General features: G+C 65.1%; 32 protein-coding genes, 1 tRNA gene and 3 pseudogenes (1 of these 36 running past the window's edge). 11 read left to right on the top strand and 25 right to left on the bottom strand.

Annotated elements, in window-relative coordinates:
- Window positions 1–259: 259 nt before the first annotated feature.
- Window positions 260–2,881: an AMP-binding protein gene (locus tag CXQ88_RS08230; protein WP_104043692.1), complete on the bottom strand. Its 2,622-nt coding sequence runs from the start codon at window positions 2,879–2,881 to the stop codon at window positions 260–262.
- A 146-nt stretch (window positions 2,882–3,027) separates the two neighbouring features.
- Here CXQ88_RS08230 and CXQ88_RS08225 point away from each other — a divergent pair.
- Window positions 3,028–3,240 (top strand): annotated as a pseudogene (locus tag CXQ88_RS08225) (DUF4193 family protein); the annotation flags it as partial.
- A 379-nt stretch (window positions 3,241–3,619) separates the two neighbouring features.
- On the opposite strand, the gene CXQ88_RS08220 reads toward CXQ88_RS08225, so the two are convergent.
- The 6 genes and pseudogenes from CXQ88_RS08220 to CXQ88_RS08195 form a co-directional block, all read right to left on the bottom strand.
- Entirely contained in the window at window positions 3,620–5,221 is a 1,602-nt protein-coding gene (locus tag CXQ88_RS08220) for an APC family permease (protein ID WP_104043662.1), read from the bottom strand.
- Window positions 5,222–5,347: 126 nt separating this feature from the next.
- Window positions 5,348–7,003, bottom strand: coding sequence for a GMC family oxidoreductase (locus CXQ88_RS08215; RefSeq protein WP_104043661.1), 1,656 nt, complete (start codon window positions 7,001–7,003; stop codon window positions 5,348–5,350).
- Window positions 7,004–8,521 (bottom strand): aldehyde dehydrogenase family protein, encoded by a 1,518-nt coding sequence (locus CXQ88_RS08210; protein WP_104043660.1) that lies wholly within the window; start codon window positions 8,519–8,521, stop codon window positions 7,004–7,006. It lies immediately after the preceding gene.
- Between the two features lie 97 nt (window positions 8,522–8,618).
- Window positions 8,619–9,245, bottom strand: coding sequence for a TetR/AcrR family transcriptional regulator (locus CXQ88_RS08205; protein WP_104043659.1), 627 nt, complete (start codon window positions 9,243–9,245; stop codon window positions 8,619–8,621).
- A 69-nt stretch (window positions 9,246–9,314) separates the two neighbouring features.
- Window positions 9,315–10,364, bottom strand: a pseudogene (locus CXQ88_RS08200) (LLM class flavin-dependent oxidoreductase).
- Between the two features lie 130 nt (window positions 10,365–10,494).
- Window positions 10,495–11,478 (bottom strand): ABC transporter substrate-binding protein, encoded by a 984-nt coding sequence (locus CXQ88_RS08195; protein ID WP_104043658.1) that lies wholly within the window; start codon window positions 11,476–11,478, stop codon window positions 10,495–10,497.
- 274 nt (window positions 11,479–11,752) lie between these two features.
- Between CXQ88_RS08195 and CXQ88_RS08190 the strand changes: the two genes are divergently transcribed.
- Both CXQ88_RS08190 and CXQ88_RS08185 read left to right on the top strand, forming a co-directional pair.
- Complete coding sequence (locus tag CXQ88_RS08190; protein WP_104043657.1) at window positions 11,753–12,742, top strand: LLM class flavin-dependent oxidoreductase; 990 nt, start codon at window positions 11,753–11,755, stop codon at window positions 12,740–12,742.
- Entirely contained in the window at window positions 12,742–14,205 is a 1,464-nt protein-coding gene (locus CXQ88_RS08185; RefSeq protein ID WP_104043656.1) for an MFS transporter, read from the top strand. Before CXQ88_RS08190 ends, CXQ88_RS08185 begins: the two co-directional genes overlap by 1 nt.
- Window positions 14,206–14,219: 14 nt before the next feature.
- Here the strand turns inward: CXQ88_RS08185 and CXQ88_RS08180 are convergent, their stop codons facing one another.
- The 4 genes from CXQ88_RS08180 to CXQ88_RS08165 form a co-directional block, all read right to left on the bottom strand.
- On the bottom strand, window positions 14,220–15,353 hold the full coding sequence (locus CXQ88_RS08180) for an FAD-dependent oxidoreductase (protein ID WP_104043655.1): 1,134 nt from the start codon (window positions 15,351–15,353) through the stop codon (window positions 14,220–14,222).
- A 10-nt stretch (window positions 15,354–15,363) separates the two neighbouring features.
- Window positions 15,364–16,290 (bottom strand): AEC family transporter, encoded by a 927-nt coding sequence (locus CXQ88_RS08175; RefSeq protein WP_104043654.1) that lies wholly within the window; start codon window positions 16,288–16,290, stop codon window positions 15,364–15,366.
- Between the two features lie 67 nt (window positions 16,291–16,357).
- Window positions 16,358–16,783, bottom strand: coding sequence for an aspartate 1-decarboxylase (panD, locus tag CXQ88_RS08170; RefSeq protein WP_181037447.1), 426 nt, complete (start codon window positions 16,781–16,783; stop codon window positions 16,358–16,360).
- Window positions 16,784–16,935: 152 nt separating this feature from the next.
- Entirely contained in the window at window positions 16,936–17,850 is a 915-nt protein-coding gene (locus tag CXQ88_RS08165; RefSeq protein WP_104043652.1) for a LysR family transcriptional regulator, read from the bottom strand.
- 152 nt (window positions 17,851–18,002) lie between these two features.
- Here CXQ88_RS08165 and CXQ88_RS08160 point away from each other — a divergent pair, with 152 nt between their 5' ends.
- Window positions 18,003–19,466 carry an amino acid permease gene (locus tag CXQ88_RS08160; protein ID WP_104043651.1) on the top strand — a complete coding sequence of 488 codons (1,464 nt, stop codon included), beginning with the start codon at window positions 18,003–18,005 and terminating at the stop codon, window positions 19,464–19,466.
- Between the two features lie 287 nt (window positions 19,467–19,753).
- Window positions 19,754–23,257 (top strand): bifunctional proline dehydrogenase/L-glutamate gamma-semialdehyde dehydrogenase, encoded by a 3,504-nt coding sequence (locus tag CXQ88_RS08155; RefSeq protein WP_181037446.1) that lies wholly within the window; start codon window positions 19,754–19,756, stop codon window positions 23,255–23,257.
- A 91-nt stretch (window positions 23,258–23,348) separates the two neighbouring features.
- Here CXQ88_RS08155 and CXQ88_RS08150 read toward each other — a convergent pair whose 3' ends face one another.
- The 3 genes and pseudogenes from CXQ88_RS08150 to CXQ88_RS08145 all read right to left on the bottom strand — a co-directional run bounded on the left by CXQ88_RS08150 (window position 23,349) and on the right by CXQ88_RS08145 (window position 24,892).
- Window positions 23,349–23,666: a hypothetical protein gene (locus CXQ88_RS08150; protein ID WP_104043650.1), complete on the bottom strand. Its 318-nt coding sequence runs from the start codon at window positions 23,664–23,666 to the stop codon at window positions 23,349–23,351.
- A 110-nt stretch (window positions 23,667–23,776) separates the two neighbouring features.
- Window positions 23,777–23,977, bottom strand: a pseudogene (locus CXQ88_RS22665) (hypothetical protein); the annotation flags it as partial.
- A 60-nt stretch (window positions 23,978–24,037) separates the two neighbouring features.
- On the bottom strand, window positions 24,038–24,892 hold the full coding sequence (locus tag CXQ88_RS08145) for a LysR substrate-binding domain-containing protein (protein WP_104043649.1): 855 nt from the start codon (window positions 24,890–24,892) through the stop codon (window positions 24,038–24,040).
- A gap of 143 nt (window positions 24,893–25,035) precedes the next feature.
- Here CXQ88_RS08145 and CXQ88_RS08140 point away from each other — a divergent pair, with 143 nt between their 5' ends.
- Entirely contained in the window at window positions 25,036–26,415 is a 1,380-nt protein-coding gene (locus CXQ88_RS08140; RefSeq protein WP_104043648.1) for an MFS transporter, read from the top strand.
- Between the two features lie 7 nt (window positions 26,416–26,422).
- On the opposite strand, the gene CXQ88_RS08135 is transcribed toward CXQ88_RS08140, so the two are convergent.
- The 3 genes from CXQ88_RS08135 to CXQ88_RS08130 all read right to left on the bottom strand — a co-directional run bounded on the left by CXQ88_RS08135 (window position 26,423) and on the right by CXQ88_RS08130 (window position 27,885).
- Window positions 26,423–27,577, bottom strand: a complete 1,155-nt coding sequence (locus tag CXQ88_RS08135; protein WP_104043647.1) for a N(5)-(carboxyethyl)ornithine synthase — start codon at window positions 27,575–27,577, stop codon at window positions 26,423–26,425.
- On the bottom strand, window positions 27,574–27,714 hold the full coding sequence (locus CXQ88_RS21730) for a hypothetical protein (RefSeq protein WP_181037445.1): 141 nt from the start codon (window positions 27,712–27,714) through the stop codon (window positions 27,574–27,576). The genes CXQ88_RS08135 and CXQ88_RS21730 overlap by 4 nt, the downstream gene beginning before the upstream one ends.
- Window positions 27,715–27,811: 97 nt before the next feature.
- Window positions 27,812–27,885 (bottom strand) — tRNA-Gly (locus tag CXQ88_RS08130).
- Window positions 27,886–28,119: 234 nt separating this feature from the next.
- On the opposite strand from CXQ88_RS08130, the gene CXQ88_RS08125 reads away from it, so the two are divergent.
- The gene (locus tag CXQ88_RS08125; protein WP_104043646.1) at window positions 28,120–28,581 is read left to right on the top strand and encodes an SRPBCC family protein; all 462 of its coding nucleotides are present in this window, start codon (window positions 28,120–28,122) and stop codon (window positions 28,579–28,581) included.
- Between the two features lie 3 nt (window positions 28,582–28,584).
- On the opposite strand, the gene CXQ88_RS08120 is transcribed toward CXQ88_RS08125, so the two are convergent.
- Window positions 28,585–30,213, bottom strand: a complete 1,629-nt coding sequence (locus CXQ88_RS08120; protein ID WP_258061752.1) for a CAP domain-containing protein — start codon at window positions 30,211–30,213, stop codon at window positions 28,585–28,587.
- A gap of 226 nt (window positions 30,214–30,439) precedes the next feature.
- Between CXQ88_RS08120 and dcd the strand changes: the two genes are divergently transcribed.
- Window positions 30,440–31,015: a dCTP deaminase gene (dcd, locus tag CXQ88_RS08115; RefSeq protein WP_104043645.1), complete on the top strand. Its 576-nt coding sequence runs from the start codon at window positions 30,440–30,442 to the stop codon at window positions 31,013–31,015.
- A 19-nt stretch (window positions 31,016–31,034) separates the two neighbouring features.
- Here dcd and CXQ88_RS08110 read toward each other — a convergent pair whose 3' ends face one another.
- The 7 genes from CXQ88_RS08110 to CXQ88_RS08080 form a co-directional block, all read right to left on the bottom strand.
- Window positions 31,035–32,216, bottom strand: a complete 1,182-nt coding sequence (locus CXQ88_RS08110) for a cation:proton antiporter (protein ID WP_104043644.1) — start codon at window positions 32,214–32,216, stop codon at window positions 31,035–31,037.
- Window positions 32,217–32,221: 5 nt separating this feature from the next.
- Entirely contained in the window at window positions 32,222–32,704 is a 483-nt protein-coding gene (locus CXQ88_RS08105) for a cation:proton antiporter regulatory subunit (RefSeq protein WP_104043643.1), read from the bottom strand.
- Window positions 32,701–33,759 carry a LacI family DNA-binding transcriptional regulator gene (locus CXQ88_RS08100; RefSeq protein WP_104043642.1) on the bottom strand — a complete coding sequence of 353 codons (1,059 nt, stop codon included), beginning with the start codon at window positions 33,757–33,759 and terminating at the stop codon, window positions 32,701–32,703. The genes CXQ88_RS08105 and CXQ88_RS08100 overlap by 4 nt, the downstream gene beginning before the upstream one ends.
- Window positions 33,756–34,472 carry a cupin domain-containing protein gene (locus CXQ88_RS08095; RefSeq protein WP_258061751.1) on the bottom strand — a complete coding sequence of 239 codons (717 nt, stop codon included), beginning with the start codon at window positions 34,470–34,472 and terminating at the stop codon, window positions 33,756–33,758. Before CXQ88_RS08095 ends, CXQ88_RS08100 begins: the two co-directional genes overlap by 4 nt.
- Before the next feature lie 26 nt (window positions 34,473–34,498).
- Window positions 34,499–35,470, bottom strand: a complete 972-nt coding sequence (locus CXQ88_RS08090) for a PmoA family protein (RefSeq protein ID WP_104043640.1) — start codon at window positions 35,468–35,470, stop codon at window positions 34,499–34,501.
- On the bottom strand, window positions 35,467–36,564 hold the full coding sequence (locus CXQ88_RS08085) for a Gfo/Idh/MocA family protein (RefSeq protein WP_104043639.1): 1,098 nt from the start codon (window positions 36,562–36,564) through the stop codon (window positions 35,467–35,469). Before CXQ88_RS08085 ends, CXQ88_RS08090 begins: the two co-directional genes overlap by 4 nt.
- A gap of 223 nt (window positions 36,565–36,787) precedes the next feature.
- Window positions 36,788–38,191, bottom strand: a complete 1,404-nt coding sequence (locus CXQ88_RS08080; protein WP_104043638.1) for an MFS transporter — start codon at window positions 38,189–38,191, stop codon at window positions 36,788–36,790.
- Between the two features lie 196 nt (window positions 38,192–38,387).
- Between CXQ88_RS08080 and CXQ88_RS08075 the strand changes: the two genes are divergently transcribed.
- The 3 genes in view from CXQ88_RS08075 to CXQ88_RS08065 are tightly spaced (each overlapping or abutting the next) and all read left to right on the top strand, a layout consistent with a single transcriptional unit that may run on beyond the window.
- Window positions 38,388–41,486, top strand: coding sequence for a Na+/H+ antiporter subunit A (locus tag CXQ88_RS08075; protein WP_104043637.1), 3,099 nt, complete (start codon window positions 38,388–38,390; stop codon window positions 41,484–41,486).
- Window positions 41,483–42,004, top strand: a complete 522-nt coding sequence (locus CXQ88_RS08070) for a Na(+)/H(+) antiporter subunit C (protein ID WP_104043636.1) — start codon at window positions 41,483–41,485, stop codon at window positions 42,002–42,004. The genes CXQ88_RS08075 and CXQ88_RS08070 overlap by 4 nt, the downstream gene beginning before the upstream one ends.
- Window positions 42,001–42,648 carry the 5' end (the start) of a Na+/H+ antiporter subunit D gene (locus tag CXQ88_RS08065; protein ID WP_104043635.1) on the top strand. 957 nt of this gene lie beyond the right edge of the window, so 648 of the gene's 1,605 nt are visible here — the first part of the coding sequence; it begins with the start codon at window positions 42,001–42,003; its stop codon lies off the right edge, out of view. The genes CXQ88_RS08070 and CXQ88_RS08065 overlap by 4 nt, the downstream gene beginning before the upstream one ends.

Below are 42,648 nucleotides of genomic sequence, written 5' to 3'. Positions count from 1 at the left end.
CCGGATCCGCTTTTCGGATTGCCGTCCCCGCCACTCACATAATGAGCCTATGTGGCAGCAGTGGGGGCGGGCAAGAGGGTGGTCAAAGGCTGGACGCTCGGAGGACGGCAACACGAGGTTGCGGCAGCTCGACTTCTTCTTGAGTGGTTGTAACGTAATTTCGGCTATTCGGCAGCGGCAGGTGAAAGGCAGGGTGGGCGGAAGATCGCGTTCCGTTCCCAGCGGTGTAGCGGGGGCGGGGATGGCCCAGTTCAGGTACTCATACGTGCGCGGCGGTTCTCGCGTGTATTTCCGGCTTTGGTGTTTGGCGTTTTCGGAGCCACTTTTCCACCAGTGCCATGGCGCGGGTTGCTGCCGCCCAATAGACCACACCTGCAGCGAGGGAGGCGATGACGGACAGGCCCTTGTGCGCCGGATCGAGGAGCGGGTATACGAGCCAGTGGGTGACGTAAATGTACAGGGACGCGCTGGCTAGCAGGGCGGTGAGCCGGTGCAGTCCCCGCGGGACTGTCAGGGTGGGCAGCCAGAGCAGGATGAGGAAGCCAACCAGGATGGTGGCGCTGCGGTACTGGTCGTCGAAGGATTCAGGGATGGTGAGCAGGGCTATTGCTGTCACGGCGGCCCGCTGCCACAGGGTCCGCGATGCGGCGGCGGCCCAGCCAAGCCCGAAAAGCCACAGGACGGGGCCCTGGCCCGGGTAGCGGCTGTCGACAAGGTCGAAGAGTAACGGCAGGTCAACGGCTATCAACGCCAGGGCGAACCCCCACGGCCATCTGCGCTGGGCGCGGTCAGCGGCCGGAATCGCCAGCAGGGCGGCGAGACCGAGCAGGATGTGGACCAGGATCTCGATAAACCAGAACCGGGAAGAATCGGTCCATCCTTCCGGACCCAGCAGGGGGTTCAGCAGGAAAACGTTGGCCCAGGTATAGGTATCGGTTACCGCGAAGGCGAAACAGATGACCGCGACGCTCGGCACGACGATCCGGGCAACGCTGCGCAGTTGCCGCCGGAGCCGGGCACGGCGGGTTCCGGTGAGTTGGAACCGGGCAAAGTTATAGCCTGCGACGGCGAGCAGTACGTGGGCGGTCCCTTCCCAGTGGAAGAAGCCAATGTGCGTGGAAACGATGAAGATGATGGCGATGGCGCGAAGCACGATCCCGGTTTCCATCGGGGCAAGCATCCGCCGGTACCAGCTTCGGGATGTTCGTCCGGTCCGCTGGTCTGCAGGCTTAGCCGTTGCCGTAGCCCGCCTGTTCCGCGGATTGTGTCGGGCAGGGACAAGTTCACAGACGGGCATCAGGTGCCAGCCCTGCGGGAGGTAGCCGAGGGCACGCTCCAGCCGGACGGACGCTGCCACGTAGGACAGCGAGTCACCGCCCAGGGAAACGAAGGCGTCCGAGTCGGCGACGTCCTCCTGTTCAAGGACCTCCGCGAAGATCGTCCGCACGTCAGCCGGGTGTGCTGCCGGTTCCGATGCGGTCGCAGTACCGCGGGCGCGTTCTGCTTTCTGGGATGCCAGGGCCAGGACGGCGGGGTAGTCCGGCTTTCCGTTGGCGAGGCGGGGTACGGATTTCACGGGATGAAGCTGAATCGCCGAGCGCGGCAGGCCCAAATCCTGGGCGAGGGTCTTGGCCACCAGGGCAAGGTCACCGCCTCCTTCCACTGCGGCAACCACGAAGTCGTCAGAGCCTGCAGCCGCGGCGGTCAGACCGAGGTCGGCCAGCAGCCGTTCCACCTGGCCCAGGTTCACCCGGAGGCCAACGATTTTGACGAACCGGCTGCGCCGGCCAGTGATTTCGTAGAGGCCACTGAGCCCGCATCTGGCGAGGTCACCGGTGTGAAGTTCTGTGGTGACCCGTCCGAGGGCAAGGTCTTCGGGGCGTTCGGCGTAGCCCAGCATGACGTTGGGTCCTGTGTAGACGAGCTCGTAGTCCTCGAGGCCGGGGACGGGCTCGAGCCGGAAGGATCCGCCGGGCACGGCCACGCCGATGGCGTGGGGGTGTTCGGCTGCCAGGTCCGGGGGCAGGTAGGCCATCCGGGCGGTGGCTTCGGTCTGGCCGTACATGACAAACAGGTCCCAGCCCTGCCGCCGGCCGAGTTCCGCGTAGGAACGGACACGGTCTGGATCGAGCCAGCCGCCGGCCTGGGTGATGTAGCGCAGGCCGGGCAGGTCCATGTGTTCAAAGCCCACCCGTTCGAGGAGATCGAAGGTGTAGGGTACGGCGGCGAAAGACGTCACCTTTTCGGTGCGGGCCATTTCCCAGAAGCACGGGTCGACCACCGAGAGGTCGGTCAGCGCCAGGGAGGCGCCGACCAGGAGGTGGCTGTTTACCACGCTCATCCCATAGCAGTAGGAGAGGGGGAGTGTGGTGGCTGCAGTGTCGTCGGGGCGCAAGTGCAGGTACTGGGCTATGGCTGAGGCGTTGGCCTGCACTGATTCTGCGGAGAGGCGTACGAGCTTCGGTGAGCCCGTGGATCCGGAGGTGCTCAGCAGGAGCGCCAGCTCCGGGTGCAGCTCATGCCGGGTTTCTTCCCGCCGGATGTCCAGGACCGCCTCGCCGTTGGATGCGCGGACCACGATGTCCGGATCATACGCGGCAATCAGGGTCTCGGCGGCCGTCCCGCCGCCTGTGGGCAGAATCAACAAAGGATTGCCGGAGGACAGGGCGGCGAGGTAGACCACCAGGGACGGCAGTGAGTTCTCGGCCTCGAGGGCGATCAGCCGTCGGGCGGGGCCGAAGCTACGGGCCATGTCCTCGACGCGGCGTGCCAGTTCGCCGTAGCTCACTGATTGGTTTTTGGTCCTGATGGCGGTGCGGTCTCCGAAGCCGGCCAAGTGGGCGGCGAACGAGACTCCTGCCAGTTCTGGCTGTACAGTCACGCCCTGCACAGTAGAAGGCAAAGCTGCCCTAACTCAATTGGACTTTGTCCCCGGCCACAAAAGTTACGCAGACGAAGAGCCAACCCAAACACCACCCTCGGGTGCTCTCTACGTGGGAACAAATGGTGCCGTGCTGTACGTTGCTGTCTCGCAGCGTCATCACCGAACTGGATGAATCCGATGCACTCGATGAGGGCCTGACCCCAGGGGGAGAAATTGTCTCCGAGGAGCTCATCGTCCAGGTCATTCCCCAGGCTGCGGACGAGTTCACCTGCTATTCCTGTTTCCTCGTCCGGCACCGGTCCCAAGTGGCCCGTGAGAGCAACGGCCATTCCTACTGCATCGAGTGCGAAGGCTAGGCGGACGTTTTCTCCAAGCTAAGCACTCGAAAAGTTCGTCCATCCAGATTTCCCAGTGAACCCCAAGCATTGGGTGGGCATAATGTGACCGGAGCTTCGGTCAACCGCTATTTGACCGGAGCTTCGCCTATTTACAGCGGTGTCTCACTGGTTCCGTGGACCGCAATACAAGGGTGGACAAGGCGCTGATTTTCCGCCCCATAAGCCCCTTCTGAGCGCGAGCTTGACATAACAGCTCCTGGCTCAATCCAAACAAGTGAATTGGCTTCCAGCGGATCCCCAGCGCGAGGTGCCCCGGCGTGCAAACAGAAGGGTCGACGGCGGCACGGTGAGTGCCGCCGTCGACCCTTCCAACTGACATGCTGGGCTGCAGTGGTGCCTAAGGCACCTTGGCGTCCTCCACCTCGGTTTCAGCCGGTGCTGCCTGCAGACCGGAGCCCGATGACGGATGTGCTGCCACGGCCGCGGCGTGCTCCGCCAGCACCCCCGTTTGATGGCGGATTTTCAGGCGGTACAGCAGGGCCCCGCCCGCGGTGACGGTGGCAACGAAGATCACTCCGCCCCACTGCAGGTACCACTCGAAGGGTGGCACCGAGTTGTAAATCTCCTGGCGCGGCCAGACCAGGTTCAGCGTCATGGCGCCGCCCCACAGGACCGCGAGGATGTTCACGGGCAGCCCCCATTTGCCCATGCTGAATCCGGCGTCGGAATGGTCCCCCTCTCCAGGCCACTGCTTCAGGAGCCGCTTACGAAGCATGGGAAACGTGACCAGGAGGTAGGACAGGTAAATCAGGACGATGCTGATGCTGGACAGAATCGTGAAAATCGCGGGCTGCATAACGTTGACGAGCAGCGGGATGACGGCCAGGATGCCGATCACGATGGCCGCGACGGTGGGGGTCCTGCGGTCCGGATCCACCTTGCTGAGCTGCCGGCTGAAGGGCAGGTTGTTGTCCCGGGCCATGGCGAACATCATGCGGATGGCGGCAGCGTGGACGGACAGGGTGCAGACCGCCACGGCCACCACGATGCAGACGAGGAAGGCCTTGCCGAAGGGTCCGCCCAGGACGGAGAGCACAATGTGCTGCAGGCCGCCGTCGGCAGCTCCCAACTGGGGATCGGCAAGGTCCGGTGCGGCCAGGATGCCAAAAAGCAGGATCAGGCCACCCAGCAGGAAGGAGGCCGTGATGGCCCGCAGAATAGCCTTGGGTGCCGTGCGTTTGGGGTCCTTTGTTTCCTCCCCCAGGGAGCTCGCGGTGTCGAAGCCGTACATGACATAGCCGGAAGCCATGGCGCCGATGAGGAACACACCAAAGAAGCCCAGGTCGTGGCCTTCGCCGAACCCGGCGGTGTCGAAGAAGACCTCAGGCCCCCGCACCACGTGCCAGCCCAGTGCGAGGATCAGCAGCACGGCTGCGATCAGCTCCACGAAAACGCCAACGCTGTTGATCCTGGTCATGAGCTTCACACCGAATGCGTTGATGAGGGTGGAGATGGTGATCATGATGGTGGCCAGGATGACGCCGTTCATTGCGAAGTCATAGGGCCCGGTGCCGTCACCGACCAGCTGGAAGCCGGACCAGAGCTGCGGCAGGGTGAGCTGCAGTGCAAGTGCCACGGACCCCAGCGCCATGATGGAGGACAGCAGCAGAAGCCAGCCGGCCAGCCACGCCGAGGTCCCGGACGCGAGCCGCTTGGCCCAGTTGTATACCGATCCCGCAACGGGGTAGCGGCCCGCCAGTTCGGCGAAACACAGCGCCACCATCAGCTGGCCGGCGAAGACGAGAGGCCAAGACCACGCGTATGCCGGGCCTGCCATCGCAAAACCAAAGTAGAACAGCTGGAAAACGCCGGTGAGGATGGAGATGTAGCTGACGCCAGCGGCGAAACTGGCAAACTTGCCGATGCTCCGGTCCAGGGTCTGGGTGTAGCCGAACTCGTCCATGCCGCTTGAATCAATACTCTTGCTGGGTTCCAACATTTGGACTCCTCAATCAGAAAAGCACGATAGTGATGACCGTTCGCCCCCGACGGGCAGGGAAGGTCGATGCCCCTTGCGATACCCTTTGGCTGGCCGGCCGTTTCGCCCCTGGCTGCGGCCTCGCACTCAGGTGAGGGACGCGCTGAGCTCCCGCTCCGCCGTCGTCATTTCGCTGGCCCGGCCGGCGCGGGCCAGGCTGCCGCGAATCAAATCTGCGCAGCGCTCGCCGATCATCATGACGGTGATGTTCGGGTTGACGGTGACATGCTCAGGCATGACGGACGCATCGGCGACCCGGAGTCCGGTGACGCCTTTGACCCGCAACTCGGGGTCCAGTGGTGACATGTCGTCGTCGTACGGGCCCATCCTGACGGTGCCCACCGGGTGGTACACCGTGTTGTGGGTCTTGCGGATGTAGTCGCGCAGTTCCTCGTCGGTCTGCGCCTCGACGCCGGGCGACAGCTCAAGCCCGGCCCATGCGGCCATGGCCGGCTGGGCGGCGATTTCGCGGGCCTTGCGGATGCCGGCCACCATGACCCGCATGTCGTGGCCGTCCGGGTCTGTGAAGTAGCGCGGGTCCACCATCGGCTTGTCGCGGAAATCGCGGCTGCGCAGCCGGACGGTGCCGCGGGAGCGGGCGTGCGTAACGTTCGGGGTCAGGCTGAAGCCGTTCTCCGTGGTGGGGTAGCCGTGCCGCAGGGTGTTCAGATCGAACGGGACGGAGCCGTAGTGCATCATCAGGTCCGGGCGGTCCAGGCCGTCCTCGGTGGGGGTAAAGATGCCGATCTCCCACCACTGGGTGGACGTTTGGACCATTGGCTGCCTGGCCTCGAACTGCACAACGCCTTCGGGGTGGTCCTGCAGGTGCTCGCCCACACCGGGCGAGTCGACCAGGACTTCGATGCCGTGCCCGGCGAGGTGCGCAGCCGGCCCGATCCCGGAGAGCATAAGCAGCTTGGGCGAGTCGATGGCACCGGTGGACAGGATGACCTCCCGGCGCGCGGACAGCCGGTGGGTCCGGCCGAACGCCGAGTCCACCACGTCCACGCCGGTGCAGCGCTTGTCAGCGTCGAACACCAGCTGGCGGGCGCGGAGGCCGGTCAGCAGGGTGAAGTTCCCGCGATCGATGATGGGGTGGATGTAGGAGACCGAGCTGGAGGAACGGGTGCCGTCCGCGCGGCGGTTGATCTGGAAAAAGTTGGCACCGTTGATGACCGTGGTGCCGGTGTTGAACTTCGTGCGGGGAATGCCGGCCTGCTCGCAGGCTTCCAGGAGCGCGACGCCGGCCGGATCCGCCGGGGGCACGTTCATCAGGTGTACGGGGCCTGAGTCGCCGTGGTGCGGCGCGTCCGGCCCGGCGTCCTCGTTGGTCTCCAGCCGCCGGTACAGCGGCCAGGCGGCTTCCGCGTTCCAGCCGGCGGCGCCGTACTTGGACTCCCACTCGTCCAGGTCCTCGCGCGGGGCCCAGAAGGCGATGCAGGAGTTGTGGCTGGAGCAGCCACCCATAACCTTCGCCCGCGCGTGGCGCATAAAGGAGTTGCCGTTCTCCTGCGGTTCCACCGGGTAGTCCCAGTCGTAGCCGGATTCCAGCAGCTCCATCCAGCGGTCAAGCTGCAGGATCTCGGGCAGGCCGCGGTCGTCCGGGCCGGCCTCCACCAGTGCCACTGTCACGTCCGGGTCCTCGCTCAGCCGCGCCGCGACTGCCGCCCCGGCGGATCCGCCGCCGATGACGACGTAGTCGAATTCGCGCGCGCTGAGCTCCCCGATGTTGTCAGTATGCATCTAGTTCTCCTTGCTGAGATCAGCGAACCAGCCGGTCACCTGGGGGCTGGTGTTCTGGTAGATGTGCTTGGCTTCCTGGTATTCCGCCAGGCCGGTGGGGCCAAGTTCGCGGCCGACGCCGGACTGGCCGAAGCCGCCCCACTCGGCCTGGGGAAGGTAGGGATGGTAGTCATTGATCCAGACCGTGCCATGCCGCAGCCGGGATGCCACGCGCTGCGCCTTGCCGGCGTCCTGGGTCCAGACCGCGCCGGCCAGCCCGTAGATGGTGTCATTGGCGGTGGCCACGGCCTCGTCCTCGGTGCGGAAGGTCTCGACCGTCACCACCGGGCCGAAGGCTTCGTCCACGACCACCGACATGCCCCTGTGCACCTGATCCAGGACAGTGGGCTGGTAGTAGAAACCGCCGTCGTACTTCTCTCCTTCAGGCACGGCGCCGCCGCACCGAAGCCGCGCCCCCTCCTGGATGCCGCGCTGGACGTAGGCGTGGACTTTCTCCCGGTGGGCGGCGGAGATCAATGGCCCGGATTCGGCAGCATCGTCAAACGGGCCGCCGAGCCGGATCCCCTGCGCCCGGCGGACCAGCTCGTCCACGAAGCGCCCGGCGATAGATTCCTCCACCACCAGCCGCGCGCCGGCCGAGCAGACCTGCCCCGAGTGGACGAAGGCCCCGTTCAGGGCATTGTCGACGGCGGCGTCGAAGTCCGCGTCTGCGAACACCACGTTGGGGTTCTTGCCGCCAAGCTCCAGGGCCACCTTTTTCACGGTGCCGGCTGCCGCCGCGGCGATGCGCTTGCCGGTTTCCAGCCCGCCTGTGAAGGAGACGAGATCGACGGCGGGATGTTCCGAGAGCGGTGCGCCCGCCTCCGCGCCGGGTCCGGTCACGAGGTTGGCGACGCCGTCCGGCAGGCCGAGATCCTTTAGGAGCTGCATTGCCAGGATGGCGGTGGAGGGGGTCAGCTCAGACGGCTTAAGGACAAAGGTGCAGCCGGCGGCCAGCGCGGGCGCGATTTTCCACGCCGCCTGGAGCAGGGGGTAGTTCCACGGGGTGATGAGGCCGCAGACCCCTACGGGTTCGTAGACGATCCTGCTGACGACGGCGGGGTCTCCGGCGTCGACTACGCGGCCCGCCTGCTGTCCGGCGAGCCTTCCGAAGTATTCGAAGCAGTCGGCGATGTCGTCCATGTCGATGCGGCTTTCGACGATCCGTTTCCCGGTGTCCAGCGACTCGGCACGGGCGAACTTTTCCCGCCGTGCGCGCAGTTCCGCGGCGACCTTGAGCAGGAAGGCGCCGCGCTCGGGTGCCGGGACCGCGGACCAGACACCGGAGTCGAAGGCAGCGCGGGCGGCGGCGATTGCGCGCTCGGCATCTTCCCGGCCGGCCTCGGACACTGTGGCAGCCGGCTCGCCGCCGGCCGGGTTGTAGATGTGGCGCACGGCGCCTGATGCTGCCGACTCCCATGAGCCGTTGATAAACAGGGTGGCTGCTGTTCCGTCGATCGACGGTGTGGCGTAAGTCATACCGAGGACAGTAATGCAGGTTGAACGACTGTTCAATACTTTTCTTGAACAATCGTTCAAGATGACAAAGCCCTACTCCGACAGGAGCGTTCGCTGGCTAGTACGCGTGAAGCTTGGCGTCCTGGTTCGCATTGTCCCGTGGCGGGGCGAAGGCGATTTCTTCCGTGCGGCTGATGCTCCGCTTGATGGACTCCCTGTCCACGCCAAGAAGCGAGGTCAGCCACATGCCGTTTTGGATGACCACAATGTCCGCTGCCCGGGCCCTGCATTCCTCCCACGAGAGCCCTGGCTGGGCGTTGGCGATCAGTGATGCGAGGCCGTCGATGTAGCGGTCGAAGGCCGCGGCGTTGATCTGCGCATAGTCCTCGTCGGCCTGGGCGAGGGCCCAAAGGTGCAGGCGCAGGGACAGGTAGCGTGTGGTCAACAGGTCAGCGCCGGCAATCCGCCGCAACGCCTTGCGCAGTTGCTCGTCCGGGGCCGCCGACGGATCCGGTGCGACCAGCAACAGGTCGTGCTCGTCCACCCGGCGAAGGGCTGCGCGGATCAGGCTCGTCTTGTCGTCGTAGTAGTAGTTGACCAAGCCCAGCGCCACGCCGGCTTCGCGGGCTACGGCACGCATGCTCACCCCGGCAATACCGTGGCGGGACAGCAGGTCCATCGCCGCTTCGAGGATGCGGGACTGCCTGTCGACCTGTTCGCCATTGTTCACGGTACTTGTCCCCATCTGGCCAGACTATTGCCAAACCCCGGGCAGCGCACTTTCGGGCAGGCATGGTCCGTTCGGTGCCTTCGCCTATCGTGGGACCTCAGCCGGGGCCCAGCTCAGGGCGGGCCCCAGCTTGCCGGCGATGTCGGTCAGGATCTGGACGTAATCCTCGTGGTCGAAGCTGAAGGGCAGCGCGAACGCCACCTCGTCGACCTCCTGGAAACCTGCGTGTGCGTACAGTTGCTCGGCGATCTCATCGCTGGTGCCGACAAGATCCGGGGCGAACAGCATGCCCTTTGGCCCCTGCGGCGCCCGTGTACGGGGAGTGCGTTCATCGACATACTGCTGGTACTTCTTCCGCTGGCCCTACGACGCCGAATCGGTCGGGATCACCACCAGACCCTGCGACACACGGGCCGGCCCATGCGCTGTTGCTGACGTTGCTGCGGCCTTCCGGAAGGCACGAATCTGGGATTGCTGGACGTGGGCAAAGTCGGGTTCCTGATCCGTTTCGGGAAAGACCACACTGCTGGAGAGCAGATTGAACCCGTTTGCCCCGGCCCAGGCCGCCGACTTCCTGCTGCCCGCCCCATACCAAAGGCGATTCCGCAGCCCGGGAGAATGCGGCTCTACGCGGGTGGAGAATTCTTCCACCACGCCTTGCCTGCCGGAAAAGTCCCGCACCGTTTCCCCTGCGATCAGACGTGCGAGCCGGTCCACGCGGGCGTAGCTGAAGTCCTCCAACTCCGCGGAATCCGGGTACAGCTCATGCTTCACCGTGTCGTAGTGCATCGGTTCCCCTACGCTCAGCCCCGGATTGATGCGTCCCCCGGCGAGCAGGTCCACGGTGGCCAGGTCCTCGGCCAGCCGCAATGGGTTTTCCCAGCCCAGCGGGGTCACCGCGGTTCCAAGCTCAATCCGTGAGGTGCGCTGGCTGGCAGCGGCCATCACCGCAATGGGCGAGGAGATTCCAAACTGCAGATGGCGGTGGCGCAGCCAGGCACTGTCGAAGCCAAGCCGTTCGCCAAGTTCGATGATCTGCAAAGTGGACTGGTGGCCCGAGGCGGGATCCGCCGGATCGAACAGGCCAATAGTGAGGAATCCCAGCTTGCGCAAGGGACGTGTGGAGTCGGGCATGGGGCTCCTTGAGATCGGGGTGCGGCTCCGTCTTAGAATATGTGCACGGAACTTGCGGTACTTCTGGCAACAACGCGATGAATCCCCGCCTCGCTGAAGCAAGACGGGGATTCATTCGTCGGCAGGTCCTTTACGTCTTGGGCAGGCCCGCCGGGTTCAGTTCGGACTTCTGGATAGCCTCGGAAGACAGTCCCCAGCGGTCCAGGATCTTGGCGTAGGTGCCGTTTTCGATCAGCTCGTTCAGAGCAGCCTGGGCGGCGACGGCAAGGCCGTTTCCCTTCTTGGTGGTGAAGGCGATTTCAGCAGTCAGCGGCCAGCCGCCGTTGAGGGTGCCCACCTGCTTGCTCTTGCCGTCCTGGGCTGCCTTATAGGCGGCCCCCGCGTTGGGCCCGAACGTCAGGTCGGCGCGGCTGGACTGAAGGGCCAGGGTGGATGCGGAGTCGTCGTCGTAATACTGGAACTCAACCGGCTTCAGGCCGTTCTTCTTGTTCTCCTCGTCCCAGCGCACCAGGATGGCCTCCTGATTGGTGCCGGAGCCGACGATGACGCGCTTGCCGGCCACGTCCTTGGCTTCCTTGATTTCGCCGATGTCCGAATCGCTCTTCGCGAAGAAGCCCAACAGGTCATTCCGGTAGGTGGCGAAATCGAACTTTTCCTTGCGGGCCTCGGTGACCGTGACATTGGAGAGCACGGCCTCGTACTTGCCCGATTCGACGCCCAGCGGCCAGTCGGCCCACGCAACCGGCAGGACTTCGACCTCCAGGCCCAGGGTCTCGCCCACGGCGTAGGCGATGTCCACTTCGCTGCCGATCACGGTCTTGTTGTCCGTGGCGAACAGGCTGAGCGGGGCGGTGCCGCCGGTGGATACTACAGTCAGCTTTCCATCGGCCTTGATGGCTTCGGGGACCAGCGCGGCGGCGGCGGAGTCCACGGAAACCTTGAAGCGGTCCTGTTCGGGGGACAGGTTGAAGGTCTTGCCTGCCGCGGTGGTGGTGGATGCCGACGTCGGTGCTGACGCCGCAGTCGCGCCGGGATCTGCGCAGGCAGCGAGTCCTAACAGCGCGGTGATGGTGAAGGCTGCGACGGCGGCCGGTTTTGCCTTGATGGGGGCCATTTTTCCTCCTTGAAGGCGGTAGCGGATGCAACGGAATGTGCTCGTTGCAGCAACTATCCGGCAGCGCGAGTAAGGGAATCAAAGGCCTTCGCAACCCGGAGATACAGGGGGTAACGGCGGTTAACCCGGCGACCGCGGCGGTCACATTCGGGAGGATGCTGCGTATTCCGGTGCAGGCCGAAATAGAACGGGCACCGCCGTGGTTATGCACTGAGTGCCCGCCGCGACCCGGCCGGCGAACTCTACGTAACGTTCTGAAAGGTCGGCTCCCACCGTGGCTCTTCCCCTCTCCATTCTTGACCTGGCAACTATCGGCAAGGGCCAGACGGCGGCAGAGAGTTTCGCGGGCAGCGTGGCCATGGCGCAGAGCGCTGAGAAGCTTGGGTACCGGCGGGTCTGGTACGCCGAGCACCACAACATGTCCTCCATTGCCTCCTCCGCCACCAGCGTCCTGATCGCCCACGTCGCCGCCCATACGGAGAGCATCCGGCTCGGCGCCGGCGGCGTGATGCTGCCCAATCACTCGCCACTGACCATCGCGGAGCAGTTCGGCACCCTGGAGACCCTGCACCCGGGCCGGATCGACCTTGGCCTCGGCCGCGCCCCAGGCAGCGACCAGAACACCATGCGCGCGCTCCGGCGCGACCCCATGTCCGCCGACAGCTTCCCGCAGGACGTCCTGGAACTTCAGGGCTACCTCACCGGACCCACCCGTATCCAGGGGGTTGAAGCAACGCCCGGCAAGGGCACCAACGTCCCGCTGTACATCCTGGGATCCTCCCTGTTCGGCGCCCGCCTGGCCGCCCAGTTGGGCCTGCCGTACGCCTTCGCCTCGCACTTCGCTCCGAATGCACTCCAGGATGCTGTGGCAGTGTACCGCCGTGAATTCAAGCCCTCGGCGCAGCTGGATGCCCCGCACGTCATCGCCGGCGTCAACGTCATCGCCGCTGATTCCGCCCCCGAAGCACAAGCCATGATGCAGGCCACCAAACGTGCCCGCGTTTCCCTGTTCTTCGGCGGCGGCCGTGAGTTCACCGACGACGAAGCAGACATGATCCTCGATTCCCCGCAGGGCCAGCACGTCTCGCAGATGATGACCTACTCAGCGGTGGGAACGCCCGACGTTGTTATGGATTACCTGGAAAGCTTCGGCACGCACGCAGATGCCGACGAACTCATCGTCGCCCATCAAAGCACCGGCACCGAGGCGCGGCTGCGTTCCGTGGAACTCCTCGCCAAAGCCGCCGGACTGGCCCGGGTCTGATGGCCACCACCAGCGAGGGGGTGGGGTTCCGCTCAGAACGCGGCCCCATCCTCATTGCACTGATGCTGTCCACCGGACTGGTGGCCATTGATTCCACCATCGTGGCCACCGCGGTCCCCTCAATCGTCCGCGACGTCGGCGGGTTCGAATCCTTCCCCTGGCTTTTCTCCGCCTACCTGCTGGCCCAGGCAGTTTCAGTGCCCATCTACGGCAAGCTTTCGGACATGGTTGGCCGCAAGCCGATCATCCTGGCCGGCATCGGGCTGTTCCTGCTCGGGTCCATCCTCTGCGGCATCGCCTGGAGCATGCCCGCCCTCATCGCTTTCCGCGCGCTCCAGGGACTCGGCGCGGGTGCCGTGCTGCCGGTGTCCATCACCATCGCGGGGGACATCTATTCGGTTGAGGAGCGTGCCAAGGTACAGGGCTACCTGGCCAGTGTGTGGGCGATCTCCTCCGTGGTGGGGCCCAGCCTCGGCGGCATCTTCTCCTCGCTGGGGATCTGGCGCGGCATCTTCCTGGTCAACGTTCCGCTCTGCCTGCTGGCCGGGTGGATGCTGCTCCGGACCCTGCACGAAAACGTTGACCGCGCCAAGCACAAAGTGGACTACGCCGGCGCGTCGCTGCTGGCGGTTTCGCTTGGTCTGCTGATCCTTGGCGCCCTCGAGGGTGGCCAGGGGTGGGAGTGGAATTCCCCTGTCAGCATTGGCATCTTTGCCGTGGGCGGGTTGTTGCTGGCGCTGTTCCTCGTGGTGGAGCGGCGCGCAGCGGAGCCTGTCCTGCCGTCCTGGGTAGTATCGCGACGGCTTCTTGGCACCACTGCGCTGGTGTCCTTTGGAGTGGGGGCGGTGATGATCGGGCTGACCTCGTATGTGCCCACGTTCCTGGAAGGGGCGCTGTCCACGTCGCCCCTGATAGCCGGTTTGGCGCTTGCAGCGCTTACTCTCGGCTGGCCGATCAGTGCCTCCCAGGCCGGGCGCCTCTACCTGCGGATCGGGTTCAAACCCACAGCCCTGATCGGCATCTCCATCACCGTGGTTGGCCTCCTGGCCCTGGCACTCACCGCGGCCACTCCCAATGTGGTGCTGGTCGCTGCCAGCTGCTTCGTCGTCGGACTCGGCCTGGGTCTGGTGGCCACCCCAACCCTTATCGCTGCCCAGTCCAGCGTGGAGTGGAATGAGCGCGGCGTTGTGACCAGCACCAACATGTTTGCCCGGTCCATCGGCAGTGCATTGGGCGTGGCCGTGTTTGGTGCCGTGGCCAACGCGATCTACGCGAACACAGCAGGGGAGGGTGACGCGCCCGCCGTTGTCGCCGCTTCAGGTGCCGTCTTCCTGGCGGCGCTGGCTGCGGGCATCCTCACCGTGGCCGCAGTACTGGCAATGCCCGCGGTGAAGGCGGGGAAGCCAGGTCAGGCCGACGCCGAGCCCGTCCCCAGCGATGCGGAAGGCAGCCACCGGCGCTGACGGCTTAACGCGGGCTAGCGGGAGGCGCGGAAAATTTCCGGGGCCGGCCGGGTGCCGGTGGCAAGGTCCGCGAGGATCCGGCCGACGACGGGAGTGAACTTGAACCCGTGCCCGGAGAACCCGGCGCCTATCACCACGGGCCCGATCCGGTCCAGGATGAAGTCCTCATCCGGGGTGGTGGTGTAGGTGCAGCTGATCGCCTCAAACGAGTCAGCGTCGACGCCGGGCAGCCACGCCCGCGCATAGTCCTGCAGGGCGGCAAGCTGGGCAGGCTCCGGCTGGAAGGTGCGCCGGTCCGGGTCCACTACCGGTCCCACGCCGTGCCAGCCGGCTTTGATCCCCTCGCCCGGAGTCTGCATTCCGTACACGGGGGAGTACCAGTTCTTATACTCTGCGGCGGTGCCCGGCGCGTGGTTGAAACCGGGCCATGCGGCGCCCTCATCCGCCACCCGGAAGTGCGCCGGCTGCTCCTGGGTGACCCTCAGCTTCGGAATCCGCACGCCGGTACTTCCGCCGGCGCCGGCCAGCAGTTTTTCAGTCCAGCCGCCGGCGGTAACAATCACCTGGGCAGCGGTGACCACCTCGGTGCCCGCGGCCGACTCCAAAGTGAGCCGGACGTCGTTGGCCATCACCTGGAGTTCAACCACTTTGGTGTGGTGGCGGATCTCGGCGCCCCGGGCTCTCGCGAGCCGCTGGAAGGCCGGCAAGGCAGCTTCCGGGTTGAGCTGGCCGCCGTCGGGCATGTGGAGTGCCTGCTGGTCGAAGCGGATGCCGCGCCAGCGCTCGCCTGCCTCCGCCGGGGACAGGAACTCAGCGCGTATGCCCGCCTGGTTCAATGCTGCGGCAACTTCCGGGAGCCGGGGGTCCGGGCCGTGATTGACGATTCCCGTCCGGGCCAGCACCTGTTCGCCGCTCTCCTGCTCCAGGTCCTCCCACAGGCTCAGGCCTTCGGCCAGCATGGCAACGTATTCCGGCCGGAAGTAGCCGGGATTGAGGTTGCGGGTGCTGCCGTGCGAGGCCCCGATCTTGTGTCCCGGCCCGAACTGCTCCACCAGCGTCACCTGGCGGCCGCGGCGGGACAGCGCCCAGGCTGCAGCCGAGCCCATGGCGCCGCCGCCGATCACCACGGTGTCCAGCATCGTTCCCATTAGTCTCCAATCACGTTAACAGCAGCGCCACGCCAATCATCGCCGGAACCGCCACCACGGTAGTAATCAGCACGGTGTCCTTGGCGACGGTGAGGCCCGTTTTGTAACGGCTGGCGGCCACAAAAACATTCTGCGCGGTGGGCAGCGCTGAGGTGACCACCACGGCGAACAGCAGATGCCCTTCCATGCCCAGCGCGAACCGGGCGAAGAGATACGCTAGCGCCGGCTGGACCGCCAGCTTGAAGGCGCTGGCGAGCAGGGTGTCCACCCGGCGGGCAGCGGAGGCCTGCAGCGGTCTGCTGCCGTTAAGGCTCATGCCAAAAGCGATCAGCATGGCCGGAATCGCAGCACCGCCGATCAGGTGGATGGGCTCCATGACCAGCGGCGGAACCTGCCAGCCGGTGCCGGCCACGAGCAGGCCAAGCGCGGAACCGACGATCATGGGGTTTTTCAGGATCATCACCACAAAGTTCAGGGGCGTGGTGCGGTGGGAACTGGTGCTCGAATCCAGGATCATCAGGAACAGCGGCGTGAAGAAGGCGAGCTGGAAAATCAGCAGCGGCGCAACGTAGCTCGCATCGCCCAGGACGTAAACCGCAATGGGGATGCCAAGGTTGGCGGAGTTGACCAGTGAGGCAGCCATGGAGGACATCAGGGACTCGGAAAGCGAGCGTTTCAGCCAGAACTTGGCGATCACGAAAAATATTGCGGCGGTGGCGATGGCCGAGACTGCCGCCACCAGCAGCGGAGCTGCGAAGACTTCGGCGAGGCGGGCCTTGCTCAGCGTTTCGAAGAGGAGCGCCGGGCTGGCCACAAAGAAGGTGAGGGAGCTGAGGACCTGCCGCGCATTATCACCCAGGATTTTCTGCCGGCCCACGAACCAGCCCACCAGGATGATGCACCAGACCACAAAGAAGCCGGCCAGGACACCTAGCAAGGGATAACCCGCAGCGGATCAACCCACGGGGCGCGGCGGAGGCAGGTACCGGGACGCACGCTCCGGGTTAGAGCGCAGCGTTGTTAAGGGCAAACGGGGGACGCATCATCCCCGGCGTGAGGCCCTCGGCTGGATCGTTGCCCAGCTGGATCACGCGGTTGTTTTCGTCCACGTGGACTACCCGCGGTTCGTAGGCCTTGGCCTCTTCCGTGGTCATTTGCGCGTAAGTAATCAGGATGACAATGTCGTTCTCGTGCATGAGGTGCGCCGCTGCACCGTTGATGCCGATAACGCCGGAACCACGTTCGCCGGCGATGGTGTAGGTCTCAAGCCGTGAGCCGTTAGTGACGTCCACAATGGACACGAGTTCGCCGGGAAGGATGTCGGCGGCCTCGAGCAGGTCCAGGTCAACGGTGACGGAACCTACGTAGTGCAGGTCGGCGTGCGTGACGGTGGCCCGGTGGATTTTGGACTTGAACATTGTTCGATTCATAACGGCATCAGTCTAGCGCCGGGTGCCCGGGCGCGCAGTGACGCAGGGAACAGTGACGCAGTGACGTCCCCTGCGCGGTGAAGGCGCGGGCGGTGACGCAAGGAGGGCCGCGCAGTCCCCACGTTTGGAATGACACGTACGACGGCGGCTGGTCACCCGCCGTCGTGCCTCGCCACTGCAGCTGCAGCAGCAGCGAGCGTCTCCCTCGCGGCCAGGATCGCCGGGCGCTGGGCGCTGGAGCGGCGCACCGAGGTGAAGACTGTGCGGTACGGCTTGCCCGGCAGTTCCAGCAGCTGGGCCGTGGTGCCGCGGCCGGTCCACACCAGATCCGGCATCAGGGCCACGGCGTTGCCGGATTCGATCAACCGGATCTGGGCCTGCAGGTCGGCGGTTTCAAAGCGAACGTCCGGTTCGAACCCCTCGCTCCGGCAGGCCTGCTCCGCCCAGTGCCGCGACGCCGCGCCCCGCGGCTCCATGACCCAGGCGAGGTCCGCGGTATCTGCCAGCGAACTGATGGCGGGCCCGCCGTCGGACGGCGGCGGAACTGCCAGCCTGATGGCATCGGTGGTCAGCCGGACGCGGTCCAGCTCGGGATAACGGGGAGCCGCATGCCCCGGGTACTGTTCGGCGATGACAAGGTCGAAGTCCCGGGCCCAGGTTTCGTGCAGCGCGGTTTCGGGCTCGCGCTGGATCATTTCGATGCGGACCTCCGGGTAGGTTTTGGCCATCCTCGTCAGCGCGTCCGGCATCAATGCAAGTGCCGCCGACTGGAAAACCGCGATCCGGACCGTCCCGGTGACGGTGGTCAGGGAAGCCGCGAGGTCGGCTTCGGCCTGTTCCATGGTTTCCAGCAGACTCGCCGTGTGCGCCACCAGCACTTCGGCCTGCGGCGTGAGCTGCACCCGCCGGCCGGTCTTGCGGAGCAGTTCCACGCCGACTTCCTTCTCGAGCAGGGCAAGCTGCTGCGATACAGACGACGGGCTGTACTGCAGTGCCTCAGCAACCTCGGCGAGTGTCCCCCGGATGCTCAGCTCCCGGAGCAGCCGGAGCCGGCGCACGTCAAGCATGGAGAATTCCTAACTGAAACTAACGAATATAGGTTAGAAGTAGTCACTTTATCTAATGCAAGCATGCTTGCATACTGTTGGGATCGAGTTACCCCCGTCACAGCGCCTCTAGGCGTGCCGCGGCGGGGTCGCACCCCAAGCAGGAGTTCCTGATGAGCACTAGAGATATGAGCCAGTCGATCATGAGGCGCAAGCCCATCGACGACATTGAGGAAGAGAACAAACACAGCGGCCTCTTTAAGTCGCTCGGGCTGTGGCAGCTTACGGCAATCGGCGTAGGCGGCATTATCGGCGTAGGCATCTTCTCCCTGGCGGGACTGGTGGCAGCAGGCAGTGAAGGCACGCCCGGGGTTGGGCCCGCGGTGCTGATTTCCTTCCTGGTGGCCGGCCTTGCTTCGGCGGCCGCGGCGCTGTCCTACGCGGAGTTCGCAGGCATGATTCCCCGTGCGGGTTCTGCCTACACCTACGGATATGTGGCGCTGGGAGAAATCGTCGGCTGGTTCATCGGCTGGGACCTCCTGCTGGAATACATCGCCATCGTGGCGGTAGTAGCCATCGGCATTTCCGGCTACCTTGAAGCGTTCCTCTCCGGCATTGGCGTCCACTTGCCGGTCTGGATGACATCCACTGCGGACGAGGGCAAGGGCGGCATCGTCAACATCCCCGCCATCCTGGTCTGCCTCCTGGTGACGTGGATCCTTTCCCGCGGCACCAAGGCGTTCGGCCGGTTCGAGCTGGTGGCCGTGGCTATCAAGGTCATCCTGATCCTCTTCATCATCGGGCTCGGCGTCTTCTATATCGACACCAACAACTACAACCCGTTTATGCCCAGCGGCTTCGGCCCCGTCCTGGCCGGTGCCGCCACCGTCTTTTTTGCGGTCTTTGGTTACGACGCCATGAGCACCGCGGCCGAGGAAGCCACGGACGGCAAGAAGCACATGCCCAAGGCCATCATCCTTTCGCTGATCATCGCGATGCTGCTGTACGTGGCTGCAACCCTGGTGCTGACCGGCATGCAGAACTACAGGGACATCGACCCGACTGCGGGCTTCGCGTCAGCTTTCACCGGGGTGGGCCTGCCCGTTATCGCCACGATCATCTCGGTCTTTGCGGTGCTGTCCATCCTCACCGTGATGCTGACCTTCCTTCTCGGCGTCACCCGCGTGTGGTTCGCCATGAGCCGCGACGGCCTGCTGCCGGGCTGGTTCGCCAAGACGGATCACCACGGCACGCCGCAACGCGTCACTTGGATTGCCGGCATCGCCTCCGCCTTCCTGGCCGGTGTGTTCCCTATTAAGGAAGTGGCGGACCTGACCAACATCGGCATCCTGGCTGCTTTCGTCGTCGTCTGCCTGTCGGTGATTATCTTCCGGTACAAACGCCCGGATGCTCCGCGCACCTTCCGCCTGCCGCTGATGCCGGTGATCCCGGCCTTCGGTGTGCTGGCTTCGGCATTCCTGATGTTCCAGCTGCACTGGGAAACCTGGGCGCGCTTCGGAGTCTGGCTCATCATCGGCCTGGCCATCTACTTCTTCTACGGCAAGAAGAACTCGCTGATGAACCCCAACAGTCCGCGGCACGAGGAGATTGTGGAGATGCACCGGCCCATCGGCTGACCCTCCCCACGTTTCGGTTGTTCTAACCCCGGCAGGCCCGCCTTCCACCCGCGCGATGCCCTATCAGTTACAGCTCCCATTTAGTGGTTTGGGGACTGTAAGTGATAGGGCAACGGGGGAGGAGGCGGGCCTGCCGTTTCCTGTTTAACGGGCCCTTCACGCACCCAAGAAACAGTTGGTGTTTCTAACCTGTATTGCTTAGGAAAGATCGCTTTATCTTACGTGAACGGAAGCTCATACTGGTTGGTAAGACCCCCTTGAACCACAGGAAAGAACGAGAGAAAGCCATGACCCACATTGCAATGGAGCCCGGAGTTGCGTCCGGAACAGCGCGGACCGTCAACGTCGATGTGCCGCAGGCGAAGGCGCTGGCGAACGAGACCGTAGCCCTGGTCCGCCACTGGCTGACGGAGGCGTCCAAGGTTCCCGTGGATGCTTCCGCCCAGCAGCTCGCGGGTGTGCTGAAGGACCCCAACGGCCTCGACTTCACCGTTGGATTTGTGGACGGCGTGGTCCGTCCTGAAGACCTGCATGTCGCCGCACGCAACCTCGCCGCCCTGGCCCCCAAGGTCCCGGCGTTCCTGCCCTGGTACATGCGCCGTGCGGTCCAGCTGGGCGGCACCATGGCTCCGGTCATGCCGCAGGTGGTTATCCCCATTGCCCGCAAGGTCCTGCGCGAAATGGTGGGCCACCTGATCGTGGACGCCACCGAGGCCAAGCTGGGCCCGGCGATAGCCAAGATCCGCAAGGACGGCATTAAGCTCAACGTCAACCTCCTTGGCGAGGCTGTCCTGGGTGAGCACGAAGCGTCCCGCCGGCTCGAAGGCACGCACACTCTGCTGGCCCGTCCCGACGTCGACTACGTCTCCATCAAGGTGTCCTCCACCGTTGCCCCGCACTCCGCCTGGGCCTTCGACGAAGCCGTGGAGCACGTCGTCGAGAAGCTCACCCCGCTGTTCCAGCGCGCCGCCTCCTTCGCCGGCAATGGTAAGAAAGCCAAGTTCATCAACCTGGACATGGAGGAGTACAAGGACCTGGACATGACCATCGCGGTCTTCACCAGGATTTTGGACAAGCCGGAGTTCAAGGACCTCGAGGCCGGAATCGTGCTCCAGGCCTACCTCCCGGACGCACTCTCAGCAATGATCCGCCTGCAGGACTGGGCCGCCGAACGCCGGTCCAACGGCGGCGCGGCCATCAAGGTCCGCGTGGTCAAGGGCGCCAACCTGCCCATGGAGCAGGTGGAATCCTCCCTGCACGACTGGCCGCTGGCCACCTGGGGCAGCAAGCAGGACTCCGACACCAGCTACAAGAGCGTCATCAACTACTCCCTCCACCCGGACCGGATTCAAAACATCCGGATCGGTGTGGCAGGCCACAACCTCTTCGACATCGCCTTCGCCTGGCTCCTGGCCAAGCAGCGCGGCGTGGAATCCGGCATCGAGTTTGAAATGCTGCTGGGCATGGCCCAAGGCCAGGCCGAAGCCGTCAAGAAGGACGTCGGCTCCCTCCTGCTCTACACCCCGGTGGTGCACCCGGCTGAGTTCGACGTCGCCATCGCCTACCTCATCCGCCGCCTCGAAGAGGGCGCAAGCCAGGACAACTTCATGTCCGCTGTGTTTGAGCTCAGCGAAAACGAGGTCCTCTTCGAGCGGGAGAAGCAGCGCTTCCTCGCGTCGCTGGCAGTACTGGACGACACGGTTCCGGCAGCCAACCGGCAGCATAACCGCAACCTGCCGCCGGTTCCGATGCCCCACAGCGGTTTTGAGAACACTCCGGACACGGACCCGTCCCTCCCCGCCAACCGCGACTGGGGCCGTGCCATCCTGGGACGCGTCCCGTCCTCAACGCTCGGCAACGCCTCCGTTGCCGCAGCCGGCATCAGTGACGAGGCCGAACTGAACCGCGTTATCCAGACCGCGCTGGACAAGGGCAAGGCCTGGGGACAGCTGTCCGGCGCCGAGCGTGCCGAGATCCTGCACCGCGCCGGCGACGTCCTGGAGGCCCGCCGCGCCGACCTGCTCGAGGTCATGGCCAGCGAGACCGGCAAGACCATCGACCAGGGTGACCCCGAGGTCAGCGAAGCCGTGGATTTTGCCCACTACTACGCCGAGTCCGCGCGGAAGCTGGACGAGGTCGACGGCGCCACGTTCGTCCCGGCGAAGCTCACCGTGGTCACGCCGCCGTGGAACTTCCCGGTCGCCATCCCCGCAGGATCCACCCTCGCGGCACTCGCTGCCGGCTCCGCCGTCGTTATCAAGCCCGCCAAGCAGGCCGCCCGCAGCGGCGCCGTGATGGTGGAAGCGCTGTGGGAAGCCGGTGTGCCCCGCGACGTGCTGACCATGGTCCAGCTAGGTGAGCGGGAACTCGGTAAGCAACTGATCTCGCACCCGGCCGTTGACCGCGTGATCCTCACCGGCGGCTACGAGACCGCCGAGCTGTTCCGGTCCTTCCGCCAGGACCTGCCGCTGCTGGCCGAGACCAGCGGCAAGAACGCCATCATCGTCACCCCCAGCGCAGACCTGGATCTCGCCGCCAAGGACGTTGCGTACTCTGCGTTCGGCCACGCCGGCCAGAAGTGCTCCGCCGCATCGCTGGTGATCCTGGTGGGCTCGGTGGCCAAGTCCAAGCGGTTCCACAACCAGCTGATCGACGCCATCACTTCGCTGAAGGTGGGCTACCCGGAGGATCCCACCAGCCAGATGGGCCCGATCATCGAGCCCGCCAACGGCAAGCTCCTCAACGCCCTCACAACCCTGGGTGAAGGTGAGAACTGGGCCGTTGAGCCGAAGAAGCTCGATGACACCGGCCGGCTCTGGAGCCCGGGCGTGCGCTACGGCGTCAAGCGCGGTTCCTACTTCCACTTGACCGAATTCTTCGGACCGGTACTGGGCGTGATGACTGCTGAGACACTGGAAGAGGCCATCGCCATTCAGAACCAGATCGAGTACGGCCTCACCGCCGGCCTGCACGCCCTGAACACGGAGGAGCTGGGCATCTGGCTGGAGGCTATCCAAGCCGGAAACCTGTACGTGAACCGCGGTATCACCGGAGCCATCGTGCAGCGCCAGCCCTTCGGCGGCTGGAAGAAGTCGGCCGTGGGCGCGGGCACCAAGGCAGGGGGACCCAACTACCTGGCGGGCCTGGGCGACTGGACTGCCGCCACGAGCACTGCGGACGCCACTGTCAGCCACCCCGGTGTCCGGCGGATCATCAATGCCGCCGGTTCCGCCCTGGAACCTGCGGAACTTGAATCCGTCCAGCGGGCCCTGGCCTCGGATGCGCAGGCCTGGTCGGAGGAGTTCGGCGAGGCGAAGGACGTCTCCGGCCTCAGCGCGGAGCGCAACATCTTCCGCTACCGCAGCCTGCCGGTGACGGTGCGGCTGTCCGAAGGCGCGCCGCTCGCGCACCTGGTCCGGACCGTAGCAGCCGGCGTGCTGGCGGGCTCGGAGTTGACGGTGTCCACTGCCGTCGAGCTTCCCGCCCAGCTGCGTCCGGTCCTCACGGCGCTGGATATCGACGTCAAGGTTGAGTCCGACGGTGAGTGGATAGTTGCCGCTGGCCAGCTCGCGTCCGCCGGCAAGCTCTCGGGGGCGCGCATCCGCCTGATCGGCGGAGACGCCGCTGCCCTGGCGACGGCGACGGGTGGCCGTCCTGATCTTGCTGTCTATGCCCATCCGGTCACGGAGGCGGGCCGTGTGGAACTGCTGCCATTCCTGCATGAACAGGCCGTCAGCATCACCGCGCACCGATTCGGCACGCCGAACCACCTCTCGGACGCCCTGATCTAGCTCCGCTCCCTGCATAACAAAGCGGAAGGCCGGGTGGCCACCTTCATGGTGACTGCCCGGCCTTCTGTTGTACTGCTTGGCGGGCTGTCCGTCAGCCCAGGTACCAACCCGGCGGTGTCCATGTCACCGGCACGCTGTGGGCGGAGAACTGCTCGCAGCGGGTGCAGGTGTAGGCGGCTTCGCCAAGGGTAGCGACCGAACCGTCGCGCCTGTATGTCGGCGGAATAAAGGACTCCAGATAAATGAATTCGTCCGTGCGGCACTTGTCGCAGGTGGGCTTGCCCACGTATCCGGAGTCCGTGGTGGCCAGCCCGGAGCCGAGGTTGGAACGGCGGGTGGCTTGTGGCCGCGCAGTGTTGTGCGGGCGGGCATGTGCAGGGCTGAGATGGGTGTTCTTGGCTGTCGTCATTGGCTGCCTGTCCCGAGCGCGCGACTTGGCAGGCGGGGCGCACTCGTATTGAAGAACTGGCCAGCTGCTTGACCATGGGAAAACCAGCATAGGTTATGCGATGTTGGGCATCAATGGAGAACGGGTTGTCTTCCCTCGTCAGCGCCCCGGTTTCGGGGTGGAGCTGGCGGCCGCTGCGCCGCTCTCCAGCAGCACCAGATCCATGCCAAGTCCGGCTGCTTCGCTGCAGCGGGCATCGCGGTATGGCCGCCCATGGACTGTCCCACCAGCGCGATGGGGCCGCCCGCCGCGGATTCGATCACCTGGACGACGTCGGCGACGAAGGCCTCGCGCGAAAGGTTGCCGGGCCTCCAGGTGCTCCGGCCGTGGCCTCAGGCCGGCCGGTTGATGGTCCTGCCCACGATGGACTGCGTCAGCGCGTCGATCACCTCGGAGTTGGCCAACGGGTTGCGGATCAGCGTGAAATCCACGTCGCCTACTGCCGGCAGGTCAAAGCGCCGCGTGATGATCTTCAGGTCGTCGGGCACCAGGGAGGACGGCATCACGGCCACCCCAATGCCAGCCCGGACGGCGGCCAAAACGCCGCTGATCTGGCGCGTGGTGCAGGTGATGCGCCAGGTCCTGCCGTGGGCCTCCAACGCATCGATGGCGAGCTTCCTGCTCAGGCTGGGTGAAGGGTAGGCGATCAGCGGGACAGGCACGCCTGGTTCCAGCATGGTCTGTTCCTGGCCTACCCAGGAGAAGGAGTCATGCTGGACCACAGTGCCGTCCTTGGCGCCGGCCACCCATTTCACGAACACAAGGTCCAGCTGGCCTGCGTTGAGCTTCCGGTACAGCTGGTCACTCTGCCCGACCGTGAGCTCAAGGTTGATCTGCGGATAGATCTGGCGGAACTCGCGAAGGATGCGTGGCAACCCGGTGATAGCGAGGTCATCAGCTGTGCCGAACCTGAGCCTTCCGCGCATGGCCGAGCCGGAGAAGTACCGCGCTGCGGCGTCGTGGGCGGAGAGGATATTCCGCGCAAACCCCGCCATCGCATCACCATTGTCCGTCAGCCTGACGTCGCGGGTATCCCTAGTGATGAGTACCCGCTTGGCGGCCGTCTCCAGCTTGCGGACGTGCTGGCTGATGGTGGGTTGGGCCAGACCCAGCCGCTCAGCCGCCTTGGTGAAACTGAGGGTTTCCGCGACCGCCAGGAAGGAGCGCAACTGGGCTGGTTCAAACACTTTTGACTCCGGTGGCAAGGGGCGGACTTAGGTGACATTGCAGTTCGCAATACGATTTATAGAGACGATAAGCCTCCATAATCACGTGCTCTCAGCCTAGCGTTAACGGCATCCCGGACCGACCGCAATTTGAGGACTCTCCTGTGGCACCCCCACCGCCTTCATCGGCAACCGTCACCCAACCCGTCATCGACTCAGCCGGCTCCGCACCGCCGGACAACCAGACCCAGCCCCTCGCCGTCGTCCCTGAACGCCTTCTGTGGAAGCACACCTTTATCTCCCTGAAGGTTCCCAACTTCAGGATCTTTGCGATTGGGCACTTCATCGCCGTCATCGCCATCTGGATGCAGCGCATTGCCCAGGACTGGATGGTCCTGCAGCTTTCCGGATCCGTGACGGCCGTGGGGATCACCGTGGCGCTGCAGTTCCTGCCTTCCCTGCTGCTGGGACCCTGGGGCGGCATGGTGGCGGACAGGTTCGCCAAACGGAAGATCCTGATCCTCTGCCAGAGCATGGCCGCGATCCTGGCCGCCGCGCTCGGGGTTCTTGCGCTGACCGGCGCCGTTGAGGTCTGGCACGTCTACCTCATCGCCCTGGTCCTCGGCCTGGTGACAGTGCTGGATCAGCCAGCCCGGCAGGTGTTCGTCAACGAACTGGTGGGTCCGCAGTACCTGCGCAATGCCATCAGCGTCAACTCCACCACGTTCCAACTCGGCGGCCTGATAGGTCCCGCCCTCGCCGGCTGGCTGCTCACCGCAGTTGGGGCAGGGTGGGCGTTCGCAGGTAACGCCCTCGCCTGTTGTTCAACGGTGGCCATGCTCCTGATCCTTCGGAAGGACCAGTTGTTTATCAGCACCCCCGCCCGCAAGAGCAAGGGAATGCTCCGTGAAGGACTCCGCTACGCCCTCAGCAAGCCCACCATCTACTGGCCGTGGCTGATGGCCGGGTTCATTGCGGTTTTTGGGATGAGCCTGCCGGTAGTGCTGGCCGCCTTCGCAGATCAGATCTTCGACGTCGGAGCCGGAGGCTACGGACTGCTGAATGCGCTCGTGGCTCTCGGCGCTTTAGCGGGAGCAGTGGCGTCCACCCGACGCCGTCAGCTGAGGCTCCGTTCCGTGGTGTTCTGCGCCGGTATGTACGGACTCATGCTCTGCCTTGCGGCCCTGGCGCCGTCGATGCCGGTGTTCGGGGCGGTGATGGTGCTGTCCGGATTCTGGTGCCTGATGTTCCTGACCGGTTCCAACCAGCTTGTCCAGGTGAGCTCGAATATGAGTATCCGTGGCCGGGTCATGAGCCTGTACATCATGGTGCTGATCGGCGGCCAGGCAATAGGCGGGCCAATGCTTGGTTGGCTCTCGGAGCACGCCAGTCCGCACATGGCCTTGCTGGTGGCCGGGGGAGTCCCGGCACTCGCTGCCCTGACAGTCGCCGTCGTCCTGGCCCGGAAAGGGTCGCTGCTGCTGAGGGTCAGCCTCAAGGACCGCCGCCACCCCGTGAGCATCGTCAGCAAGGCGGCGGCCTGAAGCCGCGCTATAGGGCGAGGTGCGGGTACGCCTTTTCGCGCTTCTGGAACTCGAGTACATCCTTGTTGCGGACAACGCCCTCGCGGATCTCGATGGCCCGGGTAATGGTGTCATTAGCGGCCCATGCCTCCGGGCCGTCGATGACTGTTGCCAGGAACGGGAGCAGGGCCTGGCTGATCTCCCAGGTGGAGGAGTTCCAGAGATAGGACGGGCTGTGGTCCACCGCGTAATAGTTGATGTGGTCACCGACGGTGAACATGGGATCTGCGAACGTCGTGGATCTCGCCCAGCTGAAACCCATTCCCTCGTCGCAGGAAACGTCCACGATCAGGCTTCCCGGCTTGAAGGCAGCGAGGTCCTCCGTCTGCAGATAAGTCAGGGGATTATTTGGGTCCTGCAGCGTGCAGTTGACCACGATGTCGCTCTCGGCCAGGAATGGCGCCAGCGGTACCCGGCCCCGCTCGGTGATGACCTGGCTCAGGAAGGGCGCTTCGTCGTCGTGATCAAACTGGACGATATTGACCGAATGGATGGGGGCGCCGACGGCGGCGACCCCGCGGTTGGTCAGCACCTGGACGTCGTGGACACCATGGGCATTGAGTGCGGTGACGGCCCCTCGGGCTGTGGCCCCGAAACCGATCACCACAGCGGTCAGCCGCCGTCCATAGTCGCCGGTGGAACCCGTCAGTGCCAAAGCGTGCAGTACAGAGCAGTACCCGGCAAGCTCGTTGTTCTTGTGGAACACGTGCAGGCCGAAACCGCCATCACTGGCCCAGTGGTTCATTGCCTCGAAGGCGATCAGCGTCAACTTCTTGTCGATTGCCAGCTGAGTGATGGCGCGGTCCTGGACACAGTGCGGCCAGCCCCAGAGGGCCTGGCCGTCCCGGAGCTCGGCCAGGTCCTCTGGCTGCGGCTTGGGCAGGAGTACGACGTCGGCCTCCGCCAGGAGGTCCTTCCGGCTCGCCATCCTGCCCACCAGAGTTGAGAGATGCTCGTCCGAGACGCCGAAGCGTTCGCCGTAGCCCTGCTCAAGGATGATGTGCTGGCGGACCTCTGGCGCGATGCGCTCAAAATGCAGCGGGTGGATGGGGAGCCGGCGCTCGGCAGGCTTACGAGTGGAGGCCAGGACTCCCAGGGTCAGTTTGTTCTCCGGGCTGGTCACTTCTTCTTTGCGGCCTTGCCGGACGTGGCGTCCAGGGAGCCTGCAGGCGCTGAGGCGGCCCTCTTGTCTGCGCGCTTTTCCTTGATGGACTTTCCGGATTTAACGGATGCTGTTTGACGCGGGGACTTGTCAGCCATGAATGCTCCTGTAGCGGAACCGAAGAGGTTCCTGACCTCTGACCCTACACGCCGGCACCTAATGGCCCGGGGTAGTTGTTGCGCCTCTCGCTGCACTTGGAGCGGCTGACGGGAATCGAACCCGCGTATCAAGCTTGGGAAGCTAGCGCTCTACCATTGAGCTACAGCCGCATCGCCCCGTTTCAGGGGCAGAACATAGCTTAGCGCAGAAGTGGCAGCTGGCCGCCCAGGCGGAGGGGTGGGCTGGCCGTGTCCGGTCACCGGGGCGTCATCCAGTAACTCTTCAATAACGTACCGGGTTCGGGCTAGGTAGGGGCGGGGGAGCGCGGGCTAACCTGATCCGGGTAGCTGCAGAGCCGGGGGGTGCAGCTGCTGGCAGGTAGACGACAACCAGGAAAGATCCCGATGGCATTCGCAGAGCATGAGGTCCTCATCCAGCGCGACGCCATGGCTGTCTACCTGTACCTGCTTGATGCCACGAACCTTCCGCTTTGGCGCGACGGTGTCCGCAGCGTCAAGCTGCTCAAAGGTTCCGCCGGAACCAAGGGCGCCGTGTACAGGAAGATGGTGGCAGGACGTTCCGGACTGAGCATTCCGGCCGATCTGGAGATTACGGAGGCAAGGCCAGGCGCCGAGATCCAGTTCCAGGTCACCTCCGGCCTGGGCCGGCGTGTAGGCGGTTACTACCTCAGCTCCGAACCTTCGGGGACCCGCGTCCGCTTTGCCCTCGAAGTTTGGCCGGAGGGCAGGTTCGGTTTCCTGCACAGGCTCGGGTTCCTGAGCAGGATGGCTCAGCGGAACCTCAGCTCCGAGGTAGCTCAACTGGACTGCCTCGAGGACGTCATGGAGCTCCAGCCGGCCATCTAGCACTTACTGCGCCAGCCGCTGCCCTGCCCACGGGCCGGCAATGTTCGACGGCGACGTAAGGCTTCCGGAGGTCAGGTCCCAGTACTGGACCACATCCGAGGCCCGGCGCAGCGCCAAACCGGTGGAGTTCAGCCCGGTGACGTCCCGGAGCGGCCTAATGCCCGTGACGTCACCCCAGCCTGTTGCTACGGTAGCCCTCGCCTCGGCGCGCAGGGCGGTGGTGCCCCAGCCGCGGTGAAGCTGGACTGACCCGTCCGTGCGTACCGCCAGGATGTCCTGGAACCCGTCGGCGTCATAGTCCACCATGGACAGCTTCCGGGCGGTGCCGATATTGCCGATCAGTGCACGGCCCGAGAGATCTCCCAGGCCCTTATTCGGGTACAGGTACAGGTTTCCGGCTCCGTCCAGGGCCAGGAGTTGGGGGAGCCTGTTGTTGGCGCACCACCCGCCAACTGCAAGGGATAAGGGCTGCCATCCGCTGCTTCCAAGCGTCACCGGCGCTTCGAATCCCCCGGCAGCAATCCCCCGCTGCAGGGTCAGCTTGCCGTCGGTCCATTGCGTCAGGACGTCGTACGCGCCGTCGCGGTCCCAGTCAGTGGTGAAGACTTCCTTGGCACCTGCGAAGCCAGACCCGATCGCCTTGCTCGCGGCATAAGTGCGCGCGCCGGTGGATGCCCGCGCGAGCAGCTGCCCTGCGGAGTCGATGGTCACCAGGTCGCCTGGCCCCTTGATGGCTGCGGCAGAAAGGTCCAAAGTGGGCGGCATGTGCTTGACGGGAGCATCGCACATGGTTGGCGCCGGCGGCGGGACGGCGCCGCCCGACCCTGCTCCGCCGGGGGAGTTGAGGGTGCCGGCCGGCAGTGTGGTGTAGCCAAAGAAGTTCACCACGCCCCAAATGGTGTACTGGCTGTTGGTGTAGGAGATTCCGGCGCCCATGACGTTGAAGCGCGGATCAATCAGCATGGCGTTGTGGCCGGGAGAACCCTTCCACCACTCCACCAGTTGTGCAGCGTCCCGGTCCGTGCGGATGGCAATGACCTCGCCGGCACCGTTGTTGGGACTCATGGCCCGGGGGTCAGTCCAAAAATTGGCCCGGTGCTCGATGACTTCCCGTGAGGCAATGCTGTTCGACCATTCCTGCGCTAACCCGGCCACCGTGGGGTGGTACTTCACCGGGTTCAGGCCCTTGGACGCCCGGTATTCGTTGATTCTGTTAAACACAGTGAGAACAGCGGCAGCGTTGCTGTCCGGGACCAGGGCCTCCGGCGCGGGCAGGGCAGTAGCAGACTCGGGGGCCCCCAGGCGCTGGGGCGAAGGGGCCAGTTCCTCGTCCGGCCCCCAGAGCGGGGGAATCGACGGAACTTCGGGAGCCGATGCTTCTGCGGCAGGGGTGGCGGGTGCAGGTGCAGGCAGGGCTTCTGCCTTTGCCTCTGCCGGAGGGATCGCAGCTGCTGGCTCCGTTACGGCGCCCGCTGTTGCAGCGGGTGATGCCGGACGTATATCCGGTTCCACGGCAAGGTTAAGCCCGGACGCAGCTGAGCTGTCGCTGGAGGAGGCATCGCCGTCGTCGTTCACACCCGCCGGACCCAGGGTGACACTGTGCAGGCTTGCCGCGCTCGCCGCCTTGCTCACAGCGACCTGCAAGGGGGCTGTACCCGCGGACGAGGAAACCAGCGCCAATGCGCAGAGCACGCCAATAAAAGTGGGCGCGACCAATCTATTCACAACATCCCCAGCTCTGTTGGGCCATCCGGGAGACCATCCGGCGCCTGAATCACTGAGGCAACACTAGCCCCACCAGGTCACAGGAACAACGAAAGAATGTGGCTGTGGATAACCGATACGGTAATTTGGGACGGTGCTGATCTCTGACCGCGATATTCGCGCCGAAATAAACTCCCAGCGGATCGTGCTGGAACCGTACGATCCTGCGATGGTCCAGCCGTCGTCGGTGGATGTCCGGATTGACAAGTTCTTCCGTTTGTTCGACAACCACAAGTACGCGCACATCGATCCGGCGGAGGAGCAGCCGGAGCTCACCCGCCTGGTGGAAGTGGAGCAGGACGAGCCCTTTATCCTGCACCCGGGCGAGTTCGTCCTCGGGTCCACCTATGAGACCGTCACGCTCCCCGACGACATTGCGGCACGGCTGGAAGGCAAGTCTTCCCTCGGCCGCCTGGGGCTGCTGACGCACTCCACCGCGGGCTTTATCGACCCCGGCTTCTCAGGCCATGTCACCCTGGAACTCTCGAACATGGCAACGCTGCCGATCAAACTGTGGCCAGGCATGAAGATCGGCCAGTTGTGCTTCTTCCGGCTCACGTCGGCGGCTGCGTACCCCTATGGGCAGGGCGAGTACGGCAACCGCTACCAGGGCCAGCGGGGGCCTACTGCCAGCCGCAGCCACCTGAACTTCCACCGCACATCGATTTAGGTGTAGCCGCAACCACTGTTTAGGCTTTCGCCGCAATTCCGGCGGGCGGCAGCACGGACTTCACCAGGGGTTCCACATAGCGTGCGGCCAGCGGACCCATAACCGCCATGATCAGCACATAGGCAGTGGCAAGCGCCGCAAGTTCGTCAGGAATCGCCCCCGAGGCCAGGGCCAACCCGGCGATGACGATGGAGAATTCGCCGCGGGCTATCAGCGTGGCTCCGGCCCGGAAACGGCCGGGCCGGGCAATGCCGGCGCGCTTGGCGGCCCAGATCCCGGTTGCCATCTTGGTGACTGCGGTGATCAGGGCGAGGACGAGAGCCCAGCCGAGGACCGGGGGAATGGACGAGGGGTCCGTGTTGAGCCCGAACGCCACAAAGAAGATGGCGGCAAACAGGTCCCTCAACGGTTCCAGGATGCGGGTGGCGTTGTGGGCGGTGGCGCCGGAGATGGCGATGCCGAGCATAAAGGCTCCCACCGCCGCGGACACCTGCATTGCTGAAGCCAGGCCGGCCACCAGCAGAGCGGCGCCGAGGACGTTCAGCAGGAACACCTCGGAGTTCTCGCTGTGCACGGCCTTGGAGACCCGGTGGCCGTGGCGCAGGGCCACCATAAGGACCAGGCTCACCACTGCCAGCGCGACACCCACGGTGGTCAGTCCGCCCAGGAAGCTCACCCCGGCAAGCAAGGCAGTGAGGATGGGCAGGTAAACGGCCATCGCCAGGTCCTCAAAGACCAGGATGGACAGCACCACGGGGGTTTCGCGGTTGCCCAGCCGGCCCAGGTCCGTGATGACCTTCGCCGCGATTCCCGATGAGGAGATGTAGGTGACCCCGCCCATCACCATCGCGCCCACGCCGCCCCAGCCCAGCAGCAGGGCAAGGCCGGCGCCGGGCAGGAAGTTCAGGATGAGGTCCAGTACGCCGGCCTGCCAGGAGCGGCGCAGCCCAGTAAAAAGCTCGGCGGCCGTATATTCCAGTCCGAGCATAAGCAGCAGCAGGATAACGCCGATTTCCCCGGAGAGGTGTGCAAACTCGTGCATACCTTCGAGCTTGATAATCCCGCCGGCCCCGAAGGCGAGTCCGCCCAAGAGGTACAGCGGGATTGGCGACATTCCGATCCGTCCGGCCAGCCTTGCCAAGAGGCCAAGGCAGAACACAACGGCCCCCAGCTCGATGAGGGTCAGGGCCAGCGGGTCCATCGCGTTTATCCGTGACGCAGGATATCGGCCGCCGAATCGAGGCCTTCCTGAGTGCCGACAGCCACCAGCAGATCGCCGGTGTGAAGGACGACGTCGGGTCCTGGCGAGGGGAGTACCTCGCCCTCGCGCATGATGGCCACAATCGAAACGCCGCAGCGGGTGCGGATGCAGGCCTTCCCCATGGGCTGGTTTTGGAACGGGGAGTCGGGCGCGATCGAGAATTGCCGGGTGACGATGCCGGGAACATTTTTATGTTCTTCGGTCAGCTTCATGGCCAGGTGCTGTCCGCCCAGGAGGTTCCCAAGGGTTGCAGCTTCGTCCCCGGTCAGGGGAATAGAAGCCTGGCAGGTATCGGGATCATCCCAGGTGGAAACGATAAGCTCCGTCTGGCCTTCCCGCAGCTCCACTACGCCAATACGGCGACCGGATGCTGTCATAAAATCCTTCCGCCGGCCGAGGCCCGGAAGGTCCGTCTCATCCACGTTCATGGGTTAAGCCTAGTCTGCCGCCGCCCGCTTGGGGCGGGCCCTGAGGATTCCCGCAGGACCAGCCGCATCGCGGTGGGGCCGGGCTCCGGGGGAACCGGGGCACCAGGGGTGAGGGCCGCGAGCAGCTGGTGCATGGTGCTGCTTCCCTGGGCCTCCAGGTCCATCTGCACGGTGGTCAGCGAGGGCACCAGGAAGGCGGACTCCGGGTGGTCGTCCCACCCCACCACGCTGACGTCCGCGGGCACGTTGAGGCCGAGGTCATGGAGCGCGCGCATGGCGCCGATGGCCAGTTGGTCGTTGGCGGCGAAGATGGCGGTGATGGAGGTGTCGGCCATCAGGGCCCTCGCTGCCGTGTAACCGGAGGCGGAGCTCCAGTCCGCGTCGGCTACGCCGCCGTCCTCGATGCCCGCGTGGCCAACGGCCTGCCGGTACACGGCCAGGCGGTTGCGCGCTGCAGGCCACTCCTGTGGCCCGGCGATATGGGCAATCCGCCGGTGCCCCAGGCCGGCGAGGTGTGCCACGATGGTTTGCGCTGCGGAGCCGTCAGAGATCCGGCCCTGGCCGCGCATCTTGTCGTCGTATTCCCCGGCGACCACCACGGGAATGCGTTCCTGTGCCTGCAGGAGGTCGGTGCTTGAAATCGGCACGAAGGACAGGGCCCCCGCGAAGGGGCCGCCGTCGAGGATTCGGCGCAGCCTTGCCGTCCGCTCCGGTCCCGTTCCTTCAAGGGCCACGACGTCGAGTTGGTACCCGGCTGCCTGGGCGGTGGCGGCTGCGCCGTTGAGCATCCGGGACGGAAAGTACGGCGAGGCGCCGGGCACCAGGGCCAGGAGCCGGTACGTGGCCTTGGTCCGCAGTGAACGCGCCGTGAGGTTGGGCGAGTACTTCAGTTCCGCCATGGCCCGTTCCACCTTCTCGGACGTGGCCGCCCTTAGCTTGGAGCGGTCCGCCATGTACCGGGATACCGTTTGGTGCGAGACGCCGGCGAGCCGCGCCACCTCATAGATGGTGGCAGCGCGGGCGGGTTGCTGGGACTCGGCGGGGGTTTTCGTCACAGTCTGGAATCATCCCACGTGGTCAGGTGCCCGCACATGCCATAGCCTTCATCCGTCCGCTGCCGGGCGTGGGCTACTGCCGCTCCCGCCATGGGTACAGGCGAGCCGTCCTCCAGCTCCTGCAGCGACTGCTCGGTTGCAGCCACCTGGCTGCGGACAGTTGCCGCCCAGATTTCCTTCCAGCGCTCCACCCTTGGCCGGACCAGTGCCGCAGCGAGGCGGTGGAACTCGGCCAGGGCCTCCTGCCCGTCACGCAGGACCGACTGATGCAGCTCGGCGTATCCTTCCAGGGCCAGGTCCCGCCGCTGGCGTGCAGCAGCAGCAACCACTGACTGGTGCGCATCGGAGGGAAGGGCGGAGTACTCCGCATAAAGGTCCGGGTCCTGCAGGATGTGCCGCGGGAAGGTCAGCACGGAATCTCCCGCTTCGGGCAGGCCTGCGTTGGACATGATCACGTTAAGCGTGAGCCGATCCGTATTGACCAGGCGGTGCACAGTGCCTGGACTGAACCACAACAGCGACCCGGCTGTGAGGTGGTGTTCCGCGGCGCCGCCCATTGCGATGGTGTGGACCTGTCCGGTGCCGCCCGTGACCAGGTAGGCCTCCGAGGAGACGGTGTGCAGGTGCGGCGAGCCGCCGCACAGCCCGTCAGCAGCCTCCCAGTCATAGACCCGCAGGCCGGTCACGGCAGTGCCGCCGGGAAACCCGGGCACCGGGGGCACTGTGCTTAGGGCGCCGTTCATCGTCCTGCCCGGGACGCAGACCGACCCGCCAGTACACCGCGGGCGGCGGTGGCCAGTGCTTCAGCCCGGGCGGCGTCCGATTCGCCGTCCGCGATGACCACCCCGTACCGGTAGCGCAACGTGGAACCAGGCTCGAACAGAACTTCCTGGCTGAAGAACGGCGCCGGCCCCATGCAGGCGAAGGGCTCGGACCGGGCAAACCACTCGGGCTGGGGGTGGCCGCTTTGGGGGTCGTCCACCATAACAACGGTGGAGAAGCGGCAGGTTTCATCGTGCTGGCCCACGAAGGAAAGCCATGGTGCACGCTGGCCGCGCAACTCTTCACCGGTCGCCCCGCCGGGGCCGATGATCGTTCCGCCGGCGAAAGACCGGGGAGCGCGCCAGAACAGCCCGCCGTACCCGGCGTTTTCCCGTCCCTCAGTGGTGGGCGATCCGATGTGGATGTCCTTGCCGGAGACGTTGGTCATGGCTGAGTCGAAGACCAGGGTGTAGCTGGCGTCCTCACCCGGCACTACCTGGAAGGACCGTTGCTCCTCGACCACGAGGGACCCCGCCTGCGTGATCCACTGCAGCGTATGGACGAAAGTGAACCTGCCGCCGTCGTCCGCTGCCCGACGAACCTCGCCGTGCCGCATAGCGCCGTTGTTGGGCAGCCACTGGTAGTCCTGGCCGCGGCGATAGCTGGGTCCGCCCCAGAAGTTGTCCGGCCCTAAATGCGGCAGCGACCAGGCGATGCCCTTGTGCCAGACGTGGTCATGCGGGCGGTAGGCGCTCACGAGGTCACCGGTGCGGGTCCGGATCGGATGGAAATAGGGCCGGGGTGACTCCACCTGGGGATCGTCGGCGGCATAGGTGTACGTCAGGACGGGCACGCCGTCCAGGGAGACTGCGACGGCGGCGCCGTCGTCGGACCAGGTGAAGGGGCTGGCGATGGAGGTCGCGGACGATGTGGGGGCGGCGGTGCTCATGCGTTGCTCTTTTCGAGTTTCCAGGGTTCGAGCCGGCCGTCGGCGCGGTCGAAAAACGGGTTTCCTTCACTGATTTCGCCGCGGCGGATGGTCTTGCCGGTGATGGCGGAAGCGTATATTGCGGCCGCGAGTTCCATCGTGGGGTAGGCCTCGGTGAGGGTGACCGGCGGGACGGCACCCGAGTTGATCGCTTCGACGATCTCCACGTACTGGGCGGGGTGCCCGCTGGGTGTGACGGTTGAGCCGTCTGCCCAGAGGTCGGCGAGGTGCTCGTGGCCCGGGGCCGGGGTGAAGCGCCAGTGGGAGTCGTCGTAGCCGTAGAGGTGCTCGAGTTCCACGGTGGCATTTTCGTAATCAAACCGGAGCTGGGTAGTTTCCCTCGGTGAAATGACCGAGTTGATCACGGTGCTCAGGGCGCCGGATTCGAAACGCACGATGGCGGTGGAGACGTCCTCGGTTTCCGTGCGGCGTGCCAGCCTGCCGGCGAAGGCGGTGACTTCCTGCCACGGACCCCAGAGGTGGAGCAGCAGGTCGAACTGGTGGATGCCGTGGCCCATGGTGGGACCGCCGCCTTCCACGTTCCACAGCCCGCGCCACGGAACATCGAAATACTCCTGATTGCGGAACCACAGGGTATTGCAGAAGCCTGTGAGTGCAGTGCCCAGGACTCCGGACTCCTGCAGCACCGCCAGCTTCCGGGCGCCGCTGCCGAAGCGGTGCTGGAAGACGCAGCAGACGTGCTTGCCAGATGCGCGCTCCGCCTCCTCCAGTTCCCGCATCTGCCGCAGCGAGAGTGCCGGAGGCTTTTCGAGTACCACGTTCAGGCCAAGGGAGAGTGCCTCGAGGGCAAGGGAAGCGTGCGACGACGGCGGCGTGCACACAGCGACGACGTCCAGGCCTGCCCCTGCGGCGGCTGCGAGGCTGGGCGCCGTCTGGGCGAAGCCCATCTTCGCCGCAAATGCTGCTGCGCGGTCTGCGTCGACATCCACGGCCATGACGAGCTCTGCGCCCGCGAGTTCGAGGGCTTCGGCATGGGCGTGGGCTATGCCGCCCGTGCCGATGATTCCTGCGCGCGGTCGGTTGGCCTGCTCCATGGACGGTGCTCCTCGTCATTGAAAGGATTCATATTATCGATCACTATAAGTATGTGATCGATAACAATACGAAGTCAATACCCTTCGTTCGAAGTGGTGCGGCCGACGAGAAGGCGCGGCTCCTGGTCGGGTAATGCGATCCAGTACGCCGGAAGCGCCGTGACGGCACTGCACGCGAAGCAGATGCGCCTTGTCCCTTAGGCCCGGCAGCTTCCCGGAAAGATCAGGCCGCGGGAACGACGGCGATGGGGGCCTTGTCCGGTGATTTCACCGGCAGCAACACCAGCAGCCCGGCCAGTAGGACCACCATAATACCCAGGATGCCCCAGCGCTGGGCCTCGCCGGGCGGCACCAGGGGGGTGGCCAGGGTGATGCAAAGGGTAAAGAGCGCTGGCGCCAGGAAACTGACGGCCCTGCCCGTGGTGGCGTAAAGCCCAAAGAGTTCACCCGATTCGCCGTGCGGGGCAAGGCGGGCCAGGTATGCACGCGAGGAGGACTGGGCTGGCCCCACAAACAAGCAGAGGAACAGCCCGAATACCCAGAAGGTGGTGCTGCCGGGCCATTCCATGCCGAAGAATACATAATTGCCGTTGCCCAGGACCAGGATGACGGTGCCGGCGATCAGCAGGCCCACCAGGGCGCCGATGATCACCGCCTTGGGCCCAATTTTGTCGTCAAGGAAACCGCCGATGATGGCGCCCACGGCAGCCACCACATTCCCGAAGATCGCAAAGAAGATGACCTGGGACAGTTCGAAGCCGAAGGTGCCTGCGGCGATGATTCCGCCGAAGGTAAAGACAGCTGCCAGGCCGTCGCGGAAGACAGCGCTCGCCAGCAAAAAGTAGATGGTGTGCGGACTGGTGGCATAGATAGCCTTGATCCGGCGGATCAACAGCCCGTAGCTGGCCACGATTCCCAGCCGGCGGGCCTGCGGCGCTTTGGGGAGTTCGGGCACGGCGAACAGCACGGGCAGGGCAAAGACAAAAAACCACAGGGCAGAGAAGACAGCCACGAGCCGAATGTTCAGGCTGTCCTCGGTGGAAGCCCCAAACCACTCGAAGCTGGGCTGGACGAACAGCTGCAGGACGATCAGCAGCGCGACGATGCCACCCAAGTAGCCCGCGCCCCAACCAAGTCCACTCACTTTCCCGATGTTCCGCGGTGTGGAGATTTGGGCCAGCATGGCGTTGTAGTTGACGCCCGCAAATTCGAAGAACACGTTGCCCAGCGCGATGAGGGACACCCCCAACAGGAGGAACTCGGGCCGGGGGAACACAAAGAAGCACAGCGCAGTAAGGATGGCGACGGCGGCCGTGTTGACCCCCAGCCATAGCTTGCGCCGACCGCCCGCGTCCGACCGCTGCCCAGTAACCGGAGCCAGCAGCGCAATGGCGAGGCCGGCAACGGCCAGTGCCCCGCCCAGGACCGCCGATGCCTGGTCTTCCCCGCCGAAGGCGTTGGAGGTGAGGTACACGGTGAACACGAACGTGGTCATCACGGCGTTAAACGCAGCGGACCCCCAGTCCCAGGAAGCCCAGGCGAGGACCCTGCCCTTGCTGGTTGCCTGATTCCCGGATTCAAGTTCCGAGGACGGCTGCGTGGCCCCGGGAGCGCTGGCGGTGTTCATACGATGCATCGTATCCGCCCGTGGCGAACAGGCCACGGACCTGACGCCCGTGACGCCGGGGAAAAGTGGCCTGAGCATACAACACGCGCGGGGAAAGCGACAGCAGAGGCTTGATAAACTGTGCCTTCCCGAACCTTACGAATGACCGCCTGCTCTAACTATTGACAATCGAATCCTTGACGTTGCGGAGATAACAGTGATCACAGTCCTTGCCGTGCACTTTACGGTGGCTGTGGTGGCGCCGTTCCTCTTCAGAGCATGGGGCCGCAACGCTTTTTACGCACTGGCGGCTGTTCCCGCTGCCTCCTTCTTCTGGCTGTTGTTCCAGCACGGCCCCATCTATTCGGAGCTCGGGGCGGTGGCCGAAGTGGTCCCCTGGATTCCGGGCCTCCAGCTTGAGTTCGCCTTCCGCATGGATGCCCTGGCGTGGGTCATGTCCCTGCTGGTGCTGGGCGTCGGCTCGCTGGTCCTTGTCTACTGCGCACGGTACTTCAAACGGAAGGACCAGGACCTGGGCGCCTTCGGAGCCCAGCTGCTGGCCTTCGCCGGGGCCATGTTCGGCCTGGTGGTAGCGGACGATCTCCTGCTGCTGTTCATCTTCTGGGAACTCACCACCATCTTGTCCTACCTCCTGATCGGGTTTGCCCGGACCAGGCTTGCGGCACGTCGGTCCGCACTTCAGGCATTGATGGTCACCACCGCAGGCGGGCTGGCCATGCTGGTGGGCCTGATCATGCTGGGCTACGCAGCTGGCACCTACCGCATCTCGGACATCCTCCAGCAGGCGCCCGCGCTTATGGGCGGGCCTTCGGGCGCCATGGTGAGTGCCGCCGTCGTACTCATACTGGTCGGCGCCATTACCAAATCGGCGCTGGTCCCGTTCCATTTCTGGCTCCCGGGAGCCATGGCCGCCCCCACCCCGGTCAGCGCGTACCTGCACGCCGCGGCGATGGTCAAAGCAGGCATTTACCTCGTTGCGCGGCTGGCCCCGGGCTTCTCCGAGACGTCTTTCTGGCATCCGGTGGTGCTGGGCCTCGGGCTGGCAACCATGCTCGTTGGCGGGTACCGCGCACTGCGGCAGACCGACATCAAGCTCATCCTCGCCTACGGTACGGTGAGCCAGCTGGGCTTCCTCACAATGGTGGTGGGGCTTGGAACACCGGACGCAGCCCTCGCCGGCCTCGGGATGCTGTTGGCCCACGGCCTGTTCAAGGCCACCCTGTTCCTGGTGGTGGGCATCATCGACCACCAGTCCGGCACCCGCGACGTCCGAAAGCTCTCCGGGGTTTTCCGGTCCTCCCGCGCACTGGGGATTGTGGCCGGCATCGGCGCCGCATCGATGGCAGGAGTGCCTTTCCTGGGCGGCTTCGTGGCCAAGGAATCGGTGCTGGAGGCGTTCGTCCACCACGCAGGCGACCCCGCCGCCGGCCCTTGGGTGATGGTTGTTTTGGCCGGGCTTGTCCTGGGATCGATTCTTACCTTCGCGTACAGCGCACGCTTTATGTGGGGCGCATTTGCCGTCAAGCCGGGCGTGGAGCGCACGCCCTTTAAGTCCATCAGCCCCTCGTTCCTGGCCGCGCCGGCAATCCTCAGCGTCCTGACCATTGCCTACGGCCTGTGGCCGGTCCCGGTGGACGCCTGGATTCAGCCGTACGCCGCCCTGTTTGCTTCTTCCGCTCCTGACGCCGGTACGCCCGCTGAGCAGGCAGGTCACCTCGCCCTGTGGCATGGCTTCACGCCCGCGCTGGGCCTGACGGGCCTCACCTTCGCGCTTGGCGTGGCGATGTACTTGGGCCGCAACGTGGTTTCGCGGGCCCAGTCCGTGGTGCCGGCGTGGGTAGATGCGGACAAGGCCTACCAGTACACCGTTGGAGCGCTGGATGATGTGGCGGTGTGGGTCACCGGCCGCACCCAGCGCGGTTCGCTGTATTACTACCTGGCCGTTATCCTCAGCGTCGCCTTTGTGCTGCCGCTGGCGGCCATCCTGCTGGCGGGCAAGCCGTTGCCGGACGGTATCTACCTTGTGGATCCAGGTTCCCCCCTCCAGCTGGTGGTAGGCGCGGGAATCGTGATCGGTGCCTTGGCCGCGGTCAAAGCCAACAAGCGTTTCCTGGCGGTACTGATGGTGTCCGTCACCGGCTACGGCATCGCCCTGATGTTTGCTCTCCAAGGCGCCCCGGACCTGGCCCTGACCCAAATGCTGGTGGAAACCATCGTCCTGGTGGCCTTCGTCCTGGCGCTGCGCAGCCTGCCGCCGGAGCTCCGCGACCGAACCGGCGGCAAATACCGCGTGGTGCGGGTCATCATCGGCCTGTGCTTCGGCGTCACCATGGTTTTTGCGGCCATTTACGCCATGGGAGCCCGGACAGCCATCCCTGTTTCGCTGGAATTCCCGCGGCTCGCTTACGAGGGCGGCGGGGGATTGAACATCGTCAACGTGACGCTTGTGGACATCCGTGCCTGGGACACCTTCGGCGAGATTACCGTCCTTGCCCTGGCAGCCACAGGTGTCGCCAGCCTTATCTTCATCCGAGGCCGCGGCGACCACATTAAGAATTCCGCCACCGTCGCCGCGGGCACAGTGGGCCGCTACCGCGCAGTCAACCCCAGCACGCGGGACGCCGCCGCGCTCGCCGTCAGCCGGAAGTTCGCCGCCTCCGCCAGGGACGCGTGGATTGTCGCCGGCCGGACCCTTGCCCCGGAACGCCGCTCCATCATTTTCGAAGTTGTGACCCGGCTGATTTTCCACTCCATGATCATCTTCTCGTTGTACCTCCTGCTGGCCGGCCACAACCTTCCGGGCGGAGGTTTTGCAGGCGGCCTCACCGCAGGCCTTGCCCTGACCATCCGCTACCTTGCCGGCGGGCGGTTTGAACTCAGCGAGGCCACACCCGTGAGCGCGGGCGCCCTCCTGGGTGTCGGGCTGGCAGTTGCCGCAATCTCGGGGGTGGCGCCGCTGCTGCTGGGCGGCCAGGTGTTCCAGACGGCCATCATCGACCTCTGGCTGCCGGTGTTTGGTGACATCAAGTTCGTCACCTCAACCATCTTCGATATCGGCGTGTACATCGTGGTGGTGGGCCTGGTGCTGGACGTCCTGCGGAGCCTCGGCGCCGAAATCGACGAGCACCTTGAAGAGCGGTCCGCCGCTCCCGCCGGTGATCGCACCGATGACGAGCCGGAATTCGCCGGGGCTGTGTCCGCCGCAGACATGCGGGATGCAGATACCCCCGCATCCGCACACGAGGAGGAGCCGGAAGGCCTGTCCGCCGAAACCACCGCAAAGGGCCAAGCATGAGCGTGAACCTGACCCTCCTGATTGTGATGGGTGCCCTGTACGCCTGCGGAATCTACCTGATCCTGGAACGCAGCCTCACGCGTGTGCTGCTGGGACTGATGCTCCTGGCGAATGCCACCAACCTGCTGATCCTGGCAACCGGCGGATACTCCGGGCTCGCCCCGCTGTATTCAAAGGACATTGCGGCGCAGGACTACAACGATCCACTTCCCCAGGCGCTGATCCTGACGTCCATCGTGATCTCCTTTGCAGTCACGGCTTTTATGCTGGGCATCATCTACCGCACGTGGGTGCTGGCGCGCCAGGATGAGATCCAGGACGACGTTGAAGACCTCCGGGTGGCGGTAACGCCAAGCTTCGACGCCGAAGACGACGCCGAGATCCCCGAAGAAACGTCCGAATTCCCGGTGGCGACGGTCGTGGCGGGCGGCCGTGAAATTCCCGCCGAGCGTGCAGCCGCAGAAGAGAAACCCGGCTCCAACAATGTGGCCCCTGGCCCGGAAGGAGTCGGAAAGTGAACATCGCAAGCTTTGCCCCGCTCGCCGTCGTACTTCCCATCCTGGGCGCCGCCCTGACCTTCCTGCTGATCCGGCACTCCCGGGCACAGCGGGCGGTCAGCATCGCGCTGCTGTCCCTCACGCTCCTGCTGGAATGCTTCCTGCTGGCTTCGGTGTGGGACGGCGGGACTGCTGCCGTGACCATCGGCGGCTGGCTGCCGCCGTGGGGAATCGTGATGGTGGTGGACCAGTTCTCCTCCCTGATGCTGGTGGTCTCCTCGGCGGTGAGCCTCGCCGTGCTGGTGTACGCCACAGGGCAGGGCATGGCCGACGGCGACCAGGACGCCCCGGTCTCGATCTTCCACCCCACGTACCTGATCCTGGTGGCGGGGGTTTCGAACGCGTTCCTCTCCGGTGACCTCTTTAACCTCTACGTGGGCTTCGAGATCCTGCTGACCGCAAGCTATGTCCTGATGACCCTCGGCGGCACCGGGCCGAGGATCCGGGCGGGCGTCACCTACGTGGTGGTGTCCGTGGTGTCGTCGGTGCTGTTCCTGATCTCCATCGCCATGGTTTACGGGGCCACGGGAACCGTCAACATGGCCGACCTTGCCATCAAGCTCGGCGAGCTGGACCAGGGCACCAAAACCCTCCTGCACGTGATG

Origin of the sequence: Arthrobacter sp. ZGTC412 (assembly GCF_002929215.1) — a bacterium.
Lineage (GTDB): Bacteria > Actinomycetota > Actinomycetes > Actinomycetales > Micrococcaceae > Arthrobacter.
Note: the sequence above shows the minus strand (reverse complement) of the source record. Positions and strands in the feature narration are given on the sequence as shown.

Bases quoted from the DNA above. Each gene is read 5' to 3' on its own strand.
- CXQ88_RS08220 (WP_104043662.1), bottom strand. From the start codon at position 5,221: ATGTTGGAACCCAGCAAGAGTATTGATTCAAGCGGCATGGACGAGTTC.
- CXQ88_RS08085 (WP_104043639.1), bottom strand. From the start codon at position 36,564: ATGGAGCAGGCCAACCGACCGCGCGCAGGAATCATCGGCACGGGCGGC.
- CXQ88_RS08215 (WP_104043661.1), bottom strand. From the start codon at position 7,003: ATGCATACTGACAACATCGGGGAGCTCAGCGCGCGCGAATTCGACTAC.
- CXQ88_RS08205 (WP_104043659.1), bottom strand. From the start codon at position 9,245: ATGGGGACAAGTACCGTGAACAATGGCGAACAGGTCGACAGGCAGTCC.
- CXQ88_RS08185 (WP_104043656.1), top strand. From the start codon at position 12,742: ATGGCCACCACCAGCGAGGGGGTGGGGTTCCGCTCAGAACGCGGCCCC.
- CXQ88_RS08080 (WP_104043638.1), bottom strand. From the start codon at position 38,191: ATGAACACCGCCAGCGCTCCCGGGGCCACGCAGCCGTCCTCGGAACTT.
- CXQ88_RS08155 (WP_181037446.1), top strand. From the start codon at position 19,754: ATGACCCACATTGCAATGGAGCCCGGAGTTGCGTCCGGAACAGCGCGG.
- CXQ88_RS21730 (WP_181037445.1), bottom strand. From the start codon at position 27,714: ATGGCTGACAAGTCCCCGCGTCAAACAGCATCCGTTAAATCCGGAAAG.
- CXQ88_RS08090 (WP_104043640.1), bottom strand. From the start codon at position 35,470: ATGAGCACCGCCGCCCCCACATCGTCCGCGACCTCCATCGCCAGCCCC.
- CXQ88_RS08070 (WP_104043636.1), top strand. From the start codon at position 41,483: ATGAGCGTGAACCTGACCCTCCTGATTGTGATGGGTGCCCTGTACGCC.
- panD (WP_181037447.1), bottom strand. From the start codon at position 16,783: ATGAATCGAACAATGTTCAAGTCCAAAATCCACCGGGCCACCGTCACG.
- CXQ88_RS08150 (WP_104043650.1), bottom strand. From the start codon at position 23,666: ATGACGACAGCCAAGAACACCCATCTCAGCCCTGCACATGCCCGCCCG.
- CXQ88_RS08105 (WP_104043643.1), bottom strand. From the start codon at position 32,704: ATGAACGTGGATGAGACGGACCTTCCGGGCCTCGGCCGGCGGAAGGAT.
- CXQ88_RS08180 (WP_104043655.1), bottom strand. From the start codon at position 15,353: ATGGGAACGATGCTGGACACCGTGGTGATCGGCGGCGGCGCCATGGGC.
- CXQ88_RS08110 (WP_104043644.1), bottom strand. From the start codon at position 32,216: ATGGACCCGCTGGCCCTGACCCTCATCGAGCTGGGGGCCGTTGTGTTC.
- CXQ88_RS08160 (WP_104043651.1), top strand. From the start codon at position 18,003: ATGAGCACTAGAGATATGAGCCAGTCGATCATGAGGCGCAAGCCCATC.
- CXQ88_RS08125 (WP_104043646.1), top strand. From the start codon at position 28,120: ATGGCATTCGCAGAGCATGAGGTCCTCATCCAGCGCGACGCCATGGCT.
- CXQ88_RS08165 (WP_104043652.1), bottom strand. From the start codon at position 17,850: ATGCTTGACGTGCGCCGGCTCCGGCTGCTCCGGGAGCTGAGCATCCGG.
- CXQ88_RS08195 (WP_104043658.1), bottom strand. From the start codon at position 11,478: ATGGCCCCCATCAAGGCAAAACCGGCCGCCGTCGCAGCCTTCACCATC.
- CXQ88_RS08210 (WP_104043660.1), bottom strand. From the start codon at position 8,521: ATGACTTACGCCACACCGTCGATCGACGGAACAGCAGCCACCCTGTTT.